The organism is Mesorhizobium sp. M0037 (assembly GCF_040323635.1).
Classification (GTDB): Bacteria; Pseudomonadota; Alphaproteobacteria; order Rhizobiales; family Rhizobiaceae; genus Mesorhizobium.
Map to the genome: position 1 here is coordinate 1 of NZ_JAMYVB010000001.1, position 56,122 is coordinate 56,122.

The 56,122-nt window shown below is 63.3% G+C and carries 54 protein-coding genes and 1 pseudogene (1 of these 55 cut by a window edge); 39 read left to right on the top strand and 16 right to left on the bottom strand.

Annotated elements, in window-relative coordinates; genetic code table 11:
* Positions 1 to 233: 233 nt before the first annotated feature.
* Positions 234 to 1,241: an aldo/keto reductase gene (locus NKJ78_RS00005; protein ID WP_352461111.1), complete on the bottom strand. Its 1,008-nt coding sequence runs from the start codon at positions 1,239 to 1,241 to the stop codon at positions 234 to 236.
* Between the two features lie 591 nt (positions 1,242 to 1,832).
* Between NKJ78_RS00005 and NKJ78_RS00010 the strand changes: the two genes are divergently transcribed.
* From NKJ78_RS00010 to NKJ78_RS00100, 19 genes are all read left to right on the top strand, one after another.
* Positions 1,833 to 2,057 (top strand): hypothetical protein, encoded by a 225-nt coding sequence (locus tag NKJ78_RS00010; RefSeq protein WP_352461110.1) that lies wholly within the window; start codon positions 1,833 to 1,835, stop codon positions 2,055 to 2,057.
* A gap of 117 nt (positions 2,058 to 2,174) precedes the next feature.
* Positions 2,175 to 4,667: a DNA ligase D gene (gene ligD, locus NKJ78_RS00015; RefSeq protein WP_352461109.1), complete on the top strand. Its 2,493-nt coding sequence runs from the start codon at positions 2,175 to 2,177 to the stop codon at positions 4,665 to 4,667.
* A 447-nt stretch (positions 4,668 to 5,114) separates the two neighbouring features.
* Complete coding sequence (ku, locus tag NKJ78_RS00020) at positions 5,115 to 6,020, top strand: non-homologous end joining protein Ku (protein WP_023685883.1); 906 nt, start codon at positions 5,115 to 5,117, stop codon at positions 6,018 to 6,020.
* Positions 6,017 to 7,144, top strand: a complete 1,128-nt coding sequence (locus NKJ78_RS00025) for a tetratricopeptide repeat protein (RefSeq protein WP_023699156.1) — start codon at positions 6,017 to 6,019, stop codon at positions 7,142 to 7,144. Before ku ends, NKJ78_RS00025 begins: the two co-directional genes overlap by 4 nt.
* A 7-nt stretch (positions 7,145 to 7,151) precedes the next feature.
* Positions 7,152 to 7,514 carry a hypothetical protein gene (locus NKJ78_RS00030; protein WP_155923794.1) on the top strand — a complete coding sequence of 121 codons (363 nt, stop codon included), beginning with the start codon at positions 7,152 to 7,154 and terminating at the stop codon, positions 7,512 to 7,514.
* Positions 7,504 to 8,151: an alpha/beta hydrolase family protein gene (locus NKJ78_RS00035; protein ID WP_023689822.1), complete on the top strand. Its 648-nt coding sequence runs from the start codon at positions 7,504 to 7,506 to the stop codon at positions 8,149 to 8,151. Before NKJ78_RS00030 ends, NKJ78_RS00035 begins: the two co-directional genes overlap by 11 nt.
* Before the next feature lie 7 nt (positions 8,152 to 8,158).
* Positions 8,159 to 8,929: an exodeoxyribonuclease III gene (locus NKJ78_RS00040; protein WP_023673489.1), complete on the top strand. Its 771-nt coding sequence runs from the start codon at positions 8,159 to 8,161 to the stop codon at positions 8,927 to 8,929.
* 106 nt (positions 8,930 to 9,035) lie between these two features.
* Entirely contained in the window at positions 9,036 to 10,643 is a 1,608-nt protein-coding gene (locus NKJ78_RS00045) for a WD40 repeat domain-containing protein (protein WP_352461107.1), read from the top strand.
* Between the two features lie 80 nt (positions 10,644 to 10,723).
* Positions 10,724 to 12,754, top strand: coding sequence for an SEL1-like repeat protein (locus NKJ78_RS00050; RefSeq protein WP_352461106.1), 2,031 nt, complete (start codon positions 10,724 to 10,726; stop codon positions 12,752 to 12,754).
* A gap of 99 nt (positions 12,755 to 12,853) precedes the next feature.
* The gene (locus NKJ78_RS00055) at positions 12,854 to 14,860 is read left to right on the top strand and encodes an amidase (RefSeq protein ID WP_352461105.1); all 2,007 of its coding nucleotides are present in this window, start codon (positions 12,854 to 12,856) and stop codon (positions 14,858 to 14,860) included.
* 79 nt (positions 14,861 to 14,939) lie between these two features.
* Entirely contained in the window at positions 14,940 to 15,476 is a 537-nt protein-coding gene (locus NKJ78_RS00060; protein WP_352562285.1) for an isochorismatase family protein, read from the top strand.
* Positions 15,477 to 15,507: 31 nt separating this feature from the next.
* Entirely contained in the window at positions 15,508 to 15,972 is a 465-nt protein-coding gene (locus NKJ78_RS00065) for a GFA family protein (protein WP_352461103.1), read from the top strand.
* A gap of 263 nt (positions 15,973 to 16,235) precedes the next feature.
* Positions 16,236 to 17,249 carry a LacI family DNA-binding transcriptional regulator gene (locus NKJ78_RS00070; protein WP_352461102.1) on the top strand — a complete coding sequence of 338 codons (1,014 nt, stop codon included), beginning with the start codon at positions 16,236 to 16,238 and terminating at the stop codon, positions 17,247 to 17,249.
* Complete coding sequence (locus NKJ78_RS00075; protein ID WP_352461101.1) at positions 17,246 to 18,763, top strand: sugar ABC transporter ATP-binding protein; 1,518 nt, start codon at positions 17,246 to 17,248, stop codon at positions 18,761 to 18,763. Before NKJ78_RS00070 ends, NKJ78_RS00075 begins: the two co-directional genes overlap by 4 nt.
* Entirely contained in the window at positions 18,763 to 19,815 is a 1,053-nt protein-coding gene (locus NKJ78_RS00080) for an ABC transporter permease (RefSeq protein ID WP_023705098.1), read from the top strand. Before NKJ78_RS00075 ends, NKJ78_RS00080 begins: the two co-directional genes overlap by 1 nt.
* Before the next feature lie 120 nt (positions 19,816 to 19,935).
* Complete coding sequence (locus tag NKJ78_RS00085; RefSeq protein WP_023689831.1) at positions 19,936 to 20,919, top strand: substrate-binding domain-containing protein; 984 nt, start codon at positions 19,936 to 19,938, stop codon at positions 20,917 to 20,919.
* Positions 20,920 to 21,339: 420 nt separating this feature from the next.
* Positions 21,340 to 22,974 (top strand): carbamoyltransferase C-terminal domain-containing protein, encoded by a 1,635-nt coding sequence (locus NKJ78_RS00090; protein ID WP_352562286.1) that lies wholly within the window; start codon positions 21,340 to 21,342, stop codon positions 22,972 to 22,974.
* Positions 22,975 to 23,057: 83 nt separating this feature from the next.
* Complete coding sequence (locus NKJ78_RS00095; protein ID WP_352461099.1) at positions 23,058 to 23,900, top strand: glycosyltransferase family 32 protein; 843 nt, start codon at positions 23,058 to 23,060, stop codon at positions 23,898 to 23,900.
* 26 nt (positions 23,901 to 23,926) lie between these two features.
* A complete protein-coding gene (locus NKJ78_RS00100; RefSeq protein WP_352461098.1) occupies positions 23,927 to 26,032 on the top strand; it encodes a family 16 glycosylhydrolase in 2,106 nt (701 codons plus the stop codon).
* Positions 26,033 to 26,295: 263 nt separating this feature from the next.
* Here the strand turns inward: NKJ78_RS00100 and NKJ78_RS00105 are convergent, their stop codons facing one another.
* Positions 26,296 to 27,132: an SLC5/6 family protein gene (locus tag NKJ78_RS00105; RefSeq protein ID WP_352461097.1), complete on the bottom strand. Its 837-nt coding sequence runs from the start codon at positions 27,130 to 27,132 to the stop codon at positions 26,296 to 26,298.
* 761 nt (positions 27,133 to 27,893) lie between these two features.
* Here NKJ78_RS00105 and NKJ78_RS00110 point away from each other — a divergent pair.
* The 4 genes from NKJ78_RS00110 (at position 27,894) to NKJ78_RS00125 (ending at position 29,714) form a co-directional block, all read left to right on the top strand.
* Positions 27,894 to 28,049 (top strand): DUF1127 domain-containing protein, encoded by a 156-nt coding sequence (locus NKJ78_RS00110; protein WP_023671409.1) that lies wholly within the window; start codon positions 27,894 to 27,896, stop codon positions 28,047 to 28,049.
* A gap of 140 nt (positions 28,050 to 28,189) precedes the next feature.
* Complete coding sequence (locus tag NKJ78_RS00115; protein ID WP_023671410.1) at positions 28,190 to 28,363, top strand: hypothetical protein; 174 nt, start codon at positions 28,190 to 28,192, stop codon at positions 28,361 to 28,363.
* A gap of 173 nt (positions 28,364 to 28,536) precedes the next feature.
* The gene (locus tag NKJ78_RS00120; protein ID WP_023685922.1) at positions 28,537 to 29,241 is read left to right on the top strand and encodes a Crp/Fnr family transcriptional regulator; all 705 of its coding nucleotides are present in this window, start codon (positions 28,537 to 28,539) and stop codon (positions 29,239 to 29,241) included.
* Between the two features lie 284 nt (positions 29,242 to 29,525).
* A complete protein-coding gene (locus NKJ78_RS00125; RefSeq protein WP_023671412.1) occupies positions 29,526 to 29,714 on the top strand; it encodes a hypothetical protein in 189 nt (62 codons plus the stop codon).
* A gap of 22 nt (positions 29,715 to 29,736) precedes the next feature.
* Here the strand turns inward: NKJ78_RS00125 and NKJ78_RS00130 are convergent, their stop codons facing one another.
* Positions 29,737 to 30,477: a sulfotransferase family protein gene (locus tag NKJ78_RS00130; RefSeq protein ID WP_023697773.1), complete on the bottom strand. Its 741-nt coding sequence runs from the start codon at positions 30,475 to 30,477 to the stop codon at positions 29,737 to 29,739.
* 267 nt (positions 30,478 to 30,744) lie between these two features.
* Here NKJ78_RS00130 and NKJ78_RS00135 point away from each other — a divergent pair, with 267 nt between their 5' ends.
* On the top strand, positions 30,745 to 31,941 hold the full coding sequence (locus NKJ78_RS00135; RefSeq protein ID WP_352461112.1) for an aminotransferase-like domain-containing protein: 1,197 nt from the start codon (positions 30,745 to 30,747) through the stop codon (positions 31,939 to 31,941).
* A 152-nt stretch (positions 31,942 to 32,093) separates the two neighbouring features.
* Here NKJ78_RS00135 and yghU read toward each other — a convergent pair whose 3' ends face one another.
* Entirely contained in the window at positions 32,094 to 32,963 is an 870-nt protein-coding gene (gene yghU / locus NKJ78_RS00140) for a glutathione-dependent disulfide-bond oxidoreductase (protein ID WP_023740034.1), read from the bottom strand.
* A gap of 429 nt (positions 32,964 to 33,392) precedes the next feature.
* Between yghU and NKJ78_RS00145 the strand changes: the two genes are divergently transcribed.
* Positions 33,393 to 34,304, top strand: a complete 912-nt coding sequence (locus tag NKJ78_RS00145; RefSeq protein ID WP_023740033.1) for a S1C family serine protease — start codon at positions 33,393 to 33,395, stop codon at positions 34,302 to 34,304.
* Positions 34,305 to 34,491: 187 nt separating this feature from the next.
* On the opposite strand, the gene NKJ78_RS00150 is transcribed toward NKJ78_RS00145, so the two are convergent.
* On the bottom strand, positions 34,492 to 35,106 hold the full coding sequence (locus NKJ78_RS00150) for a hypothetical protein (protein ID WP_023715162.1): 615 nt from the start codon (positions 35,104 to 35,106) through the stop codon (positions 34,492 to 34,494).
* Between the two features lie 171 nt (positions 35,107 to 35,277).
* Here NKJ78_RS00150 and NKJ78_RS00155 point away from each other — a divergent pair, with 171 nt between their 5' ends.
* The 7 genes from NKJ78_RS00155 to NKJ78_RS00185 all read left to right on the top strand — a co-directional run bounded on the left by NKJ78_RS00155 (position 35,278) and on the right by NKJ78_RS00185 (position 42,119).
* Positions 35,278 to 35,874 (top strand): YdeI/OmpD-associated family protein, encoded by a 597-nt coding sequence (locus NKJ78_RS00155; protein WP_023743926.1) that lies wholly within the window; start codon positions 35,278 to 35,280, stop codon positions 35,872 to 35,874.
* Positions 35,875 to 36,085: 211 nt separating this feature from the next.
* Positions 36,086 to 37,144, top strand: a complete 1,059-nt coding sequence (locus NKJ78_RS00160; RefSeq protein ID WP_023685929.1) for a GSU2403 family nucleotidyltransferase fold protein — start codon at positions 36,086 to 36,088, stop codon at positions 37,142 to 37,144.
* Between the two features lie 208 nt (positions 37,145 to 37,352).
* Entirely contained in the window at positions 37,353 to 38,561 is a 1,209-nt protein-coding gene (locus tag NKJ78_RS00165) for an ABC transporter substrate-binding protein (RefSeq protein ID WP_023685930.1), read from the top strand.
* A 14-nt stretch (positions 38,562 to 38,575) separates the two neighbouring features.
* Positions 38,576 to 39,367 carry an ABC transporter ATP-binding protein gene (locus tag NKJ78_RS00170; protein WP_352460554.1) on the top strand — a complete coding sequence of 264 codons (792 nt, stop codon included), beginning with the start codon at positions 38,576 to 38,578 and terminating at the stop codon, positions 39,365 to 39,367.
* Positions 39,364 to 40,068, top strand: a complete 705-nt coding sequence (locus NKJ78_RS00175; RefSeq protein WP_023671422.1) for an ABC transporter ATP-binding protein — start codon at positions 39,364 to 39,366, stop codon at positions 40,066 to 40,068. The genes NKJ78_RS00170 and NKJ78_RS00175 overlap by 4 nt, the downstream gene beginning before the upstream one ends.
* Positions 40,069 to 40,243: 175 nt before the next feature.
* Positions 40,244 to 41,131, top strand: a complete 888-nt coding sequence (locus tag NKJ78_RS00180; RefSeq protein ID WP_023671423.1) for a branched-chain amino acid ABC transporter permease — start codon at positions 40,244 to 40,246, stop codon at positions 41,129 to 41,131.
* 1 nt (position 41,132) lies between these two features.
* Positions 41,133 to 42,119, top strand: a complete 987-nt coding sequence (locus tag NKJ78_RS00185; protein WP_023671424.1) for a branched-chain amino acid ABC transporter permease — start codon at positions 41,133 to 41,135, stop codon at positions 42,117 to 42,119.
* On the opposite strand, the gene NKJ78_RS00190 is transcribed toward NKJ78_RS00185, so the two are convergent.
* Genes NKJ78_RS00190 through NKJ78_RS00205 form a run of 4 tightly spaced genes read right to left on the bottom strand, consistent with a single transcriptional unit; the run spans position 42,113 to position 46,708 of the window.
* Positions 42,113 to 43,057 (bottom strand): Csu type fimbrial protein, encoded by a 945-nt coding sequence (locus NKJ78_RS00190; protein WP_352460555.1) that lies wholly within the window; start codon positions 43,055 to 43,057, stop codon positions 42,113 to 42,115. The genes NKJ78_RS00185 and NKJ78_RS00190 overlap by 7 nt on opposite strands.
* A 14-nt stretch (positions 43,058 to 43,071) precedes the next feature.
* A complete protein-coding gene (locus NKJ78_RS00195) occupies positions 43,072 to 45,495 on the bottom strand; it encodes a fimbria/pilus outer membrane usher protein (RefSeq protein ID WP_352460556.1) in 2,424 nt (807 codons plus the stop codon).
* Positions 45,467 to 46,189 carry a fimbrial biogenesis chaperone gene (locus NKJ78_RS00200; protein WP_031215130.1) on the bottom strand — a complete coding sequence of 241 codons (723 nt, stop codon included), beginning with the start codon at positions 46,187 to 46,189 and terminating at the stop codon, positions 45,467 to 45,469. Before NKJ78_RS00200 ends, NKJ78_RS00195 begins: the two co-directional genes overlap by 29 nt.
* A 27-nt stretch (positions 46,190 to 46,216) precedes the next feature.
* Entirely contained in the window at positions 46,217 to 46,708 is a 492-nt protein-coding gene (locus tag NKJ78_RS00205) for a Csu type fimbrial protein (protein ID WP_023671429.1), read from the bottom strand.
* 817 nt (positions 46,709 to 47,525) lie between these two features.
* On the opposite strand from NKJ78_RS00205, the gene NKJ78_RS00210 reads away from it, so the two are divergent.
* From NKJ78_RS00210 to NKJ78_RS00220, 3 genes are all read left to right on the top strand, one after another.
* Positions 47,526 to 47,915 carry a DUF427 domain-containing protein gene (locus tag NKJ78_RS00210; protein WP_023740028.1) on the top strand — a complete coding sequence of 130 codons (390 nt, stop codon included), beginning with the start codon at positions 47,526 to 47,528 and terminating at the stop codon, positions 47,913 to 47,915.
* 151 nt (positions 47,916 to 48,066) lie between these two features.
* A complete protein-coding gene (locus NKJ78_RS00215) occupies positions 48,067 to 48,624 on the top strand; it encodes an RNA polymerase sigma factor (RefSeq protein ID WP_023693751.1) in 558 nt (185 codons plus the stop codon).
* Between the two features lie 145 nt (positions 48,625 to 48,769).
* The gene (locus NKJ78_RS00220; protein ID WP_023740027.1) at positions 48,770 to 50,884 is read left to right on the top strand and encodes an EAL domain-containing protein; all 2,115 of its coding nucleotides are present in this window, start codon (positions 48,770 to 48,772) and stop codon (positions 50,882 to 50,884) included.
* A 37-nt stretch (positions 50,885 to 50,921) separates the two neighbouring features.
* Here the strand turns inward: NKJ78_RS00220 and NKJ78_RS00225 are convergent, their stop codons facing one another.
* Together NKJ78_RS00225 and NKJ78_RS00230 are read right to left on the bottom strand one after the other, a co-directional pair.
* The gene (locus tag NKJ78_RS00225) at positions 50,922 to 51,422 is read right to left on the bottom strand and encodes a hypothetical protein (RefSeq protein ID WP_023685942.1); all 501 of its coding nucleotides are present in this window, start codon (positions 51,420 to 51,422) and stop codon (positions 50,922 to 50,924) included.
* A 106-nt stretch (positions 51,423 to 51,528) separates the two neighbouring features.
* Positions 51,529 to 51,759: a DUF6894 family protein gene (locus tag NKJ78_RS00230; protein ID WP_023671435.1), complete on the bottom strand. Its 231-nt coding sequence runs from the start codon at positions 51,757 to 51,759 to the stop codon at positions 51,529 to 51,531.
* Positions 51,760 to 52,043: 284 nt separating this feature from the next.
* Between NKJ78_RS00230 and NKJ78_RS00235 the strand changes: the two genes are divergently transcribed.
* Complete coding sequence (locus NKJ78_RS00235; RefSeq protein ID WP_023671436.1) at positions 52,044 to 52,763, top strand: Crp/Fnr family transcriptional regulator; 720 nt, start codon at positions 52,044 to 52,046, stop codon at positions 52,761 to 52,763.
* 49 nt (positions 52,764 to 52,812) lie between these two features.
* Here NKJ78_RS00235 and NKJ78_RS00240 read toward each other — a convergent pair whose 3' ends face one another.
* Together NKJ78_RS00240 and NKJ78_RS00245 are read right to left on the bottom strand one after the other, a co-directional pair.
* On the bottom strand, positions 52,813 to 53,106 hold the full coding sequence (locus tag NKJ78_RS00240; protein ID WP_023685943.1) for a DUF982 domain-containing protein: 294 nt from the start codon (positions 53,104 to 53,106) through the stop codon (positions 52,813 to 52,815).
* Between the two features lie 113 nt (positions 53,107 to 53,219).
* Positions 53,220 to 53,396, bottom strand: a complete 177-nt coding sequence (locus NKJ78_RS00245) for a hypothetical protein (RefSeq protein WP_023671438.1) — start codon at positions 53,394 to 53,396, stop codon at positions 53,220 to 53,222.
* A 241-nt stretch (positions 53,397 to 53,637) separates the two neighbouring features.
* Between NKJ78_RS00245 and NKJ78_RS00250 the strand changes: the two genes are divergently transcribed.
* A complete protein-coding gene (locus NKJ78_RS00250) occupies positions 53,638 to 53,802 on the top strand; it encodes a hypothetical protein (RefSeq protein ID WP_023685945.1) in 165 nt (54 codons plus the stop codon).
* On the opposite strand, the gene NKJ78_RS00255 is transcribed toward NKJ78_RS00250, so the two are convergent.
* Together NKJ78_RS00255 and NKJ78_RS00260 are read right to left on the bottom strand one after the other, a co-directional pair.
* On the bottom strand, positions 53,799 to 54,164 hold the full coding sequence (locus NKJ78_RS00255) for a VOC family protein (protein WP_352460558.1): 366 nt from the start codon (positions 54,162 to 54,164) through the stop codon (positions 53,799 to 53,801). The genes NKJ78_RS00250 and NKJ78_RS00255 overlap by 4 nt on opposite strands.
* Before the next feature lie 118 nt (positions 54,165 to 54,282).
* Positions 54,283 to 54,801: pseudogene (locus tag NKJ78_RS00260) on the bottom strand (RBBP9/YdeN family alpha/beta hydrolase); the annotation flags it as partial.
* A gap of 114 nt (positions 54,802 to 54,915) precedes the next feature.
* Between NKJ78_RS00260 and NKJ78_RS00265 the strand changes: the two are divergent.
* Both NKJ78_RS00265 and NKJ78_RS00270 read left to right on the top strand, forming a co-directional pair.
* Complete coding sequence (locus NKJ78_RS00265) at positions 54,916 to 55,389, top strand: Lrp/AsnC family transcriptional regulator (protein WP_023693744.1); 474 nt, start codon at positions 54,916 to 54,918, stop codon at positions 55,387 to 55,389.
* A gap of 145 nt (positions 55,390 to 55,534) precedes the next feature.
* Positions 55,535 to 55,948 (top strand): DoxX family protein, encoded by a 414-nt coding sequence (locus tag NKJ78_RS00270; RefSeq protein ID WP_023685949.1) that lies wholly within the window; start codon positions 55,535 to 55,537, stop codon positions 55,946 to 55,948.
* 22 nt (positions 55,949 to 55,970) lie between these two features.
* Here the strand turns inward: NKJ78_RS00270 and NKJ78_RS00275 are convergent, their stop codons facing one another.
* A protein-coding gene (locus NKJ78_RS00275) for a hypothetical protein (RefSeq protein WP_352460559.1) crosses the window boundary here: on the bottom strand, positions 55,971 to 56,122 show its end. It continues 154 nt past the right edge of the window; 152 of the gene's 306 nt are visible here — the last part of the coding sequence; its start codon lies beyond the right edge, outside the window — the gene reads right to left on this strand; its stop codon occupies positions 55,971 to 55,973.

Here is a 56,122-nt window from a genome sequence, read left to right on the forward strand (position 1 = left end):
GAACTGACCGCTCGGCTTTGTCGTCATCGCAAAATCCCCGTTTCAAAAACAGGGAATCACATCCACCCAATTTTGCAACAGTCCCCTTGTGGGAGAAGGTGGCCACGCGAAGCGAGGTCGGATGAGGGGTGTTCCAGCTTGGAAAGGATGGTGCTTCGTCGCCACCCCTCAACCATCCTCGGCACTACGCGCCGATCCACCTTCTCTCACGGGGGGAGAAGGGGAAGATCGCTCTACCGATCGATCGTCGTCATCACCCGCTCATTGTAGCGCGGCCCTGAGACCTTGCCGGGCGCAAGGGCTGCGTCCAGCGCAGCTATCTCGGCCGCGTCGAGCGTGATCGCGGCCGCAGCAACATTTTCTTCGAGATACTTGCGCCGCTTTGTCCCCGGGATCGGCACGATGTCGATGCCGAAACCGTCGCCCTTGCCGAGCACCCAGGCCAGCGCGATCTGCGCGGGCTTTGCCCCTTTGGCCGCGGCCACCTCCTGCACCGCAGCCGCAGCCGCGACATTGGCGTCGTAGTTGGCGCCCTGGTAGCGGGGGTCGCCGCGGCGGAAATCGCCTTCCGGATAATCCTCGGCGCGCTTGACGTCGCCGGCGAGGAAACCGCGGCCGAGCGGCGCGAACGGCACCAGGCCGATGCCGAGCTTCTCGAGCAGCGGGATGATCTCCGGCTCCATATTGCGCTCCCAAAGCGAATACTCGCTCTGCAGCGCCGAGACAGGGTGCACGGCATGCGCACGGCCGATATTCGCCGCGCCCGCTTCCGACAGGCCGAAGAAGCGCACCTTGCCCTCGGCAACCAGCCGGCCGACCGTGCCGGCGACATCTTCCATCGGCACCGCCGGATCGACGCGATGCTGGTAATAAAGGTCGACATGGTCGGTGCCGAGCCGCTTCAGCGAGCCCTCCAGCGCCTCGCGGATATGGTCGGGCCGGCTGTCACGCTCCGTGCCGACCTGTCTGCCGTTTTCGATGCGGAAGCCGAATTTGGTGGCAAGGGTCACCTCATCGCGCCGGCCCTTCAGCGCCCGCCCGAGCAGCTCTTCATTGGCATAGGCGCCGTAGACTTCCGCCGTGTCGAGGAAGGTACAGCCGAGTTCGATGGCGCGGTGCAGGGTGGCGATCGATTCCGCCTCGTCGGCAGGGCCGTAGGACTGGCTCATGCCCATGCAGCCGAGGCCGATCACTGAGACCTGCAGCCCCTGGCTGCCGAGGTTGCGGGTGCTCAAGGTCATAGTCTGTGATCTCCGGGAGGGCAGACAGAATTATAGGAGCCGCTCGCATAGTTTCCATAGCCGTTCGGCGAATTCCGCATCGATCGCATAGGGCATCACGCCCAGCGTTCCCGTTAGCCGCACACCGCCTTGCATCGGCAGCACGCCGGCAACGCGCCCAAGATCTATCGCTGCGCGGTGAGGACACGCCCGAATTGGCTGCGGAACAAAGCTGGTTTCTCAGCTTGAAGTTAGAGCAAACACCCTAAATCCTTGGTCGAGTTGTGCAAAAGCCCTATATACCTGGCGGAAGCATAGGAGACGACATGATCGCCAATCGCACAACCGCCGAAGATATGGCTCGAACTGTAGGTGTTGACCCGGACACATTCCGCGCAGCGTTGCGGAGGGTGAAGCACCCTCGGAAACGCAACACAGATTGGGACGTGAAAGTTGGCGGCCCATCGTATTCAGGAATGCGCACCGTTCTGGCCAGTCTGATACAGCGGAAGGCCGCCTGACGCCGGCAAGCAGTCAAAATTGACAGAGCAGCTGATCTCCAGCATCCTTAGATAGCCGTTATGTCCTGCGGCGGTTGTGTATGAGCGTTGCATGGTCAGTCCTACTTCCAGCCAGAATTCCAAGCGCGCCGCGGTGCGCAAGGCGCTCGACCGCCACAAGGTCTACGTCACCGCGCAAAGCTTTTCCGGCGGCGTCTACTCGGCCCGCGTGCTGGTCGACGGCGAGGCCTACTGGGTCGACGAGTTCCGGCTGAGCCAGCTCCAACAAGGGCTGTCCCCGGCCGAGCTAGACCTGACGCCCGCCTCAGACGATTGAGCGTGATCTCCACATTCTTCGCACCACGCTGGGAAATCTGAAATGTTGGCGGGACAGCACTGTGCAGGAACGCGGCGCAGGGAAGGTTCGTCCGCCGCCGCCGCTCCCGCCTGACCCATGCCAACCCCGCCAAAACTCAAGGCCTATCGCGCCAAGCGCGAATTTACGAAGACGCCGGAACCGGCTGGCGGGCTCATTTCAGGCGACGGCAACCGCTTCGTCGTCCACAAGCATCACGCCACCGCCGACCATTACGATTTGCGCCTGCAGGTCGGCGGCGTGCTGAAAAGCTGGGCGGTGCCGCGCGGGCCCTCGCTCAACCCGGCCGACAAGCGGCTTGCAGTCGAGACCGAGGACCATCCGCTCGAATATATCGACTTCGAGGGCGTCATTCCCGAAGGCGAATATGGCGGTGGGCCGATGATCGTCTGGGACACCGGCACCTGGGCACCGATGGACGATGTCGACAAGAGCCTGCGCACCGGCGCCTTCAAGTTCCGGCTGGCCGGCGACAAGTTGAATGGCGGCTGGATGCTGACCCGTCTGAAGCCCAAGCCCAGCGAAGACAGCGAGAAGAAAAACTGGCTGCTGTTCAAGGAGCGCGATCTCGCCGCCGATACCGGCCTCGACATCCTGGAAGCGCGGCCGGAAAGCGTGAAGTCCGGCAAGCGGATCGAGGAGCTGGTGGCGCCGCCGAGGAAGCCGGCCCGCCTGCCGCCCAAGCCCGGCGCGCTGAAACCCGGCGCGCTGCCCGGTGCGGCCAGGGGCGATCCGCCGTCGCGCATCGAGCCGCAGCTCGCCACGCAGGTGCCGAAGCCACCGGGTGGGCCAGTGGAAGACACAGGTGAACTCTGGCTGCACGAAATAAAATTCGACGGCTACCGCACCATGGCGCATATCGCCGATGGCGAGGTCAGGCTGATCACCCGCGGCGGCATCGACTGGACGAAGCGTTACGGCGACCTGCCGCAGGCATTCGCCCGGCTGCCCCTCAGCCAGGCGATCATCGACGGCGAGATCATGGTGCTGGACGAGAAGGGCATCTCGCGTTTCGCGCTGCTCCAGGATGCGCTGTCGGCGGGTGCGGGCAGCAAGCTCCATTTCTATGCCTTCGACCTGCTGCATCTCGACGGCTGGGACCTCCGCAAGGCGCCGCTCGCAAAGCGCAAGGCCCTGCTCGCCGAACTGCTAGCCGGACAGGGCGCCAACTCCGCCATCCAGCTGAGCGACCATGTCGAAGGCGACGGACAGGGGCTGTACGATCAGGCCTCGATCCTTGGGCTGGAAGGCGTCGTCTCCAAGCGCGCCAACGCCATCTACCAGAGCGGCCGCACGAAGAGCTGGACCAAGGTCAAGGCGCTGGAGACCGGCGATTTCATCATCGCCGGCTACACCGTTTCCGACGCGGCCGAAGGACTGGCGGCACTCGGCATGGCTGAATTCGCGGATGGCGAACTGCACTATCGCGGCAAGGTTGGCACCGGCTTCGATGCCGCTACGGCGGGCGACTTGCTGGCCCGGCTGCAGCCGCTGCGCGACGGCGCGACAGCACCCGAGGGTGTGCCGCGCGAGATCATGCGCGAGATGAAATGGGTGCGGCCGATGCTGTCGGCCCGCATCCACTACGCCAACCGAACGGCGGACAATTCGCTGCGCCACGGTGTGTTTCGGGGCTTGCGCGATGTCGGCCTGTCGACGCCGGTGTCGCCGAAGCGCAAGCGGCTGATCGCCGAAGCCGATCTCGCAACCATCTGGGTGACCAATCCGGAGCGGCGGCTGTTCGGCAAGACCGGACCGACCAAACTCGACATCGCCGTCTATTACGCGCTGGTCGGCGATTTCATGCTGCCGCACATTATGGGCCGCCCGGTGTCGCTGGTGCGCTGCCCGACGGGCCTGCCGAAGGACTGTTTCTTCCAGCGCCACGCCTTCACCGGCATGCCGCCGTCGGTGGTCACTTTTGACGCCACCAACTCCGAAGGTGAAACCAAATCCTATCTGTCGGTCGAGGAAGCAAAAGGCTATCTGGCACTCGCGCAGTTCGGCGTCGTTGAGTTCCACACCTGGGGCACGCATCGCTTGAGCCTCGACAAGCCCGACCAGATCGTTTTCGATCTCGATCCGGGTGAGGGCATCGCCTGGCGCGAGGTGGTCGAGGCCGCCGTCCACATCAAGGGCGAATTGGAGCGGTTCGGCCTGGTGCCGTTCGCCAAGACATCCGGCGGCAGCGGCATCCACATAACCGTGCCGGTGACGCAAAAGCAGAACTGGAAGAAGCTGCACCAGGCGACCAGCGCCATCTCCACGCACCTGGCGGCCACCGCGCCCGACACTTTCACCACCACAATGGGCAAGGAAAACCGCAAGCGCCGCATCTTCATCGACTATCACCGCAACGCGCGCGGCCACACCTCCGCGGCGCCTTATTCGCTGCGCGCCCGCACCAACCTGCCGGCGTCGACGCCGGTGAGTTGGGCAGACCTTGAGACGATCGATGCGCCGCAGGATCTGAACTATTCGTCCTTGCCGGGGCTGTTGGCGACGTCGGGCGATCCGTGGGCGGACATGGAGGATTTCGCAAGAGATTTGCCGTTGTTTTCGGGGAAGTAGATCGGGAGGTGTTGGCGATCCGGCACACCCCCCTCTGTCCTGCCGGACATCTCCCCCGCAAGGGGGGAGATCGGATGTCGCCTCTGCTTTCGCCAATCGCAAACCTTGCAAGAGGAGCGATAAGGTTGAAGCTGCCAATCTCCCCACTTGCGGGGGAGATGTCCGGCAGGACAGAGGGGGGTGCTGTCCCTCCGGCATGACTTACTTCCCCAAGTCCATCGACCATGCGGACAATTTGAATTATCCTCCGTCGGTGCCCTCCAGCTCACCTGAAGGTTTCGTCAGGAATTTGCCGGTATGTTTGGGGCCGGTGTAGGATTTCCGCAGCACCATTCGTCCTTTGGACGAAGCGCTGCAGTAAGCATGATCCCGAAACGTGGGAACCGGTTTTCGGTTAAGATCATGCTCAGTCTGAAATGTCAGTGCGTGGCCGCGTAGGAGAGTATCATGGCGCCCAGGGCAAGTTGGAAAGGTTACCTCAAGCTCAGCCTCGTCAGCTGTCCGGTCCGGCTCTATCCGGCAACGACGACCAGCGAGCGCATATCGTTCAACCAATTGCACAAGAAGACCCACAACCGCATCAACATGAAGCCGGTCGACCCTGAACTCGGCCTCGTCGAGCGCGCGGACTTGGTCAAGGGTTACGAATACGAGGACAAGCAGTACATCATCATCGATGAGGCGGACCTCGAAGCAGTGCGCATCGAATCCAATCACACGATGAACATCGAGGCCTTCGTCGACGAAGACGAGGTCGACGTCATTTATCAGGATGCGCCGTACTATATGGCGCCGGATGGCGCCATGGCGGAGGAAACCTTCGCCGTGCTGCGCGAGGCCATGCGCAAATCCGGCAAGCTGGCCATCGCCCGCCTTGTCCTGTCCAGCCGCGAGCGCGTGGTGACGATCGGCGCGCGCGAGAACGGCATGTTCGTCTGCACCTTGAGGAACCCGAACGAAGTGCGCGGCACGGCTGAATATTTCGGCAACATCCCGGCTGGCAAGCCGGATCCCGAAATGCTGCAATTGGCCGAAGCGCTGATCAAGCAGAAGGAAACCACCTTCGATCCGAAGAATTATGAGGACCGCTACGAGATCGCGCTGATGACGATGATCCGCGAGAAACTGAAGGGCCATAAGCCGATCATTGCGGCGGCGCCCGAGCGTGGCAATGTCATCAACCTCATGGACGCGTTGAAGGCGAGCCTGTCGCAATCAGCCAAGCCGCCGGCCAAGTCGAAGAGCAAGGCCGACGACGCTGAAAAACCTGCCGCCAAGGGTAAGGCGGGTGCGGCCAAGGAAAACCCGTTGAAGGCCAATCTGCTCAAGGCCGTCGGCAAGAGCAAGGGGTGACGGCGCCGACCGGTATAATCCCGGGCGCCGTCTTCGGCGCCATCGGCGCGCTGGCGGCATTTCCGCTGCGGCTCGCGGCCCGTGAGGTGGAGCGTCAGCACGGCCAGTTGCGGCGCGGCGTCACCAGGCGCACCAGCCATGTTGTGTTCGGCCGAACGCTGATCGCCAAGGCCGGCACGGCGAAGGGCGGCGATGCCGAGATCGAGCGCCGGGTTGCAGCCGAGGGCTCCGCTGGCCGAACACTCCTTAGCGAAAATGGCTTCCTGCGCCTGCTTGGTCTGATGAAGGCGCCGGAGGCGTCTTCGCTGTCCAGGCAGTCTCTCGTCGACCAGTCCAGACTGTCCGGTGCCGACCTCGACCTGCTCAGCCTGTTCGACGCCTTCGAGCACGATTGTGAACCCTACTCGTTCCGCGATCTGATCCTTGCCCGCAAATATGCCGGGCTGGTCGCCGGCGGTGCATCCTGGGGCGCGATCGCGCGCTCCGTGCATCGCTCCGGTCCGGTCGCTTCGCTCACCGCCAAATCGCTCAATGTCGGCTCGCAGCATGGCCGGCCCGATCAGATCTATCTCGAGGATGGCCAGAGCGAACTCGACGGCCAGCTGCTGTTCGATCTCGGCAGCGCAAGCGCAGCCGGCGACGACACGCTGGAAGAATTGTTCGCCGAGGCTGAAAGCGCGGAAGAGGAGGGCCGGCACGACGATGCCGCGGCGCTCTACCAACGCTGCCTCAGCATCGATCCGAGCGACGCCATCGCCGCGTTCAACCGCGCCAATTGCTTGCGTGGCGCCGGTCGCGTGGCCGACGCGGCGCATGACTATGCAAGAGCGATCAAGCTCGATCCGGCGTTCGTCGAGGCCTGGTTCAACCTCGCCGGGCTGATGAGCGACGAAGGCAAGATCGCCTCGGCGCGCCGGCATCTGGTCAAGGCCATCGCGCTCGACAAGAGCTACGCCGATCCGGTGTTCAACCTTGCCCGGCTGGAGTTCGACGCCGGCAATCTGACCGAAGCCCGCCGCCACTGGGTGCGCTATCTCGAACTCGATGCTGACAGCGAATGGGCGCGCACTGCGCAAAAGGGGATACAGTTCGTCGATCTGCAGCTGGCGCGGACGGCGGGGTGAGGCTGCCGTGGATAATCTTGTTCAGATTTCGAGTATGGGATTAACCGCGTGCTTCATCGTTTTGGCGGTGCAGGAGGCCCGCGAGCTGCTCTTCTACTGGAGCAATGGCTGGAATTTTTTCGAAGACAGCAAAATCAATTGGGCCACATATTACAACCGCAGAACTTGGCCATTTCCCCAGCGCCCCGAGGACCGTATGTCGAACAAGCAGCGCGTTTGCTTCGGCCGGCCATTCTTCATCGTGCTCGTGGGGTTTTTTGCAGCCATTTTCACCCATGTTACCCTGCATCCGGAGCAGTGGCGTAAGGAAGTTCACGGTTCCAAAACCACCTACCACTATATCGGGGTCCCGCAGCCTGATGCCCACTAGCTTCCTCTTCGACGGCTTTGACACAGCCCCGGTCACCATCGTGTTGGCCCACGGCGCCGGCGCGTCGATGGATTCCCCCTCGATGACCGACACCGCCAAGGCGCTCGCCACAGCCGGCTTCCAGGTTGCGCGCTTCGAATTCCACTATATGGCGGCGCGACGCTATGGCCAGCGCAAGCCGCCGCCGCGCGCCGAGACGGTCAACCCGGAATACATCAAGGCCATCGCCGATCTGAGGGCGAGGGGCGTCGCTGGTCCGCTCATCATCGGCGGCAAGTCGATGGGCGGGCGCGTCGCCTCGATGGTCGCCGACGAGATGTTCGCCAAGGGCGAGATTTCGGGCCTCGTCTGCCTCGGCTATCCCTTTCATCCGCCGGCCAAGCCCGAGCAACTCAGGACAAAACATCTCGCCGACCTCAAGACGCCGACGCTGATCTTCCAGGGCACCCGCGACGAGTTCGGCACGAAAGAAGAGGTCGCGACCTACGGCCTTTCCAAAGCCATCGAGGTGATCTGGCTGGAGGATGGCGACCACGACCTGAAGCCGCGCAAGAGCGTGTCGGGGTTTTCGACCGCCGATCATTTGAAGACGCTGGCCGGGACGGTGAAGGCGTGGACAGGGCGGATCGTTTCCTGATCGCCAAATGAAAATCGCCACCTTCAATATCAACAACGTCAACAGCCGGCTGCAAAACCTGCTGGCGTGGCTGGCGGCAGCCAAGCCCGATGTCGTCTGCCTGCAGGAGCTGAAGGCGCGCGACCTGCAGTTTCCGCGCACGGCACTGGCCGACGCCGGCTATGGCGCGGTGTGGAAGGGCGAGCCGACCTGGAACGGCGTAGCCATACTGGCGCGAGGAGCCGAGCCGGTGCTGACCCGTGACGTCCTGCCCGGCGATACCGCCGACAAGCAGAGCCGCTACATCGAGGCGGCCGTGAACGGCATCGTCATCGCCTGTGTCTACGCGCCCAACGGCAACCCGCAGCCGGGGCCGAAATTCCAGTACAAGCTGGCCTGGCATGAAAGGCTGGAGGCGCATGCCGCAGAACTCTTCGACACTGGCCTGCCGGTGGCGCTGGTCGGCGACTACAATATCGTGCCCGAGCCGCGCGACATCTACGCCACCCGCTCCTATGACGACAACGCGCTGGTGCAGCCGGAAAGCCGGGCGTCGTTCCAGCGTCTGCTCGAGCAGGGCTGGACCGATGCGCTCCGCAAGAAGCATCCGAAGGAAACGCTCTACACATTCTGGGATTATCGCCGCAACCGCTGGCTGCGCGATGCCGGGCTGCGGCTCGACCACATCTTGCTGTCGAAGAAACTGGCGCGCCGCCTCACCGCTGCCGGCATCGACCGCGATGTCAGAGGTGAGGACGGCGCCAGCGACCACGCGCCGGTATGGGTCGAATTGAAGTGAATTTGGCTGCGTGATCGCGCCCACTTTCGTGGGCGCAGTTTTGCGCTATTTGTTTCGCTGCGGCGGCCGCATGATGAGCAAGGTGCGGCACCGGAGGGGGAGTCCGATGGACAGGTTGGCCGAAAGGCTGTTTGCGCTTCCGCTGCTGGCGGCCGCTTTGGCTTGTCTGGTGCGGGCGTATCTGCTGCTCGGCGACAGAGATTTCAGCTGGAGCGGGATCGACCACATGCTGCACGGCCCAGCCACGCTGCAGCCCGTGGTGTTCCTGACCGTCGGCGGGCTTTGCCTGCTTGGCGCCCTGTTGTTCTGGGCCGGACTGCTGCCGGGTCGGCGAAGCCAGCCTGCTGGAACGCCGCTTTTTGGCCGCGACGCCGAGATCGACCCAAAGGGCCGCCCCGGTCTGCGGCGCGCCTTCCTCATGTTGCCGGTGCTCGCCGTGTTGGCGCTGCTGGCCGACCACTTCCCTTGGGCGCGTGACGCCGGCCCGGGCGCTGAGGTGGCCGCCCCGAACGAACCCAAAGCCGAGCCGAAGAACCAGGGCATCGACGGTGTCCCGCCGGCCCTGGCGACGCCACCGGCCCCGCCGAGTTCGCCGCAGGTCACCATGCCGCCCGAGCCAACTCCGCCGGTGCAGGCAGCCAAACCGCCCGAGCCGGCGCAGCCTACGCCTCCGGCTGCTCCCCCTCAGCCGCCACAAGTCGCACTCGCTCCGGCGACACCGCCACCGGAGACTGCTCCACCGCCGGCTCCGGCCACGCCACCTCAGACCGTCGCGCCGTTGCCGCCGCCTCCGCCGGCGCTGCCGACCGAGCCCGACGGCCACCGCGACGCCGTCGTCTGGCTCGCCGTCTCGGCCGATGGCCGCGACGTCATGAGCGCCAGCACCGACCACATGATCAAGCTCTGGGACATCGCCGGCAAGCGGCTGATCCGCAACCTTGGTGAACACAAGGACATGGCGCGCACGGCGCTGTTCATGCCCGACGGCGCAACCGCGCTGACCGCCGGCGACGATGGCGAGATCGTGCTGCGAAAGCTTGCCGACGGCGCGGTGCTGCATGTCTTCTCGTCGGGCGCGAATGGCGGCGTGCGTAAGCTGGCGATCAGCCCGGACGGCAAGCGCGCCGTCAGTGGCCACGACACCGGCAACGTCATCGTCTGGGATCTCGTCAACAAATCGGTGCTGCATGTGATGACCGGACATGACTGGCCGATCAGCACGGTCGCAATTTCGCCCGACGGCACGCGCGCGCTGAGCGGCTCCATCGACGGCACGCTGAAATTCTGGGACGTCGAAAGCGGCAAGCAATTGCGCAGCTGGCACGGCCACGAGCAGGGCACTTACGGCGCCGTCTTCACCGCCGACGGCCATCATGTCGTCACCGGCAGCGGCGACTACACGATCAAGCTCTGGGACCTCGACACGTTTAGGGAATTGCGCCGCTTCGAGGGTCACGAAGGCACCGTCTATACGCTGGCGCTGTCGGCCGACGGCAAGCGCCTGGCCTCCGGCTCGCTCGACGGCACGGCGCGGCTGTGGGATGTCGGCACCGGCGGCCAGATCGCCATGTTCGACAGCCGCACCGGCCCTATCTACGCCGTTGTCTTCGCCACCGACGGCACGCTGCTCACCGGCGGCGACGATCGCACCATCAGGGATTGGCCGGCGGCTGGCGGCGATGGCGAAATCCTGTTCGCCGGCGCACCGCAGTAGCGACATCAAATGCTTTGGATATTCCAGAACGGCCTGGCTTGCGCTATGGATTACTGGTGGCTGCAAATGGATTGGGGACGGTGAGCAACAACGACTGGGCGCCCAAAGTGGATACACCTGTCTACAGCCCGCCCAAGTCGCGTCGCCGAGGGGTCCTTACCGTCGTTCTGGTGTTGCTGGCGGCTTTTGTGCTGCTCGGTCCTGGCCGAAATTACTATGTGCAGTGGTCAGCGGCACAAAAGGGTGCAGCGGCTCTCCAGGCAAAGGATTATGCCGAGGTATTCCGTCAAATGAAGATCATGGCGGACGCTGGCAATGTTGACGCAAAAGGCCAGCTTGGTGCGCTGTACTGGCGCGGTGAGGGCGTGGCTCAGAACGACAGCCAGGCGGTGTATTGGTGGAAGAAATCCGCCGATGGCGGCAATGCGGAAGCCATAGCAGCACTGGGTCAGGCCTACCTTATGGGCAGGGGCGTTGAAAAGGACAGTCGGCTTGCCGAGAGTTTCTCACGAAAGGCCGCCGATAAAGACAACATGAATGGGCAGTACCAGCTCGGCGTGTTGTACTGGCAGGGCCAAGGGGTCGCGCAAAGTTATGAGCAGGCGCTCTATTGGTGGCGCAAGGCGGCCGATCAGGGGAGCGGGGAGGCTGAATATTCTCTCGGCCAAGTCTATTTAAATGGCCAAGGGGTCGAAAGAAACGATCAACTGGCGTCGAAGTTTTCCAGGCAATCAGCCGACAAGGGCAATGCGAACGCTCAGTACGCCCTCGGCGTCCTGTATGCGCAGGGTCGGGGTGTTGCGCAAAGCTTCGAGCAGGCTGCCTCATGGTGGCGCAAGGCGGCTGACCAAGGAAGCCTGGAGGCCGCTTTCTGTCTCGGACGCGCCTACTATCTTAACCAAGGCGTCAAGAAGGATGATCAGGCCGCCATAGTGTGGGTGAAAAAGGCAGCCGATCTGGGTGAGCCGAATGCCCAGGCTTTGCTGGGCACTTTGTACTCGCGGGGCCACGGCGTTGAGCAGGATGACCGCCTTGCGTTCGGGTGGTGGATGAAGGCCGCAACCACCGGTCTGACAGAAGCGCAATACGCGGTGGCGGCCGCTTATGGCCAGGGAAAAGGTACCCCTAGGGACGACGGCCAGGCGTTTGCGTGGATGAGCAAAGCCGCCAATCAGGGCTTTGTGTTCGCCCAGTCGAATCTGGGCGGATATTATTCGATGGGCCAAGGCGTCGAGAAGAGCGCCGAGCAGGCGGTCTATTGGTGGCGCAAGGCCGCGGAAGCGGGGAATGCCGAAGCCGGTGCCAATCTGGCCCGGGCGTATTCGCTCGGCGAAGGCGTGGGACGGGACGATGCGTTGGCCGCGACTTGGGCGCAAAAGGCGTCCGACGGGCGAAACGCCGACGCTCAATATATGCTTGGTATCCTCTACAGCCAGGGCCGCGGCGTTGCGCAAGACAATGATCTGGCCTTCCGATGGTGGATGAAGGCTGCTGTCCAAGGCCATGTGGTAGCGCAGTATAATGTCGGGGTCGTGTATCGGGACGGGCAGGGCGTCGGGAAGGATGAAAGGCAGGCATTCGAGTGGCTGAGCAAGGCTGCCGACAAGGACAATGACCTTGCGCAGTTCGCTCTCGGTGGACTGTATTGGGATGGTCTAGGAGTAACGAAGGACCCCGTTCAGGCGGCAAGGCTCTGGCGCAAAGCCGCCGACCAGCGCAATGCATTCGCGCAGAAAGCGCTCGGCACAGCCTATTCCGAGGGTGCTGGCGTTGCGCAAAACAGTGCGGATGCGGCGGGCTGGTGGCTCAAGGCGGCGCGGCAGGGAAATGTCGATGCCCAGCTCGCCTTAGCGTATGCCTCGGCCAACGGCGTGGGCATTGCCAGAGACGACAAGGCTGCCGAGTCCTGGTGGCTGGAAGCCGCAAAGGCCGGCAGCGTCGATGCCGAGTTCAGTCTGGGCTCGCTCTACTACCGCGGCGTCGATGGGAAACCAAACTACAAGGAAGCCGCCAAATGGTTCTTCAAGGCGGCAGGCCACGGCAGTTCCGGAGCCAAGACCTATCTCGACCTGATGAAGGAAAACGGCCAGCTCGACAGCAAAATGCTGTGAGCCGAGTGCATAAGCGTCGCCGTCACGCCTTTCGTTTGCGGCGTGACACTCGCATCGCACGATGCGAAGACTCATTTGCCGCTGCATCTCGAGAACCCCATGCCCAACCTCCAGCCCGTCGAAGCCTCGATCGCCGACCTGCGCCGCGCGCTGGAGGCCGGCACCGTCACCAGCGTCGAGCTGGTCGGCGCGTATTTCAGGCGCATCGCGCACTACGACCGCCATGGCATTGCGCTCAATGCCGTGCCGGTGCTTAACCCGGCAATGTTCGAGGAGGCGGCGGCGTCCGACCTGCGGCGGCGCAATGGCGCCACCCTCGGGCCGCTCGACGGCATCCCCTACACCGCCAAGGACAGCTATAAGGTGAAGGGCCTGACGGTGGCCGCCGGCTCGCCCGCCTTCGAGCATCTCGTCGCCAACGAGGACGCTTTCACCATTGCCAGGCTGAGGGCCGGTGGTGCTGTGCTGATCGGGCTGACCAATATGCCGCCTATGGCCAATGGCGGCATGCAGCGTGGCGTCTATGGCCGCGCCGAGAGCCCCTACAATGCAGATTACCTGACCGCCGCCTTCGCTTCCGGCTCGTCCAACGGTTCCGGCACCGCGACCGCTGCGAGCTTTGCCGCTTTCGGGCTGGGCGAGGAGACATGGTCTTCCGGCCGCGCGCCGGCGTCCAACAATGCACTTGTCGCCTACACGCCGTCGCGCGGCGTCATTTCGGTCAGGGGCAACTGGCCGCTGGTGCCGACCATGGATGTGGTGGTGCCGCACACGCGCGGCATCGCCGACATGCTGGAGCTGCTCGACGTGATCGTCGCCGACGATACCGAGACGCGCGGCGATTTCTGGCGCGCGCAGCCCTGGGTGTCGATCGCGAAAAGCGCTGATCTCAGGCCGCCAAGCTACACTACACTCGCCTTGGAGTGCTCGTTGAAAGGCAAACGCCTCGGCGTGCCGAAAATGTATATCGGCCGCGACGGCGGCGCGCTCAAACCCATCGAGACCCGCGCCTCGGTGCTCGACCTCTGGCGGCAGGCAGCGCGTGACTTGGAAAAGCTTGGCGCGGAGGTGGTCGAGGTCGATTTCCCCGTCGTCTCGAACTATGAGCGCGACCGTCCGGGCACAAAAACCATGGTCGAACGCGGGCTGGTGCCGGAAGCATTCGCCGAGCGCGAAATCTGGGATCTCTGCATCTGGGGCTGGGACGATTTCCTGCGCGCAAATGCCGACCCGGCCATCCCCGACCTGGCCACGGTCGACGGGCCAAAAATCTTCCCGCGGCCGCCGGGCGCGCTGCCGGACCGCTATGGCGACGACGGTTTCGATCTGGCGGACTATGTCACACGCGCCAAACAGGGCGTGACGCCATTGCTGGATATTCCAAGGCTGGCGGAAGGTCTGAAGGGATTGGAGGCGACGCGGCGCATCGACTTCGAGGACTGGCTGGACGAGCACAGGCTCGACGCTGTCGTGCTGCCGGCGGTCGCCGATGTCGGCCCGGCCGATGCCGACGTCAACGAGACCTCTGCAGCAATCGCCTGGCGCAACGGCACCTGGGTTGCCAATGGCAATCTGGTGTGGCGTCATCTTGGCATCCCGACCGTCACCGTGCCTATGGGAACGATGGCCGATATCGGCATGCCGGTCGGGCTGACCTTTGCGGGCAAGGCCTATGATGATGCGGAGTTGCTGCGGCTCGCCGGCGATTACGAGCGCGCCACCCAACGCCGCACGGCCCCGCCGCGCACGCCGGAATTGCCGGGCGATGTGTTTGCGCAACATGGTGGATCGAAGTCCAGCGATGCGCCGCCGCCGGCACTCAGGCTTGTTGCGGAGACGATGGGGCAAGGAGACCAGGCCGAGATCGCCGTGACGGTTGAACTCGATGCGGAGACCGCTGATCTCAAGGTTCACGTCAATGGCGAAGCCGTTGTCATGGAGCGAAGCGGCACAAGCTTTCACGGTCGCATCCTGGTGCCGGCCGGCGAGCATGAAAGAATGCACAGTGTGTGGCGAGGCGCTTACGGCTCGATCGTTACGGCCGTCATCCGGCTGGAGGATGGACGCACGGCTGGTGCTTACGTGGTCGCGGGTGGAATCGGGTGAGGTACATGTAATCTCCCCAAGGGGGAGATCAGCAGCTTCGCCGTCTTGACCCTCCCATCGCCCGCGTTATCTTCTCGCCATGCCAAACCTCGCTCCCCTCATCGTCATCGACCTCCAGACCAACATGTTCGACGGCCGCGTCGAGCCGCCGATCCACGATGCGCCTGGCATAGCCGAGCGTACCTGCTCGCTGATCGACTGGGCGCGGCGCGAGGGGCGCAAGGTTGCTTTCGTCAGGCATGACGGGCCGGCCGGCGATCCGCTGGCGCCCGGCGAGCCGGGTTGGCCGGTATGGCCGGAACTCGGCCAGGCCAAGGACGAGCCGACATTCTCCAAGACCGTCCGCAACGCCTTCTCGAATGCCGAGCTTGGCGCCTGGGTGGCCGGGCAGGGGGCCGGCGAAGTCGTGCTCGCCGGAGCGCAGACCGATTTCTGCATCGCCGGCACCGTCAAGGGCGCCCTGGCCGAGGGCCTCGGCGTTACCGTCGTTTCCGATGCCCATTCCACGCTGGACACTGAAGGCGAAACCGCGACCGAGATCATCGCCCGGTACAATGCGGACTTCACCGATGCCGGCGTCACGCTGGTGACCACGAAGGCGCTGACCGGCGACTGAAGCACCGCGCTTCGAAGAGTGGGAGACTGCCGTGCCAACCCTGAAATTGCCGGCCGAAGGCGGATGCCGCTGCGGACGTGTGCGGCTCAAGATTTTCGCAAAACCGCTTTTGACCATGGCTTGTCATTGCACCGGCTGCCAGCGCATGTCGGCCAGCGCCTATTCGCTGAGCGCCGCCATCCCCTCCGACGGCTTCGAAATCATGCAAGGCGTGCCGGTGATCGGCGGGCTGCACGGCGCCTCGCGTCATTACTTCTGCCCACATTGCATGAGCTGGATGTTCACGCGCCCCGAAGGGCTCGACTGGTTCGTCAATCTGCGTCCGACCATGCTTGATGAACCCGGCTGGTTCACGCCGTTCATCGAGACATGGACCAGTGAGAAACTGCATTGGGCGACGACACCGGCGGTGCATAGTTACGAGGCGCTGCCGGCCTTCGAGGCGTATGAGGGGCTGGTGGCCGAGTTTGCGGAAACTGCGAATCTCCCCCCTTGAGGGGGAGATGGCCGGCAGGCCAGAGGAGGTCGGTGCGACTGGGCTCGACGTCCTTGCTGCAGATGGAAGGTTGGGGCTTCACGCGCGGCGACCCCCTCTGTCGCCTTCGGCGACATCTCCCCCTCGGGGGAGATAAGCCCCGCTAAAAATTCGGATCGAATCGATTGCGCAAACGTTTCGATGGCCCTAAGCTCCCTCAAAATCCGCCATCAGAGCGGACGGGAAACGCATAAGGGAGGAGCGCTTGCAGGCGCTGATATGCCTTGCCGACAATGGCTGAAGTGGCGCGGCGCGCCGGCGTGTCGGTGTCGACCGTCTCGCATGTCGTCAACAACACGCGCTTCGTTTCGCTGGAAAAGGCGAGGCTGATCAACGACGCCATTGCCGCCATGGGCTACCAGCCCAACGAGCTGGCGCGCTCGCTGAAGGCCTCGACCACCAACAGCGTCGGCCTGGCGATCTCGGCGATCTCCAACCCTTATTTCACCGACATCATCTGCGCGGTCGAGGCCGAATGCGCGCGGCTCGGGCTGATGGTCTTCCTGTCGGACACCCAGGAAGATCCCGACCGCGAACTGCAGGTGGTGCGCGCTTTTCATCAGCGCCGCGTCGACGGCGTCATCCTGGCGCCCTCGGGCTCGCCGCAGCGGGCCATCGACTATCTCGCCGACAAGAAGATGCCATGCGTTCTGATCGACCGTTTCGCCGACCAGCGCTTCGACCAGATTGGCGTCGAGAACGAAAGGTCGATGCGCGCGCTGATCGACCATGTCGCCTCCTTCGGCCACAAGCGCATCGGCTATATCGCCGGACAGCCGGGCCTGACGACGACGCGCGAGCGCATCGAGGCGTTCCAGGCTTCGCTCGCCGCCAATGGACTTGAAAGCGTGCCGCGCTATCTCTCGGCCGAGAATGTCGACACGGCGGCGGCGACCGCATCCACCCACGCCATCCTGTCCCTGCCGTCTCCACCAACCGCATTGGTCACCGGCAACAACATGACGACGATCGGAGCCGTCCGCGCCATCCGCGAAAAAGGCCTCACCATTCCGGGCGATCTGTCGCTGGCCGGCTTCGACGATTTCGAATGGGCCGATTGCTTCGAGCCGCGCCTGACGCTGGTCGCGCAGCCCTGCACCGAGATAGGCAGGCAGGCGGCAGCCCTGCTCAGCGCCCGCATCGCGGCGACCGGTTCAGAGCCACGTTCGGTGCGGCTGCAGGCGACGCTGCGGGCGCGCGCCTCCTGCGGGAGGCCGACCCACACGAGGCTAACATGACCGCGCCGCTGCTGGTGATGACGGGCGCCGTCAAACGCTTCGGCGGCGTGCAGGCGCTGCGCGGCGTCGACTTCGACCTCAAGGCGGGCGAGATCCACGCGCTGCTCGGCGAGAACGGCGCCGGCAAGTCGACGCTGATGAACCTGTTGTCGGGCGTCTACACGCCGGACGAAGGCACGATCGAGATCGACGGCAAACCCGTGCGTTTCAACAACCCGCGTGAGGCGCAAGCGGCCGGCATCGCCACCATCTTCCAGGAGCTCGACCTGGTGCCGTCGCTGGATGTCGCCGCCAATCTGTTCCTCGGCCGCGAACTGATGCGTCCGGGCGGCTTCCTCGACGTGCCGGCAATGCGCCGCGAGGCCAAGAAGCGGCTGGAAGCCATCGAGATCGCCATCGATCCGGCCGCCATGGTGGCGGATCTGTCGATCGGCCAGCGCCAGGTGGTGGCGATCGTCAAGGCGCTGTCTTACGCCTCCCGCGTGCTGATCATGGACGAGCCGACGGCCGCACTCACCGTCGGCGAAGTCGAGCGGCTGTTCGATATCATGCGCAAGCTCGCCGCCACCGGCGTCGGCATCGTCTATATCTCGCATCGGCTGGAGGAAGTGCCCGGCATTGCCGACCGGGTGACGGTAATGCGCGACGGCCGTGTCGCCGGCATCACCGAGCCGCACGCGCCGCAGGCCGAGCTGGTCAGGCTGCTGGTCGGACGTCCGCTGGACGAACTCTATCCGCAACGCGCCAAGGCCGCGGGCAAGCCGCTGCTCAGCCTGAGGAACGCCAGCTTCAAACTCGCCCGCGACAGCGCCGGCTGGCAGGCGCCGCGAGGCGTTTCGCTCGATGTCCATGAAGGCGAGATCGTCGGCCTGGCCGGCATTATGGGGGCCGGGCGCACCGAACTGTTGTCCGCGCTCTACGGCACCGGCCTGTCCGGCCGCTGGGAGGGCGAGGTTGCTGTCGGCGGCAAGCCGGTGAAACTGGATTCAATCAGTGCTGCCCGCCACGCCGGCATCGCCTTCGTGACCGACGACCGCCGGGGCTCGGGCCTGATGCTGCGCATGGCGGTCGGCCTCAATCTGGTGATGTCGGTCATATCCCGAATCTCGCCGAACTGGCTGGTCTCGCCGCGCCGCCAGGCCGAGGCGGTGAAGGAATCCTTCAGCCAGTTCGATATCCGCCCGAAGAACCCTGACATCGCGGTCGGCGCGCTCTCGGGCGGCAACCAGCAGAAGGTGGTGCTGGCGAAAGAAATCCTCGGCAACCCGAAACTGTTGCTGCTCGACGAGCCGACACGCGGCGTCGATGTCGGTGCCAAGGGCGAGATTTACGCGAGGTTGCGGGCGCTCGCCGCACAGGGCCTCGGCATACTGGTGGCGTCCAGCGAGATGCCGGAGCTGATCGGTCTGTGCGACCGCATCGTGGTGCTGCGCCAGGGGCGCAATGTGGCGGAATTTTTGGGCGGCGTCGACGAGCACACGGTGCTGGCCGCGGCTAACGGCAGGGAGGCCTGATGTCTCAGGACAACAATCCAGTGGCAGCGAGCCCGGTGATGGCGGCGCCTCAAAAGCATCGCGACCCGCTGGCGCTCATCGTGCGCTTCCAGAGCCTGATCGGCCTGGTGCTGGTGGCGATCGGCGGCATCATCTTCTCGCCGCGCCGCCACGGCGAGATCCTGTTCCTCAACCCGGACAACATCGCCAACATCGTGCGCGCCGTGTCGGAGACCGGCATCATCGCCATCGGCATGACCTTCGTCATCATCACTGCCGGCATCGACCTGTCGGTCGGCGCGGTGCTTGGCCTGTCCAGCGTCGTCACCGCCTCGATGATGATCTCCGGCGGCTTCGGCCTGATCCCCACCATCCTCGCCGTGCTCGCTTTGGGCATCGTCTTCGGCGCCATCCAGGGCACCATCTCGACGCGTTTCAGGCTGGAACCGTTCATCGTCACGCTGGCTGGCCTGCAGGCCGCGCGCGGCTTGGCGCTGGTCGTCTCCGGCAACCAGTACATCAACATTTCCTATGGCGAAGGGCCGGGCCTGGCGCCGCCGGTGTTCGCCGTGCTGGGCGAGCGGCTGTTCAACAACACCGTGCCGGTGGCGACGCTTGTGTTCGTCGTCTTTGCCGCGATCGCCACCATCGTCCTCAACACCACGCGCTTCGGCCGCTATGTCTTTGCCGTCGGCGGCAATGAGCGCGCCGCGCGCATATCCGGCGTGCCGGTCTCGATGGTGAAAATCTCCGTCTACGCCATCACCGGCTTTGCCGCCGCCCTTGCCGGCATCGTGCATGCCGGCCAGTTCAATTTCGGCAGCGCCAATGACGGCATGGGCTATGAGCTGACGGCCATAGCCGCCGTGGTCATCGGCGGCACCAGCCTGTTTGGCGGCGCCGGCTCGATGGTCGGCACCGTTGCGGGCACCATCATGCTGGGCGCGCTCGCCAACATCCTGCAGCTCAACAACATCACGCCCGCCATGCAGCTGCTCGCGACCGCCGCGATCATCGTCCTGGCGGCAGTGCTTCAGTCCCTCGTTCGCCGCCGCGAGGGGTTGGGTCGTTAGTGCATGTCGCGCAAAAGGTTTTGCGATGACGACATGCACAAACAAACAAGGAGGAGACGGCAACACGTGAACGTCAAACCAAGGTCTGGCCCCCCGGCCGGACGAGGAGGAGAGTGAGTTATGAAAACGACACTAAGAGGATCGACCCTCAAGGCCGTGCTGCTGGCAGGCGCCGGCCTGTGCATTGCAGGCTCCGCTTACGCCGCCGAGCCGCTGGTGAAAGCCTGCGCCAAGGACGGCCAGTTCGTCATCGGTTTTTCGCAGGCCAACAATGCCGAGCCCTACCGCCAGCACGTCAATGACGAGCTGGAGGCGGCCGCCAAGGAAGTGCCTGGTTTCACGCTGCAGATCGCCGACGGCGCCGGCAACGTCAACACGCAGACCTCGCAGGTCGACAATTTCATCACCCAGAAGGTCGATATCCTTTTGATCTCGCCCTTCGAGGCAGCCCCCCTGACGCCGGCGGTGAAGCGCGCCATGGATGCCGGCATCCCGGTCATCGAGCTTGACCGCAAGACGGTCGGCGACCCCGGCAAGGACTACACCGCCTTCATCGGCGGCGACAATTTCAAGATCGCCGAGGAAGCCGGCAAATACACCGCCAAGACGCTGCTGCCCGATGGCGGCGAGGCGGCGGTGCTGCAAGGCCTGCCGAGCTCGACGCCGGCTGTGGAGCGCCTCAACGGCTTCAAGGAAGGCGTGAAAGGCAACCCGAAGGTCCAGATCGTCGCCGAGCAGGCCGCCGACTGGGTGCCGGACAAAGCGCAGGTCGCCTTCGCCGCCATGCTGCAGGCACACCCCGACATCAAGGTGCTCTACGCCTCCAACGACATGATGGCCGCCGGCGCGCTGCTCGCCGCCAAGGGTGCAGGCAAGGACGTCAAGATCATCGGCACAGACGGCCTGCCGGGCCCGGCCGGCGGCATCGAGGCCGTCGCCAAGGGCGACTGGGTCGCAACCTTCACCTACCCGACAGGCGCCAAGGAAGCGATCGAGATGTCGAAAAAGATCCTGCTCGACTGCGCGACCGAGGTGGACAAGACGGTGACGGTGGAAACCACCGCGATCACGGCCGAGAATGCCAAGCAGCTGATGGGGAAGTGAGAGCCCGGTACTGAGGTGATGCGCAAGGCCCCGGGAGGGGCCTTGTTGTTTTGGGGGCAAGGCTGATCCTGCGAAGAGTGGCTGCCCTGTGAGTTCAGGAGACTTTGCCTCCTGCAAGGTGAATAGCCGCTTCGCCTTTCAGATGCCGGTTGCCAATCCCGAGCCAGCTATTCCTCTGGAAGGCTGTGAAGCGCCCGCTGCCTTTGACCCCGATAGTGTCGCTTCCCCCAGGAATTCATCGACAGAAGGATAGCGCAGTCTGAGCGCATCGAGACCATCGCGCGCTCTATTTAAGTGATGAAGACCAGTGACAACAAATTAAAATTGTATAGTCTATACATCCGAATGGATTCGTGGGGCGCGAATTGATTCGTAACTTACAGAAAATGTATACCTTCGTGAATGTTTCTGGGGGCGTGTGTGAATTTCCTAGCCTATAATCCTGGCCACGATGGCGCCATCACCTTTCTTCAGGGCTCCCGTCTGGTATTCTCCATTGAGGCAGAGAAGGACTCCAACTACAGATATTCCGCGATTTCAGTAGCCGATGTACTGGAAGCCATTAGCGAAATAGGCGTCATTCCAGACGTGATTTGCATGGGCGGTTGGTGGCCACGTGATCATCACGAGTATTTACACGGCTCCCACAGGAACGGTGGGTATCGAGGCGTCTCAAGCAATAGCGCCATCATGGATAAGGGCAAGCTTCTGCGTGGTAGGGCCGACTACTTTTCCTCCTCCCATGAGAGGTCGCACATACTCTGCGCGTTCGGCATGTCGCCTTTGCCCAAGGGAACTGCCTGCTACGCACTGGTGTGGGAAGGAGAGATGGGTACCTTCTACGATATCGACTCTGAGCTGAACATCACGCTAATCGCCGATGTACTGACCCAGCCGGGAAATCGATACGGACTGCTCTACGGCCTAGCTGACCCTACCTTCCCCAAGGACGGACCGTACCCGCGCGCCGCGGACGCGGGAAAGCTGATGGCTCTCGCTTCGTTCTCGAAACGCAGTGCCCCCACCGAGGAGGAGAGGGACCTGCTCCGCTTCCTGCTGAATGGTCCCTATCGAAGGCTCAGCGACTACGATCGCATCGCTCAGGCGCCGCATCTTGATGCCGGTCTGGACGGTCCCGAATTCCGTAACTTCGCGGGGATCTACAGCGATGCGCTGTTCGACGTTTTCCATCAGTTCGCAAGGTCAAATCTGGAGAAAGGGCGACCGCTGTTGATCGCTGGCGGTTGCGGTCTCAACTGTGACTGGAACACCAAGTGGAAGGAGACAGACCTCTTTTCTGAGATATTCGTTCCTCCGGTTGCGAACGATTCGGGATCCGCTATCGGCACGGCCATCGATGCGCAGTTCCGACATACCGGCAACCCGAAGATCGAGTGGAATGTCTATTCGGGCCTGAGCTTTCGCACGGAAGGCGCAATCGACCTTAGCAGGTACGATTTGTATGAGAAGAATCAGGACAGGGTCGCCCATATGCTAGCCCATGGCCTCATTCTGGGCTGGGCGCATGGCAGATACGAGATCGGCCCCAGGGCGCTAGGCAACAGATCCATCTTAGCTGCTCCGTTTCGTGACGAGACCAGAGTGCGACTAAACGAGATCAAGCAACGCGAACAGTTCCGCCCAATCGCCCCCGTTTGCCTTCGTAGTGATGCCAAGAAGTGGTTTGGATGCGATCACGAAAGTCCGCATATGCTGTATACGTATCACTCGACTACAGAGGAACTTCGGGCTGTCACACACGTGAATGGAACCGCTCGCCTCCAGACGGTCAGCCCCGACACTAACAACGACCTCTATGACCTCCTTGTCGCGTTTAAGGCTAATACTGGCTACGGAGTGTTGTGCAACACTTCCCTCAATTTCAAGGGCAAGGGCTTCATCAACAACATGATTGATCTCGATGCATATGCCCAGGAACATGGTCTTGACGGGTTCGTCGTCGAGGGACGAGCACATCTTCTCAAGAATTCCCTGCGATACCAAGCGTACCTGAGCGCGGCAAAGTCCCAAGTCACAGATCGCTTACCGGCTTAGCGCAGGAACTTGGAAACCTTTGCGCGGTGGTTGGCATGCACGGAAGGCTTCAGTTCTCGAACGAACCAACTAATCCGGGGACCATGACAGACATGAATCCATATCCACCCGGCTTCGAAGAACGCGAGCACCTTCGCTCCGCTTTCATCCGCGAGATCACCTTGCAGCAGCTAGAGGTCTCGAAGAGGGCAGTCGAGGATCTCTACGTGGCATCGGCCTTAATTCCAAGAAAGCTTGTCAGATACTGGCACGATCCGGCCAATCTGCCGAAGGATGTCGGCGCCTGCCTCGAAAGTTGGGATCGCCTCGCCGACGACGGCTTCGAGTTGCACCTGTTCGACGACGCTAGCGCGGCAGTCTACATCGCGGATACCTATGGCAAACGGGAGCGCGAAGCGTTCGCCCGCTGCAGCCATCCAGCGATGCGCTGCGACTATCTGCGCATGTGTTTTGTGCTCGCGGAAGGCGGCCTCTATGTCGATGCGGATGACGTGCTGGTCGGAGATGGCTGGCAACATATCTTTCGGGACAGCAAGCTCAAGATTCAACCGCTATGTTACGACGTCACAGCTGGCGGTATGATGCCAAATACCGAGATCTGGCGATCGGATCTGCCCAGGGACGGTCGCATTTTCTACGTCAATAATGATCCGATCGCCGCACCCGCTGATCATCCGATCATCCGGCGCGCGCTTTTCCGCGCGACTGAAAAGCTGCTCAGCGAAGATCGCTTTCCCGAAATCCAGTCCACGACAGGACCCGGCAACCTTACTGCCGCGCTGGCAGTCCACGCGCGCCAACTGCAGTTGGCTGCTCTCCCGTTCGATTTTGAACTACTGCGCGATTGGGATTTAGTCGCGGAAATGCGCTGGGACCTGTCCTATAGGAATGATACCCGCAACTGGCGAAACGTGTACGGCTGCTAAGACCCGATGTGCAGCGAGTCCGTGCAGTGAATCTCCAGAAAGCCTTTGGTCGGGTCCAGAGGCTCGCCTTCCGTGCGTCACGCACCATGCTGGGCCTGATCCATGGTGGTCGTATTTCGGCGTTCGGTACGGGCACGAGCAAGATCGGCATGGTCCTGATCGTGAATTTGGACCGGCAACCGCAGCGGCTGCGGCGGACACTACGCGAACTGAGCCGCTTCAGAACCTCTGACGGTAGGTCTCTTGCCTCCCTAGCGCGGCGGCTGGCTGCGGTCGATGCTCGCGACGGTCGTGCGGTAGCAGCAACGGCAGATGTCGACCAGACCTACCTTCTTCGCGATCAGCTCTACGTTCAACCAGATGCGAGACTGGAGGAGTGCTTTGGCGTGGAGGAGCCAATCAGGATGACGCGGCAAGAGGTGGCCGTTGCCAGATCGCACATTGAGGCATGGAAGACCATCGTCGCAGGTCCCTGCGATAACGTTTTGGTGCTTGAGGACGATGTCTGGTTCAGGCGCGGAGCCGCTGCAGCGATCGACCGGGGATGGCGCGCAGCAGCTAGGCGCTGCGCGGGGGAGAGAGGCCCGCGTCTGCTCTATCTCTCCTACGAAGATGCCGGCGGGACGGCTGCACGTGTCGACATCTGCGACGCCCTTTTTCGCCCGAAGCGTGGACTCTGGTTTCTGTCAGGCTACATCCTGTCTCGAGAAGGTGCGGAGGTTCTGCTGCGCTCGATGCCCGTCATCGGTCCTGTCGACATGTGGATTAACTATCGTTTTGATGAGCTTGGCGCACTCGCACTGTCCTCACCAGCAATCCTGCAACGTCTGGATGGAGGGTCTGACAACTGCTATTCCGTCCTACCCTATCTGGCACGAGCTGGGATCGTCGATGCAGATGCCGTCCAAATGCCACGCAGAGCTGCCGTTGGCCCTATATTGGGATGGACCGCCCGTAATGACCGGGAAGGCTTGGCGATGGCGTTGTCGATGCTCGGTCTTCGTGTTCGGGCGTTTGACGGTGATGAGGACCCGATTCGAGAGAATGAGCTGCCAGCTCTGCTCGAGAAGTTCGACGCCCTCGTGGACGTTCCGCTGTCAGCGGGCGCGATCTCCGCTGCAATCGGACGGACGAGCGCTAGTTTCGTGTTCGAAGCGGGTGCCTATCTTGGCCGAGGGATCGAACTAGATCGCTTACCCTCCGCTAGAACTGTGGTTTTGCACTACGAGTCGGGCGATGCTTCGTGGCAACAGCTTTGCGCCCTGCTAGGTCTCGCTCTGCCGATCCAGGCCTTTCCGATTGGGCCTCTGCGGCAGTGGAGGGTCTTCCGCGACGATCGTGCGGCATTGCCGTGCCGCGAGAATAGTGCCGCGCCTTGGTTCGGTCGGATGGATGACTCACCTTGGATTCTTCTTCCAGAAAGCGGCTGGCCCCCGGGAGCACCGATGGGCCGAGCCGTGCAGTCCTACGGCACGCGCATCTTCCGGGCGACGATGACGACCCCGACACCGGAGCTCCCAAGGCGCGTGGAGACATTCCCCGGAAATCTAGCCGCGTTTTCCCGGGAGGGGCTTGTTCACGATACACGCGGGGCACATCTTGTCCTTAGCAAGATGTCGATCGGAGATCGACCGTATCGCTCCGGCGCCTTTGCGTCCGCGCGCACTTTCGGGCATGGCAGGTTTGAGGCGGAGATAAGGGCAGCCCGAGGCTCAGGCCTCGTCACCGGCTTCTTCCTTCACCGCGACTTACCTCGGCAAGAGATAGACGTCGAGCTGACCGGCAATGATCCGTATGGCATGCTAGTCAATGTCTATTTCAATCCTGGAGACGATGGAGCGGCGATAGGTTTCGGCTATCGGGGTTCACCCTGCCGTATCGAGCTCGGGTTCGACACCTCCTTAGACTTCCATCTTTACGCGATTGACTGGAGACCAGGTTGCATCTCTTGGTGCGTGGATGGCAGAGTCGTTCACGAACGTGTGGGATGGGATCCTACACCAATTCCGCATCTCCCAATGCGTCTGCACGCCAACCTGTGGGTTCCTCGTTCGGAGGAACTCGCCGGACGGATCGATGAAAGTGCTCTACCTTCGACAGCAACCTTCAGGAACGTATCGATTTGGACCTGAGTACTCTCGGAAAATGCGCAGTCGGGCGGATGACATACGCCGAACCGAACTCGCCAGCACGATATCTAGGTACTGCTAGCCTAGGTGCAATGTTTCTGGCCGATATCGCCGCGCGCGCCAGGGTTTGCCCGCCAGCCCAGCCGCTGATTTTGCGTCTAGCTCCGCATGTAAGTCTTCGAAATGCCGGGCCGCACGTGATGTTAGACAACTACGACCTGGGCTGGTTTAACGCACTCCACCCGCCGCGCAGCCCGCAGCCCCATTCACGGCGCCGTCGTGAACCCGCACTGCTTCTGTTCCATCTCGATCTGCTTGGTGATGCGGATGGCGTTCTGGGCGTAGGCTTCCGTTACCGAGCCGCTGTTGACGGTCTTGTCCTTCAGCGGGCTGACCGCTGCGCAGAGGTGGAAGACATGCTCGGTGTCGGACTTGGCGGCGCCGTTTTCCGGCGCGATCCAGTAGACGATATCCTGCCCATTGGGGTGTGCCGCGTCCTTCGTCGCCGCGGCCACCGTGGTGGAGTCGGTGGCGATCGCCTGCGCCTGGGCGGCGACTTCGGGCGAGCAGGCCGTGGTCGGCTGCCCCGCCTTGATCTGTTCCGCGCAGGTGTTCATGTCATGCGTGTACTGCTCGACCGATGGCGGCTGGTAGCTGACCCCGATCAGCGTCGCCAGCACGGCAAGCACGGCGCCGATGCCGCCGGCGACCTTCTTGCTCTTCGGGTCCATGTTCTTGTCGTTGAGGATCAGGAGAACCAGCGGCAGGAAGGCAATCAGCGTGATGATCGCGCCGAGCTGGTTCTGGACGAAGAACCGGAATGTGTCGGATTCGCGGGCCGGGTCCTTCCTGTTGGCCGCCTTCCAGAGCAGGCTGCCGGCGATGGCGAATATCGCGATCCCGACCAGGATGCCGATCAGCAGCGGCAGGTTGCCCTGGTCGAATTTGTGCTTGTAGAGCAGTACGATCCCGGCGATCTCGCCGCCAATGGCGATGACCCACGACAGCACGGCGAACAAGCGCAGCCGCGTGGCCCCGGACTTCTGGCCCTGCGTTGCCTGCCAGTCCTTGGTAACGTCTACGGTCGGCTTGTTGTCGGTCATGACCAGATCCCCCGGTATCGACACTTTTGCGGGGCGGCGTCAAAGGCGCCCGGCGCAGCGTCATTGAACGAACGTCGCCTGCCCCGGCGCGAAAGCGCCACGGCAGACCCCATCCTTATTGCGCATGATGGGATTCGTCCATAGCCGAGGCGGGCGGACGACGATGCGGGCGATGGTGCGGAGGAGGGCAGCGTAATCGCATAAGGCGGCGCCAGCCCCACTCCGTCCGCCGCGGCCACCTCCCCCATGTCCATGGGGAGAGGAAACCCAAGCCCATCAAGGCCGCGACCTCGGTGATTGGCATTTCCTCTCCCTCCGCGGAGCGGGGCAATCGCATATGACAGGTTTGCGCTCTACGAATACCCCCACCCTTAATCCCTCCCCACAAGGGGGAGGGAGACTTGGTAGGCGCTGATCGCCGCAAATCGCCTAGGTTCCACGCCAGAAAGGGTGGCTTGCGGCAGCGTTCCTCCCCCTTGTGGGGAGGGTTAGGGTGGGGGTCCTCTTCGTAAGAACTCATATGTGATCGCCTTGCGCCGACGAAGGGAAGGTGGGTCGCCGAACCCGAGGGAGCGCCATATGCGATCGCCCTGCCATAGGTCGGATCACGCCACCGCGGGAACGCAACTAATTTGTATACAAATGTTTCTGGGCGGCATCGGTTTGTGAAGCGCTTCACCGTTGCCGCGCAATCGATCGGTTACAGAGGCCGTGCAAGAGCGGGCCTGAGGCAGCGCTTTGCTGCTGCATGGAGGTAACCGATGTTTGAAAGTCTCAGCAGAATTCGTGCTGCCCTGGCGCGCGCCAGCAAGCACAGGAAGACCGTGCGCGCACTGAATGCGCTGCCGACGGAGATCCAGAAGGACATTGGCTGGACGGAGTCGAGGTCGATCGATGAGATAAGGCTGCCGTTCTAGGGCCGCATCCAGCGTCGCTAATATATCGCTCGCCATCGATTGTTCGGAAGCGTACAGTATAGCATCGTCAGCCACATCAATGGGCGCTGACGCTTGGGAGCGACCATCGCACTCCTGCCCCGAGAGGAGGCATTGGAGCCATGGCGGAGCAACCGAGACAGTCCGGTCTGAGCGCCGAGACGCTCGCGGCCTTGGCGCGGGAAACCGGGGCCTCCGAGCAGCAGATACAAGAGATCGCATCGCTGATCGGCAACGATCGCTCGTCCATCGTGCGCGAAGCGCGCATGGTTGCGGCTGACCGCCCGAAGCGCTGATCCAGGAAAAAGCTGCTGGATTGATTGATGGGGCGTCGCCCCTGATTTGTCGGTTTTGTACGAAGTACAATGGCTGAATCCGAGTCAGCTATCGTCCAATGACCGTTTGCATTTGGGCAGGGCGCCGACGGCTGGGAGATGACATGTGCTCTTGCCCTTGACGGGAGAGAGCGATGGACCAGTCGGTCAGCAAGGAGAAAAGCGGCCTTTTGCGCCGCATGAACCCGGCCGACTTCGCACTGCTTGCGCCGCATTTGCACCATCGTGTGCTCGATCTCAAAGCCCCGCTCGAAATGGCGGGCGAGCCGGTCGCCTCGGTCTGCTTCCTGGAAAGCGGCCTGGCCTCGGTGGTGGCGAGGAACCGGCCGGGCCTGGACACCGAGGTCGGCATCATCGGCCACGAAGGCATGTCGGGCTCCGCCTTGGTGATGGGCGCCGACTGGGCGCCCCATGACTGCTACATGCAGATGCCGGGCGAGGCGGTGTGCATCGATTCCGAGCCGTTCAAGGCAGCGTTGCAGAAAAGCCCGACGCTTCGCGCCTTCCTGCTGCGCTATGCCCATTATCTGCACGGCCAGACCAAATCCACGGCGCTGAGCAATGCCCGCGCCAAGCTCGAGGATCGGCTGGCCCGATGGCTCCTGATGTGTGACGACAGGGTGGTCGGCCATCAGATCCAGATCACGCATGAGTTCCTGTCCGTCATGCTCGGCGTCAGGCGTCCGGGCGTCACCATCGGCCTGCAGATCCTGGAAGGGCGCGGCCTGATCCGGTCGCGGCGCGGCGAGATCGTCATTCGCGACCGGGATGGCCTGATCGCCGTCGCCGATGGTTTCTACGGCCAGGCCGAGGCCGAATACGAACGGCTGCTGGGCTGAGCCTGGCACGGGCTGGAAATGGCCGACGCGAATGCCGGTGAAAGCATGTTGCCAGAGCCGCGCCGGCCATTTGCGGCCATCTGGGGAGAGGCCGCCCGGCAAATCTAGCATCGGCGCAAAAGCGGGCAACGAACCGCAATCGCTTGGTAAAAACCGTACAATCGAATTGTGTTGAACCTTGGTTCGGCAAGAGTATGAATCCGCTGTCGTCGACCATTGTATGGGGCGCTGGCGCCTGAGACTTCGACAGGCTCGCGCGCCCGATGTGAACGGGGAAAACCGAAATGGCAGAACTGCTTTTCGATGTATCCGCCTTCGATTGCGCCATCCTGCGCGCCGCCTTCATCAAATCGGTGATGGAAGACAATGTCCCGGAAAAGCGGTGGCGCGCGCTCGCCGCCTCCCTGGTTCGCGACCTGACCGACCACGAAGACGTCGAGCCGGATCTGCTCGGCTGGATCACGCGCAAGTAGCAATATTCTGACGGTCCGGCGGCTACCCCAGCCACCACCACAGCGCCGCGACCGCCGCAAGCACCGCCGCCACCGACAGCCCCAGCATGATGTAGCTGCCCTTGATGATGTCGCGGATGATCTTCTTCACGCTTTCGCGGTCGTTGAGGTTGGGGAAAGGCTCGTTGGGCAGCGCCACGCCGAGGAAGCCGCAGAGCGGCGCCCAGCCATCGCTGACCTTGAACACCAGAAGCTTCTCCGGCGGCACGGCCGCTATCACCTCCTCGGTATAGGCGTTGTAGCGCGCCACCGCCTTGGCGCGGTCGTCCATCACGCCGGCAAGCGTGCGGCCCCAGATCAGCCTGTGCGACATGTCGCCGAATTTGCGGCCGAACGGCGTCAGCCATTCCAGCACCTTGAACTGCCACAATGTCTCGGTGAAGTGGATGGTGTCGATGGTGCTGTCGTACCAGGCCTCGGCGCCGCGCGGATGCAGGGTGAGCAGCACCTTGGCGTCGGGATAGGCGGCCATCAATTCGCGCCACACGCAGCATCCCGGATTGTCGACCGTCGCCTTGTAATTGGCAAAGACTCTGGTCCAGTCGTGCTGGCTGCCGGGCGGGCTGTTGGCCACCTTGCGCCAGAAGTCGAGATGGCCCTTGTTGGCCTTGTTGAGGATGACTTCCTGCATGTGATAGCTGGGAAGGCCCAGCCTGTTCAGCGCGGCAAAGGTCGACCATGTGCCGGTGCGGCCGAATCCGGCCCCGATGAGCTCAAGCGTCATTTTACCCCCCTTGTTGAGACCGCTTTTCTTTTTATGCCGGTCCGCTCGGAATGAGGTTGCATCCGCGCCCCTCGGCGCGCAACAATTTTCCCTGTCCAGGGCAGAAATGTGTTTGCTTTTTCGTCTGGGCCACGCGGAATGAGGGTTTGGCTATTCCAGCGGGTGAGGGAGCCTGATAATAGGTCAGTCAGATTGACCTAAATCGCATGGCCAGAACGGTCATGCTGGACCAGATGCCGTATCCCGGGAGGTGGGCTCGTGAGTTTGATGGACCTGTTGGCGTCGCGCGCCTCGCGCATGAAGGCGTCGGAAATCCGCGAGCTGCTCAAACTGCTCGACCAGCCCGACATCATCTCCTTTGCCGGCGGCATCCCCGATCCGGCCTTGTTTCCGGCCCAGGCGATCGCCGATGCCTATGCCTCGGTGCTGGGCGGTGCGGAGGCGAGCGCAGCACTTCAGTATCAGGTCTCCGAAGGCTATCTGCCGCTCAGAAAATGGCTGGCCGGCCAGATGGGCAAGCTCGGCATTGCCTGCGACGAGCACAACATCTTCATCACCTCCGGCTCGCAGCAGGCGCTGGATTATCTCGGCAAGCTTTTCCTGTCGCCCGGCGACACAGCACTGGTAACATGGCCGACCTATCTCGGCGCGCTGCAGGCCTTCAACGCCTACGAACCGCGCTACGACCGGCTGACGCCGGACGGCGGCAACATGACGCCTGCCGCCTACCAGGCCGCTGCTGCCGCTGCAGGCGGCAAGGTGAAATTCGCCTATCTCGTGCCCGATTTCGACAACCCGACCGGCGAGACGCTGAATCGCCAGCAGCGCGAGGCGGTGCTTGACCTCGCCGACGAGCTCGACATTGCTATCATCGAGGACGCCGCCTATCGCGCGCTGCGCTATGACGGCGAGGGCCAGCCGCCGATCCTGGCGCTCGACTGCGAACGCTCCGGCGGCATCGAAAACGCCCGCACGCTCTATTGCGGCTCGTTCTCCAAAATCCTGTCGCCGGGCATGCGCGTCGGCTGGGTCTGCGCGCCGCGCCGCGTCGTCGAGCGACTGGTGCTGATGAAGCAGGCGTCAGACCTGCACAGCCCGTCGATCAACCAGCTGGTCATGCACCGCGTCTCCGAGGCCGTGTACGACGGCCAGGTGGAAAAGCTGATCGGCGCCTATCGCCAGCGCCGCGACGGCTTGCTTGCAGCACTCGAAGCGGAAATGCCGGATGGCGTCAGCTGGAGCCGACCGGAAGGCGGCATGTTCGTCTGGCTGACATTGCCTGAGGGTTCGGATGCCACCGCGCTGCTCGCCCGCTCGGTCAAGGAAGCCCGCGTGGCGTTCGTGCCGGGCAACGCATTCTACGCCGACGGTTCGGGCCGCAACACGATGCGGATGAGCTTTACGCTCGCAGATGAACGCGCCGTGGGTGAAGGCGTGCCGAGGCTGGCGAAATTGATGGGCTAATCTCCCCCCTCGAGGGGGAGATGTCGCCGAAGGCGACAGAGGGGGTCGCCGCGCGTGGAGCGCTAACCTTCATCAGTCGCAGGAGGTCGCGCCCAGTCGAGCCGACCCCCTCTGGCCTGCCGGCCATCTCCCCCTCAAGGGGGGAGATTAGCTCACTCCGCCACCACCAATTTATCCTGCGTCTTCGTCTCGAAATCGCTGGCGTCGTGGCGCTCGTGCAGTTGCATGGCGGGGTCGCCGAAGGCGCGGTTGACCATGCGGCCGCGTTGCACGGTCGGGCGGGCGTCGATCGCCTTGGCCCAGCGTTGTACGTGCTCGTAGTCCTGCACCGACAGGAATTCGGCGGAATCATTGTACATGCGGCCGAGCGCAAGGCCGCCATACCAGGGCCATACCGCCATGTCGGCGATCGAATAGAAGGCGCCGCCAAGATATTCGGTCTCGGCCAGCCGCCGGTCGAGCACGTCGAGCTGGCGCTTGGTCTCCATGGCGAAGCGGTCGATGGCGTATTCGAACTTTTCCGGCGCATAAGCGTAGAAATGGCCGAAGCCGCCGCCGAGATAGGGCGCCGAGCCCATCTGCCAGAACAGCCAGGACAAGGTTTCCGCGCGCGCCGGCTGTTCGGTCGGCAGGAATTCGCCGAACTTTTCCGCGAGATAAAGCAGGATCGAGCCGGACTCGAAGACGCGGACAGGCGTCTTGCCGCTGCGGTCGAGCAGCGCCGGGATCTTGGAGTTGGGATTGACCTCGACAAAGCCCGAGCCGAACTGGTCGCCATCGTTGATGCGGATCAGCCAGGCGTCGTATTCGGCGCCCTTGTGGCCGAGCGCCAGAAGCTCCTCCAGCATGACAGTCACTTTGACCCCATTCGGCGTCGCCAGCGAATAGAGCTGCAGCGGATGCTTGCCGACCGGCAGCACCTTGTCATGCGTCGGACCGGCAATAGGCCGGTTGATGCTGGCGAACGTGCCGCCATTGGCTTTCTTCCAGCTCCAGACTTTCGGCGGGATGTATTCGGTCATGCGGGAAATTCCTTGGGTTTGGCGGGGCGAAAACGACTTGCGCGACGGCGCGAGACTGATGGCGGAAAAGTCGGCGGAACCTAGATACGGGAACACATAGGTGCAATTCAGAAAGGTTCAACTTGTGTTGAACTATTATCGATGTCGGCGCCGCCCCTCATCGCCCTGCCGGGCACTTCTCCCCGTATAGTGACGGCGAGAAGGACGCTGTCGCCTACTGATTTCCCCAATTGCCAGCGTTGCCAAGAGCGCCGATGTTGCGGCCATCTCCCTTCTCCCCGTCGCTATACGGGGAGAAGGTGCCGGCAGGCGGATGAGGAGCAGCGCCAGCCTCTGAAATGATTGCCTTGTTGCCTAAGCCCTTGCGCCCTGTGCAGCGCGGCATACCTATAGAGGATACTGCCCACGCATATCTGCCAGGATGAAAGCATGCCCGTCGATCCCGTTTCCCCGCTCTTGCGCTCCGTCGTTGGCGTGCGCGCCATGGTTCCCGACGATGCCTTCACGGCCAATGCCCTGGGCACGCGCCGGGAAGGCAGCGGCGTCGTCATCCGCGGCGACGGGCTGGTGCTCACCATAGGCTATCTCATCACCGAGGCCGAGGAAGTCTGGCTGACCGACCAGGACGGCCGCGTCGTGCCGGCGCATGCGCTGGCCTATGACCAGGAGACAGGCTTCGGCCTGGTGCAGGCGCTGGCGCCGCTCGGCCTGCCGGCGGTGGCGCTGGGTGACGCCTCGAAGGCCAAGATCGGCGACCCCGTGGTGTTTGCCGACGGCACCGGCCGCTCGGTCAAGGCACACATCGTCACCAAGCAGGAATTCGCCGGCTATTGGGAATATCTGCTCGACGAGGCGATCTTCATTGCCCCGGCGCATCCGTCCTGGGGCGGCGCGGCGCTCATCGGCCAGGATGGCAGCCTGCTCGGCATCGGTTCGCTGCTTTTGCAGATGAGCCGCAACGGCGAGGTCGCCGACATCAACATGGTCGTGCCGATCAACCTTCTGACCCCGATCCTCGACGATCTGCTGACGCGCGGCCAGGTGGCGAAGCCGCCGCGCCCATGGCTCGGCGCCTTCTCGGCCGAGTCGAACGGTGCGGTCGTGGTGATGAGCGTCGCCGAAGGCGGCCCCGCCGCCAAGGCCGGCCTGCGCCAGGGCGACATCATCTCCGACGTGCGCGATGGCGAGGTCGACGGGCTCGCCGATTTCTACCGCAAGCTATGGCAGAATCCGGCGGGTTCGGAGATTCCTCTCAGGGTCGTGCGTGACGGTCGTGAGACTTGGCTGCGAGTGAAATCCGCCGACCGAAACAGCTTTTTGAAGAAACCGCATCTGCAGTGAAGCCAATCTCCCCCCAAGTGGGGGAGATGCCCGGCAGGGCAGAGGGGGCGCGAAGGATCGCGACCTCTCGATCTATTTTCTGACAAGAATCGCGGGATAAACGTGGCTGACACTGGCCGGTGCGTTGGCGGGACAGCGGCCCCCCTGCCGGCCATCTCCCCCACGAGGGGGGAGATTGGCTGCCCCCTCAATCCCCGCACACCCTAAAAGGCGTCCCCGTGTCCCACTCCGCGAAGGGCACGACCTGGCCTTCGACAGACACGATACTGTTCACCTTGCTATCATCATCCTGCGTCTGCATACTTTTGCCCTTGCCGGTCAGCACGTCGTAGTCGCAGCTGCTGTAGACGACAACGGACTGGTATTTGTAATGGTCATAGGCAACGCCGGCGACGACGAAGGCCTCGTTGCGCCAGGCGATGGTCAGCGTCATGTCGGTCCGCTCGCCGGGGCCGATCAGCCCCGGCAGATAGATCTTGATCGAGCCGTTGGGCAGCAAGGTCAACTCCGGTTCGATGCCGGAGCCCTCATAATGCGGCTGGTCGTAGTCGTTCCATTCGCCGTAGACCTGCTCATGCACGACGCCGGCGGGTTTCAGAAAATTGTACTTTTTGTCCCTCAGGAAGAAATGCATGTCCATGGTATCGTCTTCGGGCTCGGTCTCGACGATCATCGCCAGATCGGCGGCGCCGTCCCCATTGAAGTCGCCGGTCAGCGCGGTGATGATCTTCTGGGTTTCGATGGGTTCGGCGAGCGCCGAGGCCGGCAGCAGAAGGATGAGGCCGAGTAACATCGATCGCATGGCATTTCCCCCGAATTGCAGTCTGCCTTGCCCGGCTCGACCAGCCGGGAAACTGCCATGAGCGCCGGCTTGGGCGCAAGCCGGCTCGCAATAGGCTAGGGGGTATCGACGCCGCTGACGGAAACTGGCATCGACAGCCGATACAGCCGGCCCGGCAACAACGAGGTGATGATGGCGCCGTTCAAGGTCGATCCCGACAAGGTTCATGAATTCCCCGATCCCGACAGTTTTTACGCCTGGCTGCGCGAAAATCATGCCGGCGAGAGCGAGGTCTGGATCAAGGTCCACAAGGTCGGCTCGGGCCTCGCCTCGATCACGCCGAAGCAGGCCATCGACGTGGCGCTGTGCTTCGGCTGGATCGACGCCATACGCAAGCCGCTCGACGACAAGAGCTTTCTGCAGCGCTACACGCCGCGCGGCAAGAAGAGCATCTGGAGCAAGATCAACATCGACAATGTCGCCCGCCTGGTCGAGGAGGGCCGCATGACCGAACACGGGCTGAAACAGGTCGAGGCGGCCAAGGCCGACGGCCGCTGGGACCGCGCCTATGCCTCAGGCAAGGACATGAAGATCCCTGACGATCTGCAGGCCGCCATCGACGCCGAGCCGAAGGCGAAGGAGATGCTGGCAAAGCTTTCCGCCCAGAACCGGTTCGCGCTGGCGTTTCGAACGCACAACATGAAGACGGAGGCGGGGCGCAGGAAGAAGATCGAGGCTTTTGTCGAGATGCTGAAGCGCGGCGAGCCGATCTATCCGCAGAAGCGGTGAGGCGACGGCAAGCGGCTGCCATGGCGCGCGCAGCTAAAAACCCGCGTGTGAGGTTCTGGCCTCCCTTTCTCGGACATAACCTATTGTTTTTACGGTATTTTCCACTCGGCGTGTGGGTGATAGATGCGATAGTGGAAAAAACATAGCAACTTATTGTTAATTAAGAGTTTTCCACTATGTTAACTTGATCCTGGCTTAAGAGTGGAAAACGATGCTGAGAGAGTTGACCGGCGAGCAGCGGCGCCAACTCATAGATACGCAACAGGTCTACGAGGCCTGGCAGCGTGCTGATGACCAGCGCCAAAGGCGCTTTGCAGGCAGCATGCGCTGGGTTGAGCGCAGCGGTGCTGAATACCTGCTGCGGAAGGTCCGGCAGGTCGAGAATTCACTCGGGCCGAAAAGCAGCCAGACGGAGAAGGCGTTCGCTGCGTTTTCCGAGGGCAGGGTGCAGAACAAGGATCTGCTGGCAGGTCTGGCCGATCGCCTGAACGGCCTGGCGAAAGTCAATGTGGCAATGGGGTTGGGCAGGGTACCGGCCATCGCCGCACGGATATTGCGGCGGTGCGCCGAAACAGACCCGCTGGGCAAGCAGTTGCTGGTCGTCGGCACGAATGCGCTGTTCGCTTACGAGGCTCTGGCGGGCGTCCAGATCACCAGCGGTCTCACGGCAACCGGCGACATCGACCTGCTCTTCGATTCCCGACGCCGCATCAGCTTCGTGACCGGCGAGAGGGTAAGCCAGTCCGGCCTGATAGGCGTGTTGCGTAAAGTGGACAGGTCCTTCAAGCCGCTCCAGCCCCGGGCCTTCAGGGCAGCGAACCGTGATGGCTATCTGGTCGACCTGATCCGTCCGCGGGCAAGACATGTCCTCAAGGACAACGCCACTACCTCGATTACACAGCTTGCCGACGACCTCGACAGCGCACCCATGAAGGGGCTGCAATGGCTCATCAACGCCCCGAAGGTGGAGGCTGTGGCGATCGATGAGCGTGGCTATCCCGTAAGCATGCCGACGGTCGACCCTCGAATGTTCGCTCTGCACAAGGCTTGGCTGGCCACGCGGCCTGATCGGTCTGCGGTCAAGGCAATGAGAGATCGTGAACAGGCGGAAGCGGCTGCACGCATTGCCACGGGCTATCTTGCGCTTCCGCTGGACAGCGAGCATCTCAAAGGGCTTCCGGGGGCACTGCTGGACGCTGCGGCCGCAACGCTCTCTCTGCCTGGCCCGAGCGGCTTTTCCGAAGACTCTCCAATTGAGCCCGACTGGTAGCGGCCGCGCTAGCACGCCATGCTACGAAAATAGCATTCTCGCCTCGCGAAATGTGATGCTACGGTTCCCGGCGCACCCAGGGCGGAGGGGTTGCCAAGAGGAGAAGTGGCGGGCGCTGGCCCGGATTTCAGCGAGAACCGGACGGAGTTGTTGAACCATTGCAAGGCCGCCGCGTTTTCCAGCGTCGGCCACAAGGGAGGAACCACCTGTGAAAGCATCCTATCTCGTCTCAGCCGTGCTGCTTGCGGCGACTGCGATGCCGGCGGCGGCCGGCGAAATTTCCGACGGCAAGGTCAAGATCGGCATCCTCAACGACCAGTCGGGCGTCTATGCCGATTTCGGCGGCAAATGGTCGGTCGAGGCCGCCAGGATGGCGGTCGAGGATTTTGGCGGCAAGGTGCAGGGCGCGCCAATCGAGATCGTCAACGCCGATCACCAGAACAAGCCCGACATTGCCTCCAACATTGCGCGCCAGTGGTACGACACCGAGCAGGTCGACGCGATCATGGAACTGACGACATCCTCGGTGGCGCTCGCCGTCCAGGGGTTGTCCAAGGAAAAGAAGAAGATCGACATCGTTACCGGAGCGGCATCGGCCGACCTGACCGGCAAGCAATGCTCGCCCTACGGTTTCCACTGGGCTTACGATACCCACTCGCAGGCGGTCGGCACCGGCGGCGCGCTTGTGCAGCAGGGCGGCGACAGCTGGTATTTCATCACCGTCGACTATGCCTTCGGCTATTCGCTGAAGGAGCAGACCTCAAAGGTTGTTGAGGCAAGCGGCGGCAAAGTGCTGGGCGAGGTGCGTTACCCCTTGGGATCGACGGATTATTCCTCCTTCCTGCTGCAGGCGCAGTCCTCCGGCGCCAAGGTTATCGGCCTTGCCAATGCCGGCCTCGACACCTCCAATACCATCAAGCAGGCGGCCGAGTTCGGCATCGTCGCTGGCGGCCAGCGGCTGGCAGCACTTCTGTTCACGCTTGCCGAGGTGCACGGCCTCGGACTGCAGGCGGCGCAGGGCGTGGTGCTCACCGAAGGGTTTTACTGGGACCGCGACGACAAGAGCCGCGACTTCGCCGGGCGCTTCTTCAAGCGCACCAACCGCATGCCCAACATGATCCAGGCCGGCACCTATTCGGCGGTGCTGCAATATCTCAAGGCCATCGACAAGGCCGGCACCGACGAGACCGAGGCGGTCGCCAAGCAACTCCATGAAATGCCCGTCGACGACATCATCAACGCCAACGGCAAGGTACAGGCCGACGGCTCGATGGTGCACGACATGTATCTCTATCAGGTCAAAAAGCCCGAGGAGTCGAAGAAGGACTGGGACTACTACACCTACCTTGCGACCATTCCGGGCGACAAGGCCTTCATCAAGGCTGAAGACAGCGGCTGCCCGCTCGTCACCAAGTGACGCTGGCGCAAGCCGTGGCCGTCCAGCCGGACGGTGCCGAAATCAAGCCGCGGGTGGTGCTCTCCGCCCGCGGCCTGCGGCGCGATTTTGCCGGTTTCGTCGCCGTCAACAATGTCGACCTCGACGTCCATCACGGCCAGATCCATGCACTGATCGGGCCGAACGGCGCCGGCAAGACGACGATCTTCAACCTCTTGACCAAGTTCCTGCAGCCGAGCAGCGGCAGGATCGAACTGTTGGGCAACGACATCACCCGCACCGCGCCGGCCAGGGTGGCGCGCATGGGTCTCGTCCGCTCGTTCCAGATATCGGCGATCTTTCCGCATCTGAGCGTGCTCGACAATGTCCGCGTCGCCTTGCAGCGGCCGAGCGGGCTCGGCTTCCAGTTCTGGCGCTCGCTGGCCGCGCTTGACCAACTGACTCCACGGGCGCGCGAACTGCTTGCCGTCGTCGGTCTCGACGATGTCGCGCATCGTCCGGCCGGCGATCTCTCCTATGGCCGAAAGCGCGTGCTCGAGATCGCCACCACGCTGGCGCTCGACCCGAAAGTGCTGCTGCTCGACGAGCCGATGGCCGGCATGGGGCACGAGGATGTCGGCGTCATTTCCGGCATCATCCGCTCGCTGGCAACGGACCGCGCCGTGCTGATGGTCGAGCACAATCTCACCGTCGTCGCCGACCTCTGCGACTGGATCACCGTCATGCAGCGCGGCCAGGTGCTCGCCGCCGGCGACTACGCGACGGTGAGCAACGATGAGCGCGTCAGGGTCGCCTACATGGGGACCGAGCAGGGGGACCGAGCATGAGTGAGCCGCTGCTTGCCGTGCGCGATCTCCATGCCTGGTATGGCGAGGGCCATGCGCTGCATGGCGTCAACCTCGACGTTTTTCGCGGTGAGACCGTGACGCTGCTCGGCCGCAACGGCGTCGGCAAGACCACAACGCTGCGCGCCATCATGGGGCTGGTCCGCAAGCGCAGCGGCAGCGTCGCCTTCGATGGCAGCGACCTGATGCGCCTGCCGCTGCATCGTGTTGCCCATCGCGGCATCGGCTTCGTGCCGGAGGAACGCGGCATCTTCGCCACGCTCACCGTCGACGAGAACCTGATCCTGCCGCCGGTGGTGGCCAAGGGCGGCATGAGCGTCGACGAGATCTTCGATCTCTTTCCCAACCTCAAGGAGCGCCGCAACAGCCCCGGCACCAAACTCTCCGGCGGCGAACAGCAGATGCTGGCCATCGCCCGCATCCTGCGGACGGGCGTGCAGATGCTGCTGCTCGACGAGCCGACCGAGGGCCTGGCGCCGGTCATCGTCCAGCGCATCGGCGAACTGCTGGCGACCTTGAAAAAGCGCGGCATGACCATCCTGCTCGTCGAGCAGAATTTCCGCTTCGCCGCCCGCATCGCCGACCGCTTCTACCTGATGGAGCACGGCAAGGTGGTGGAGGGTTTTGCCGTAAGCGAGCTTGCCGCTCACACGCAACAGCTGCACGAGGTGTTGGGGGTATGATGACGACAGCCCACGGCAGTACCCCCAACCCGCTGCTGCGCAGCGACCCTCCCCATAAGGGGGAGGGTGGAGGGCCACCGCCCTACCTCCCCCTTGTGGGGAGGTCGGACCGAAGGTCCGGGTGGGGGTACGTGCCGCACAGACGCATCCCCCTTGCAACACCATCGGTGACGCCATGACCATGATCTTCGGCATCCCCGTCCAGGCCTTGCTCGGCCAGATGCTGGTCGGGCTGATCAACGGCTCCTTCTACGCCATGCTGAGCCTCGGCCTGGCCGTCATCTTCGGCCTGCTGCGGATCATCAATTTCGCCCATGGCGCACTCTATATGCTCGGCGCCTTCATCGGTTACCTGCTGCTCGTCCATCTCGGCATCGGCTACTGGCCGGCGCTGCTCCTGGTGCCGCTCATCGTCGGCGTCTTCGGCATGGCGGTCGAGCGCGTGGCGCTGTCGCGGCTCTACCGCCTGGATCCGCTCTACGGGCTGCTGTTCACCTTCGGACTGGCGCTGGTCATCGAAGGCGTGTTCCGTTTCTACTACGGTGTGTCAGGCAACCCATATGCCGTTCCGGCGCAGCTTGCCGGCGGCACCAATCTCGGCTTCATGTTCCTGCCCAACTATCGCGGCTGGGTGGTGGTGGCCTCGCTCATTATCTGCATCGGCACCTGGCTCCTGATCGAAAAGACCAGGCTCGGCTCCTATCTGCGCGCCGCGACCGAGAATCCGGAGCTGGTGCAGGCCTTCGGCGTCAACGTGCCGCTGCTGCTGACGCTCACCTATGGGCTCGGCGCGGCGCTCGCCGGCCTTGCCGGTATTCTCGCCGCGCCCGTCTACCAGGTCAGTCCGCTGATGGGCTCCGATATCATCATCGTCGTCTTTGCCGTCGTCGTGGTCGGCGGCATGGGTTCGATCCTCGGGGCCATCGTCACCGGCTATATGCTCGGCCTCGCCGAGGGCCTGACCAAGGTGTTCTATCCCGAGGCGTCGAACCTCGTCGTCTTCGTCATCATGGCGGTCGTGCTGCTCCTGCGCCCCGCCGGCCTGTTCGGAAGGGACGCCTGAGATGAGCGAGGCAACCCTTCACCAACAGCGCACCGCCGCCTCCGTGCGGCTGGAGCGGGTATTGCTGGCATTGGCCATACTGGCGCTGATAGCCGCGCCCTTCTTCGTCTATCCGATCTTCCTGATGAAGATGCTGTGCTTCGCGCTGTTTGCCTGCGCCTTCAACCTGCTGCTCGGCTACACCGGGCTGTTGTCGTTCGGCCACGCCACCTTCTACGGCGCCGCCGCCTATTTCTGCGCCTACGCCGTCAAGGCATGGGGCTGGCCGCCCGAGGCCGGCATCCTGCTCGGCACCGCCGGAGCGGCCGTGCTCGGCCTGGTCATGGGCTTCCTCGCCATCCGCCGGCAAGGCATCTATTTCTCGATGATCACGCTGGCGCTGGCGCAGATGTTTTATTTCTTCTGTGTCCAGGCGCCGTTCACCGAAGGCGAGGACGGCATACAGGGCGTGCCGCGCGGGCATCTGTTCGGCATCGTCGATCTCAACGTCACGCTCAACATGTATTTCGTCGTGCTTGCCGTCTTCCTCATCGGCGTCTTCGCCGTCTGGCGCATCGTCAACTCGCCGTTCGGCATGATCCTGCGTTCGATCCGCGAGAACGAGAACCGCGCCATCTCGCTGGGCTATTCGGTCGGCCGCTACAAGCTCGTCGCCTTCGTCATGTCGGCAGCCCTTGCCGGGCTTGCCGGCGCGACCAAGGCGATCGTCTTCCAGTTCGCGACGCTGACCGACGTCACCTGGCAGATGTCGGGCGAGGTGATCCTGATGACGCTGCTCGGCGGCATCGGCACCATGGTCGGTCCTGTCGTCGGCGCCGGCCTCGTCGTCGGGCTGGAAAACACGCTCGCCACCTCCGGCTTCCCGGTGACCATCGCCACCGGCCTGATCTTCATGATCTGCGTGCTGGTCTTTCGCCGCGGCATCGTCGGCGAGATTTACGCGCGCTGGCTGGCGCCGGCCAACGGCGAGGCGGGCCGCGATCAATAGGTGATGGTCACCACCACCGTGTCGGTGTAGACGCCGGCCGAGGGCGTCGTCTGCGGCGGCACGCGGCCATAGACGGTGAGCGCCTGGGCCGTACCGGTTCCGGTGCCGGCCACCGTGCTTCCCGGCGTTCCGGCGTCACCCCAGGGCTGCGAGCGCGCGGCGTCCTTGTAGAGGCCGTAGGTCACCCGCTCAGCCCCCTTTGACATCTTTCGGTTGGTCGGCGTGCCGCCTGTCGTGCCGCCATTCAGCGACACCGTATAGGCGGTCGACGGCGTGCAGGTGACCGAGACCTGGCCGGTGGCGTCGGCATTGGCGGTGAGCACGCCCTTGGAGCCGAAATCGATGTTCTGGGTGGTGACCAGGCAGTTTGCCTGGACCGTGGCGTTGATGGTGAAGGTCGGATCGGGCGCCGTCAGACCGAAGCCGGTGTTGCAGCTGTTGCCGAGCAGGTCGTTCTGGTAGCGAAACTCGACGTGGATGCCCGAAAATATCGACTGATAGGTGCCCGGCGGAACCGCTGACTGGCCGCCGGTCACCCGAGCGTAGATCGTGGCGCTGCCGGATGCATTGCCGATGAGAATGGGCACCAACACCTGCGGCGGCGGGCGCGATGCATAGGCCCAGGTATAGGAACCCCACACGACGCTCATTCCGGGGTCTGAATAGAGCTGGTAGTTAAGGCTGTTGGCGCCGCTCGCCATCTGCCTGGCTGCCGCCGAGGTAGCACCCCCACTGCCGGCGCCGATATGCGGACAGAACAGGATGCGCACCACGCCGCCGGTGCAATTCATGTTGAGTGTCGCCGTCGCGGTGGCTGCGGTGGCCGACAGCGTGTCGATGAGACCGAAATTCATGTCGGTGACGGTACCGGTGCAGCTCTGCGCCCGGGCCAGCGACGGCAGCAGTACGAGGATTATAACGACTGCAGCGCGCATCATTTGGCCTGGGATTTTCATTGGCACACCACATCCTTGATCGTCACTTGCCGGCCTCGCACCGCTTCGAACGGGAAATCCGCTCGGCACGAGCTGCCGTCCGCCAGACCGACCACCACCGCATTCTGCTTGCCGAGGCCCTTGATGTAGGCCTGCCCATCATAGCCGACGACGAAATCTTCCGTGCCGCCGTCGACGCGGCCGGCAAGCCCGGCTTCGAGCGGCGTGCCGCTCGGGTCGACCAGCGTCACCAGCGCGGCCTGCGCCGCCTCCGACACGCCGAACTTCAGCACGACGCCGTTGCGGTCGGCCGGAACGACAGTCTCCTTGGTGGTCGGAATATCGGCGTCGACGGGCAGGTTCTTCGGGTCTATCGACACCGTGTTCGGCTCATAGGAATTCAGCCCGGTGACCAGGATGCGGCCTTTGCTGTCGGTCTTCCCCACCGGCCGGTTCTGATGCAGGACCTCGACGTCCGGCGTGCCGACATCGACGACGGCAAAGGCATCGTCGATGCGGTTGGTGGCGAACACACCGCCGCCTGCGACCGCAATGGCGCCGTCCATCTGTCCGGTCACGCGAAAGTCCTTGTCGAATTGCTGGGCGCCGGCCTCGAAACGCGCAAACGGCGCGCGGTAGCTGACCGCTGCCGAACGATTGGGGACCTCGCCCTCCGAGGTGCGCAGCCGCCAGCCGATGCTGCCGTCCTCGGCCCGCTCCGATTTGGCGAGGTCGGCCACGATATTGAGGCCGTCAGGCCCATGCTCGACACCCGTCGACGCCATGACGTCGTCATTGAACGGGATCGAAATCCCCGCAAAGATGCCATAACTGTCGCCGTCGTCGAGATCGGCGAAGGCCGTGGCATAGAGCGTGCTGCGCTTGAAGATCGCCTGACTATAGGAGAGGCCGACGATCTGGCTGGTCTCGCCTTCGGCATCCTTGAGGTGGGTATAGGAGAAGTTGAGGCTGGAGAAATCGATCGGCATCGGCACGCTGAGCGTCACCTGGTCGACCGCCCGCGGCACACCGGCGCTGAAACGGGTGAAATCATCGGGATCGAGTATGACCGGCTGTGCCGTCACCGAAGCGATGTCATCATAGCCGCCGAACGCCCGCTGCATGCGGGCATTGACCGCCCAGCCGTCATAACCGAACTCGGCCCTGGCATCGACCAGCGAACCGGTGCGCCCGTCATGATGGCTGCCGGCGACTGCCAGCGAAGCCGCGCCATATGCCCCGAGCGGGAAGGCAGCGCCTATGCCGCCATTGATCAGGTCGGCGCCGCCCTCGGCATGGGCTTCCAATGTCAGCCGGTCGGTCACGCCGTAACGCGCCGTGGCGACCCCCATGACGCGGCCGTCGTAATCGTCGGAGGAGATGCCGAAATTGCGCCGCGCCATCCCTGCCTCCACGGAAAAGTCGAGCAGTCCCTGGCGCAGCAGCATGCTGGAGGCATAGAATGGCAAGGTGGCCGTGGTCTCGCGGCCGAGGCTGTCGCGCAACACCACCTGCGCCTGTCCGGCGCCGGTGAACACCGGCAGGTTGGTGACCTGGAACGGCCCGGGCTGGATGTCGCCGGAATAGGTGCGCACGTTCTGCGTATAGACCTCCAGCGTCGACGGCACCGCCGCGGTGCCGGCGAAGGAGGGCAGGGGCAGCGTCACCAGGTCCGATCGCAGGTGGAAGTTGCGTTGCGCCTGGATACCGCCGAGATAGACCGGACGCGTCCACGACAATCCGCCGGAGATGAAGTCGCCGGCTCGGTAGGTCATCAGCCGGTCGGGGTCGGAATAGCTCCAGGTCGTATTGAGCCGGGTGAAGCCACCCAGCCTGCCGTCGGAATAGCCGGCGATGAAGGATTGGCTGAGCGTCCCGTAGGGGCTGAACACGCGCGCATCGAAACCGCCGGAAACGCCCTGGAACAGCTCGACGTCCTTGTCGAACAATGAGTTGGAGCTGGCAAACAGCGAATAGTTGAGAACCGCGCCCAAGCCCGACTGCGGCGCCGGCCGGTCCTCCTGCAAGCGTAAGCCGAGATCGACGATGCGCGCCTCTCGGCTGTCATCGGCCGCCGTGACATAGAGGCGCTGCGTGGCCTCGTCGACCTGAAACGACACGTCCGCCAGCTGGTCGAGCCTGACCAGGCCGCCGGCGTCGGCTACGCCCTCCGGCGGCTTCAGGCCGACCCCTTTCAGCTCTTCCGGAGTCGCCGCCAGGCCGCCGCCCGGCATTTCGGTGAAATTGCCGATCAGTTTCGTCGAGGCGTCGTTGATGAACACCTCCAGATAGAGGCTGCGGCCGGCTGGCAAAACGGATTCAGGCTCTTCAGGGTTCGTCACGGCCGGCAGCTCTTGCGAGTTCACTGCCGGGCAAGGTGTGAAAGTCGCGAGCGCGACGACAATCGCGGTGCTAGCGGCCCTTGACGGCAACTTTGGCATCGAAAGGTCCAAGATCGCTCTGTGCCTTCAAAAGCACCGAGCCCGCGGACAGTGATTTGCTGCTGCCGATCGGCCACTGCATGGTGGCGCCGCCCAGGACATAACCGACGAGTCCGTTTCGGCTGCCAAGCTTCTTGCCGTTCTGGGTCAGGGATAGGTTGGACAGGCGGAGGCGACTTTCGCCGCTGTTGCTGGCGGTCAGCACAAGGCCGCCGCCCTTGCGCGAAATGCTCCACGCAACTGCCGGCGCCGCTGCATCGGCATTGCGGAAAAACACCGGCACCGAATAGCGAAGCGCGAGCGCGACCGTACCGGCCTTCTTGCGTGAGGGGTCCGGCAGTTCGTCGACGATGACGCGGTAGCTTTCCTCGGCCCGCACCGGCGCCTTCGACACGCGCACGACGCGAACCACGTATTGGGCATTGGGTCCGAGTTTGGTCGATGGTGGGCTGGCGACCACGTCCGTGGTCGGCGTCAGCGTTTCGATGCCGCCGGCCTGGCTCCATGCGAAGACCCGGATCTGCACATTGATCGGCCGCTTGGCGTCATCGTTGGCGAGGTTGAGAACCGCCGCGCTGTCGGGAGCGATCAGTTCGAGGCCTGTCGGCGCTACTCTCAGCGAGGCAGCGTGTGACGTCCCGGCGCAGAGCAATAAAAGAGCCGTGGCGCCAATGCATGAAAGCATGGATCGCATGGTCTTCCTCGTAATTGGTGCCGATAATCAGTAGGTTAGGGTGACCTGAACGATGTCCGCATAGTCGCCCGCCACCGGTGTCGGCTGGATCGGAACGCGCCCGTAGACCGTGAGGCTCTGGACGCTGCCATTGCCGGTTCCCGCTTGCGTGTCGGTGCCGGATGTGATGCCCCAGACCTGCGCATGGCCGCCATCCTGGTAAAGACTATAGTTGACCACCGCTGCGCCCGGCCCGGTCATCTTGCGACTCCCGACGGTTGTGCCCGCGCCATTTCCGAGACCCAGACCCACGACGTAGGTCTGTCCGGCGGTGCATTGCACGCCAATGGTGCTGGTCTGGTCCACATTGGTATCAATGATACCGTGCGAACCGAAAATAAGATCGCTAGCCGTCAGGATCTTGCATTCGTTTGTGATCGTGATCTTCACGTTAAAGTTGGTGGTCAAGACGGTGGAGGTCGCGGGAAGGGTTGCAAGCAGCGACCCACCCAGCAGCAGCGCGTATTTTAGCAATCTCATGCGATGGCCCTCCGTCGGGGCAGATCGTTCTTCGCAAAACGGTCTTGACCCGGATTTCACCCCTACAGCTCCTCCGCTGCATGCTTCGCAAGACATCAACGGTACAGTAATGTCACAAGCGAACTGTGCAATTATTATTACAACTTAGATTCGGATTGCGACAGCGAATAACTTCGGTATGTATCGGATAATTTTGGTTAATATTTGGTTAACAGAGATAAAATGGACATTTTTCCAAAGTGAAAGTTCGTCTGTCGATAATTTATTTTAGTTCTCGTGCGGAAAAGGCGAAAATATCCGGCAAATCATCTTAATTTTGTAGAGTCTCACCTGCCGTCCTTTATTATCGATATTTCGCGGCGTGCACCGGCGCCAAGCAGCCATCGCCATATAGCCGCGCGGGTGGGCTGTTCCCGCCTGTCCAAGCCTTGCGATCATGCTGACAGGGCCGCATTCGCCAAAACCGTGTTCCGCCCGGCCCAAGCATGGCCGTCCCGGCTGAGATAAATCCACCGCCGTCGGATCGCGGCTATGCGAATCATTCTTGCCACGCTGACCCCGATTTCTTCGGCGGCGCATCGGCCGGACGGGAGATGCGCCTGTTGTCCCTTGGAGCCATGATCGTACGGCCGGTAGCCGCGCGGACCGGCTGCCAGACGTCAGAAAAGGAAGATCGATGAAGAAGACCTATGAAAAGCCAAAGCTCGAAAAGCGCCAGAAGCTGTCGCGCGTGACGGCTGTCGCCGGCCCATCAGTGACCAGTGAGAGCTGACGCCGTCGACCGGCATCGAACCACCAGCGGACAAGGAGAGCAGTCATGGATCAGCATGCGAACCCGTCACCCGGCTTCAGGCGCAATCCGGGCAAGGTGATCACCGTCGAGCCCTTCAACGGGCGTGTCGTCGTGTTTGCAAGCGGCAACATCATCGCTTCCTCGGCAAAAGCCAAAATGGTGACCGAGCCGCCCCATCCCTTCTCCTTCTACATCCCGTTCGAGGACATCGACTTCCGCAAGCTCAAGAAGACGGAGCGGTCGACGCTGTGCCCCTACAAGGGTGACGCCAGCTACTGGAACGTGCTGCCGGCGGGTGAAACCGGCAACGACGCGATGTGGGCCTATGAGCAGCCTTTCGACGAGATGACTGAAATTCGCGACCACGGCGCCTTCTACCCACACCGGGTCACCATCGACGCCGCGCCGCGCTGAGCGCCTCATGCCTGTCGCCCAAAAGTGCCCAGCGTTTTTGGAGCCGACGACAGGCATGAACAGAGGAATTTTTCAGATCAGCCAAAGCTGTCCTCACCCGGGGGCGCAGCGGTTTTGCGGCAACGGCATGCCGAAACGAAGACAAAAGGTCATGGACGAAAAGCAGAGAGCAATTCTCGACGAAATCCCGCGCCTGCGCCGCTATGCGCGCTCGCTGCTGCGCGACCGCGATTCCGCCGACGATCTCGTCCAGGACTGCCTGGAGCGGGCGCTGCTGCGGCTGGACAACTGGCAGACGGGAGAGAGCCCGCGAAAATGGCTGTTCACGATCATGCATCATCTGTTCATCGACCAGATGCGCAAGGTGAACCGGCGAGGCGAGGCCTCGATGCTGCCGCTGGAGGCCGGCGAGGTGCAGGCCTCTCCCGCCGACCAGCTGGAGAATGTCGCGGCCCGCGAGATCATCGACGCGCTGCAGGCGATCAGCCCCGACCGCCGTGCCGCGCTGACCATGGTCGCCATCGAGGGCTTCTCCTATGCCGAGGCCGCCGAGATGCTCGGCGTGCCGGCCGGCACGCTGATGTCGCGCATCGCGCGCGGCCGTGAGGAACTGCGCGGCCTGCTCGAGGACAATGCGCGCCGCCGCGCGATAAGGATCGTCGAGCCAGGCCCGGGCAGGGCGGTTCCAATCAGGGCGCCAATGGCATGACGAGCCCCAATCGCATGATGACGCCTTACGGCATGGTCCGGCACGATTGCAGGCCTTGTCCGCACTGTGGGCGCGGCGCACCCGGTAACGCTTTCTTCTCTGCTTGCGTGCATAGTGGCGGCGACGGAGTGAGCGAAACCAGGGCATGGCTGAAGAGAAAATACGCAACGGCGAATTCTGGGCGCTTGCGCTCGAACGCGCTCATCTCGGCGTATGGGACTGGGATATTTTGAGCGGCGACTGTTTCTATTCGCCAACCTGGTCGCACATGCTGGGTTATGAGGATGGCGAGCTTGCCAACAGCGACGACCTCTGGCTGAAGCTGACGCATCCCGACGACCGCCAGCGGGCGCTGGCCAGCGGAGAGCGGCACATTTCCGGCCTGACCGCCTCGATCGAGACCGAGCTACGCCTCAAGCACAAGGACGGCCACTGGATCTGGGTGCTGGACCGCGGCGGCATTGTCGAGCGTGACGAGACGGGCAGGCCGGTCAGGCTGATGGGCGTACAGACCGACATCAGCCGGCAGAAAGAGGCGGAAGCCGAACTGGAGCGGGTCAATGTGCGCTTTCGCCTGGCGCTGGCGGCCAGCGGCACCGGCATCTGGCATCACGATATCGACGCCAACAAGAGCTATTGGGACGCCCGCACCAGGGAGATATTCGGCCTGGTCGCCGACACCGACGAGGTGGCCGCCGACCTCTGGCATTCCTATCTGCACCCCGACGACAAGGATGCCGCAGAGCGCGCCCATCTGGCGCCGCTTTCGACCGACGGCGTCGTCGCCGCGCAATACCGCATCGTCAGGCGCGACGGCGAAATCCGCCATGTCGAATCGCTGGTGCGCTTCATCGCGGCGCCTGAGACAGCGGGCCAGATTCTCGGCACCGTGCGCGATATCACCGAGGACAAGAAACGCGAGCGGGAACTCGCCTACGCCGCTCACCACGATGCGCTGACGGGCCTCTTGAACCGTGCCGCCTTCGACCGGCTGCTGGCCGTGCACATCGCCACCGAGCGGGCTTTGCCGCTGGCGGTGTTTTACGTCGATCTCGACTACTTCAAGGCGCTCAACGACTTCGCCGGCCACGCCGCCGGCGACCTGGCGCTGAAGGGTGTGGCCGCCGGTATTCTGGGCTGCCTGCCGGCATCGGCGCGTGCCGCGCGCCTCGGCGGCGACGAGTTCGCGCTGCTGGTGCCCAATTGCCAATCGGCCAAGGCCGAGGCGCTGGCCGGCGCGATTCTTGCGGCGGTCCGTGACGCCGACCTCGGACTGCCGGCGACCTCGCGAAAACTCGCGGCCAGCATCGGCATCGCCTTCGTCGAGGACACCACCACCACGGTTGCCGATGCGTTGGCCTGCGCCGACGACGCCTGCTATGCCGCCAAGGCGGCCGGGCGCAATCGCTTCGCGGTGTTTTCGGCCGATGCGGCGTCGGGCTCCGGCGGCCTCAACGCGGCGCGTGTCGCCGCCGACACGGTCGACGCCATGGATGACGGGCGGCTGAAACTGTTCGGCCAGGAAATCCATCTGCTCGGCCAGCCCTGGCAGGAGAGCCGCCACGTCGAGGTGCTGGCGCGGCTTGCCGGGCGCAATGGCAAGCTGATCCCGCCCAACGAATTCATTCCGGTCGCCGAGCGCTTCGGCATTGCCTCGCGGCTGGACCGCTGGATCATCAGGACAGCGCTTTCGCAGCATGGCGCGGCGATGCGGTCAGGCGCCATCATGCTCGGCTTCAACCTGTCGGCGCAGACGCTGAGCGATCCGCTGCTATGGGATTTCGTCGACGCCGTCATCGCCGAGACCGGGGCGCCGCATTCCGGCATCGGCTTCGAGATCACCGAGACCGCGGCCGTCACCAATTTCGACGCCGCCGAGCAGTTCGTGCGCAAGGCGCGCGAGCGGCAATGCCGCGTCAGCCTCGACGATTTCGGCGCCGGCATGAGCTCGTTCGAATATTTGCGGCGCTTTCCGGTCGATCAGATCAAGATCGACGGCTCGTTCATCGAGAATATCGCGGAAAGCCGTTTCGACCGCGAGATCGTCTCGGCCATAGCGGGCATCGCCAAAAGTCTCGGCTGCGCGGTGGTGGCCGAAAAGATCGAGCAGCAGGAAGCGCTCGACATTCTGCGCGGCATGGGCGTGGCCTATGGCCAGGGTTTTCTGCTTCACCGGCCGGAGCCGCTCGAGGCGATCGTCACGCGGGCCGGCGAACAGTCACCGGCCAGCGGACAGTCGCCGGAAAAGCGCTTCGGCTGACGGCTCTCATCGCCTCGGGCTCGCGCGACTTGTCCGGCTAACCGGCGTCGGCCTTTTCCTGCTTTCGCTGCGCCGCCTCTTTCTTGCGGCGCAACACCTCATCTGTACCGACAAGGTCCTTCGAGCCGCCGGAAATGGCGGTCGAGACGACGGCGGGCGGATCGCTGGCCGGAAAACTGTCTTCGAGGCCTGATTGCAACTGCTCCTCGAGCGTCTGCGGGTTCTCGGAGCGGCCTTCGGCGCGGCGCTCGCCAACGGCTTCGACATCGCTCTTGGTGTCGGGGTGAGCGCGGGCTTCCGATATCGTCGACACCACCAGCTCGATTGCGAACTCTTTCATCGCCTCGGCTTGCGGCCCATCGACATCGGAGTCTTCGATCAGCCGGATGAGCGACTTTTCCAGGGCGCCCAGTTCCTTGACGCCCTGACACCGCGCCAGACGCTTGGTGAGCGAACCGATCAGCGCCGGGGCAAAGGTCGAATAGGCAAGCCTGCGTGTGTCGTCGACCTGCTCGGGATGAAGCTTTTGCAAGGACATAGATGCCTCCAGTCAATCAGCCGGGCAGCTTCTGCCGCTGGCCCCTCCTTAGGAAACAGAGGGGAGGGCAAGAGGTTCCATACAGTCCTCGACAGGGTCGACGAGTTCAACTCCACAGCGACGCCATGGTCAGCGACGCTTCGAATATCTGCTCCCTGTTCTCGTTCAGCATCTTGACGGTGATCCGCCGGTGGTCGCCCTCCGGAATCTCGTCGCGCGCCACATCGTGCAATATGCGCAGCGCTTCGGCTCCCGCACGCTCCCGGCTGGGAAAAAGCTGCCCCTCTTCATCAATCTGGGTCTCGGCGTTGTACAAGTCGAAGTAGAACCGTTCCATGTGTGCAAGGATCCCTGCGTGAGAACGCTAAGGCGCATCGCGGTTGAAAGGACGCAGGCGACGCGCTTCAGGTCTGTGTTTTTATGCATGTCGTTGTCTCAAAATCGGGGCCATTTTTGAGCGACATGGATTAAATCCCAACCCGCACCCATGGTTCCATGCGACTGTGTCCTGAGCAGATTTCCTGCCAGGAGCCGTCGCCGTGCCGGCCGATTGCAACCGCACCCGATCTCCGGCGTTTGGCTAGGCCACGAATGTCCACGAAATCTCGAACTGGATCCTCGATGCTAGAACCGCTTTATCTCAACCTTGGCCAGCATGACGCTTTGTCCGAGCAGGAAAAGGGGCTGCTGGCCGCCGCCATGACCATCGAGATGGATTTTGCCACTGGCCAGGACATCGTTTCCGAGGGGTCGAGGCCAGGCTACAGCACGCTCATCATCGAGGGATTGGCGGCGCGCTACAAAGTGCTGGAGGATGGCGGCCGCCAGTTCACCTCGTTGCAGGTGCCCGGCGATTTTGTCGATTTGCACGCCTTCCTGCTCAAGACAATGGACCATGGCATTATAGCTTTGTCGCCATGCCGGGTGATCGCCGCCGACCACAGTCGGCTAAGGACGATCACCGAACAGGCGCCTCATCTGAGCCGCTTGCTGTGGCTGGACACGCTCGTCGATGGCGCCATTCACCGGGAATGGATCGTGGCCATGGGCCGGCGGTCCAAGACGTCGCACCTGGCGCATCTGGTGTGCGAGCTGTTCGTCCGGCTCCAGGTGGTCAAGCAGACCAACGGCATGAGTTTCCGGCTTCCTCTGTCGCAGGCGGAACTGGCCGATGTGCTTGGGCTTTCGGTGGTCCACATGAACCGGGTCATCGGTGCGCTGCGCAAGATCGGTGTGATCGGCTGGGCGAATTACATGGTGACCATTCTGGACTGGCAGCAGCTGGTGGAAATCGCCGAGTTCGACCCGACTTATCTCAGCATGAACCGCGAGCCGAGATAGGCCATCCGGCGTTCGCCATGACATCGCCGGCAATCCGTCAGCCGGTCTTTCAACGATGCCCATCCAGCGACGCCAATTCGTCGAGCATGGCAAGGGCGGCACTTGGCTTGGCCGGCTTCAGCAAGCCCTGTTGGGCGGCGGCATTCTGGAAAGCGGCAAAGGCGATGTCCGGGCGGCAAATGCCGTTCAACGCGTCGTCCACCAGCCTGTCGGCCGCCTTGTAGGCCGCCGTCTGCTTGTTCTTCCATGTTCCGCCTAGCGCCCTCCTGGCGTCGGCGATCGACGACACCGTCATCGCGCTGCCGTCCACGAATCTGATCGTCAGGGGCAGAAAACGGCTCATGCGCTCACCATCCAAACCATTCGCGCCTCGCCCGGATGGATCTCATCACTTGCCTCCTTGAAAACGGGATCGCCATAAACGAGGAAATCACAAACTGGTTGCAGCCCGGCGAGCTACATGTTGCTTGCCGGCCAGATCGGCCGATGCGGACGATAAGGCGGCCGCGGCGCCGGCTTCAACGGGATGTCGGCGAGCGAGTTGCGGATCGGCCTGAACAGTATCGGCGAAGACGCGGCGCGGCGGTGCAATACCGCGGCTGACAATTTGGCAATCAGATTTCGAACGTCCATGGGACACCTCGAGCGCGTTGAGAGTCCCCCCATCGCGATCACCTACCACCTCACGCCCAGCATCCGCATTTAACTTTGATATAGGCCGGACGAATACGCGCCGCGCGCAATGTCTGCCGCCGAGATTCTGCCGATCCTCGGCGGCGGCTATTGAGGGCGGCGCCAGGCTGGCGGTCACGCATCCCAGCAGCGACGTCGCAGACGCTGCTGCAACCGGATGAATTTTCGTGCATTCTTGTGCATGGCCACAATGCTTCGAACCGACACGCCGGCAAAATGCTGCTCCTATTGCGGTTCGCGAGAGCATGACTACGAGGATTGTCCGAAGCGCAAAGCAGAGGCGGAGCGGCAGTGGGAAGGCCAGGCAAAGCCCGGCGCCGAATCCGAGGCGACGGCCGAAGTCTAGCTTGGCTCGAACAGCTCGATCACGTTGCCGGACGGGTCTTCACAAAGAATCTGTCGCCCGCCCGGACCTTCGACGATCTGGTTGCGGAACCCCACGCCGGCCTCGCCCATCTTAGTCACGATTGACGGCAATTGCTCGACCTCGAGCACGAAGCGGTTCCATCCGCCCGGCTCGGGTGTCCGGCCGTCCGGCATCGGCCTGGCTGCCGACGCCAAGGGACCGGCGAGCCAGAGCGAGAGGTCGCCGCGCGTCAGGATGGCCATCGCCGGACCGAATTGCTGCTTCAGCGCGAAGCCCCGATGGCTCGTATAAAACGCGATGGAGAGATCGACATCGCGGACCAGATATCGGACGGACACCATTCGCAGGCTCCCTCACAAACGCCCCTCCCGAGAGATAGCTGGCGGGACAAGTCGGGGCAAGCCCGCGCGCACGCTTCGGGCGCCTACGGTGCGATTGGTCGGCCTGTCTGTCTCTCACGAAGGCCGTCAGCAGCTCCATTCCCGCCGGCCAGTCGCCCAGCCCGCTATTGCTGTTGATGTGACCAAGCGGCCCGGCGATGTGCAGTTCGCTGCCCCATTGTGTGGCTTTCTCACCGGCATAGCCGTTCGGATCATAGGGATCGTCGGTGCTGGCCACGATCAGCGAGGGGAAGCGAAGCGGCCCGCGCGGCGTATCGGCGAAGGGAATTCCGTAAGCGGGATAGACCGGCGAGGCCGGGTCGGGAACCGCAACCAGAAACGCCCCGCCGATCCGACGGCTCGACACCGCCTGCCAATGCGCGACCAGCAGGCAGCTGAGACTGTGGGCGACGAGCACCGGCGGGGTCTGTGCCTGTGACACCGCGACGTCCAGCGCCGCCACCCAGTCGTCGAAATCCGGCAGCTCCCAGCTTGCCGGGCTGAAGCGGCGCATCGCCGGGTCGGCCTGTTGCCAGCGTGTCTGCCAGTGGGCCTCGCCCGATCCGCCGCTGCCCGGCAGAATGATGAGGTCGGTCATGGAAAATCCTGTTTCTTCGCCGCAGATGATGTCCCAATCCTAGCGCTTCTCCTTGTTCGCGGAATGAGAGATCATCGGAAAGCGACGAAGAATTCCGATGGATTGAAGGTGTTCATGGCAAACGGCGATTACCGGCCACGGCTCGACCCCACCGACATGGCAATCATCGAGATCATGCAGGAGGATGGCCGCATCGGCATCTCCGAACTCGGCCGCCGCGTCGGCCTGTCCCAGCCCGCGACGTCGGAGCGGGTGAAGCGGCTGGAGGAGCGCGGCATCATCGCCGGCTACCGGGCCGCGATCGATCCCACCGCCCTCGGTCTCGGCACCATGGCCATGATCCGCCTGCGCACCACGCATGAGCACATCCAGACCTGCCTGAAGAAATTCGCGGCCATGCCGGAAGTGGTTGAGGTGCTGCGGGTGACCGGCGAGGATTGTTTTCTGGTCAAGGTCGTCGTCCCGTCGCCGCCCGACCTCGAAAGCATCGTCGACGCCATCGGCCGCTACGGCGCGGTGACGACCAATGTGGTGCTGCGCGCCGAGCCGCCGAAGCGGTTGGGGCGGGAGCTGATGGCGAAGCTCTGAGCGGGCGGCAATCAGGCTTGCCCGCAAGCGGCGGCCTTTTCAGAAGTTCTGCTTCGCCGGGAAAGAATTTTGCGGGACGATGTCGGATCGGCGGCGTCGCGCCCGTCCTTGGGATGAAACCCGTTGCAAACCTTTGGAGCACATCATGGAAGCCGTTCAATCGCCGTGGCAGACCGCGGCCATTCTCATCGCCCGCCTGACCCTGGCCGCCATGTTCGCGATGGGAGCAGCGTTCAAGTTCATGGATATGAACATGACCGCCGGCTACATCGCCGCCGCCGGCTTCCCGTTCCCGCTGTTTCTGGCCTGGTGCGCCGCGATCCTCGAAACGCTGCTGGTGATCGCCCTCCTGACCGGAGCATTCTTCACACCGGCCGCCCTGGTCGCCGCCGTCTACGTGGTCTTCCTCGGCTTTGCCTTCCACGGTCCGTCGCACTGGACCGGCAACCAGGCCGAGTTCGGCGCCTTCATGTCCCATTTCCCGTTCGCCGCCGGCCTGCTGTTCGCCGCCGTGCATGGACCGGGCAGCGTGCTGGCCTCGAAGCTCGGCCGAGGGTGAGGCCCCGCGTCGGCAGACCGCCTCACATCTGGTCGTTGTAGGGTTCCTTCATCTGGCCGACCATGCGGGCCAGTTTCGAGAAGGACGGCATGTCCGCCTCCGGCTGGCATTGATTGGCCAGTTCCAGCAGTCGGATCGGAAAGTTGACGGCGTCGCGGTTGGACTCCGACATGC

Bases quoted from the DNA above. Each gene is read 5' to 3' on its own strand.
- NKJ78_RS00195 (WP_352460556.1), bottom strand. From the start codon at position 45,495: ATGCCAAAGTTGCCGTCAAGGGCCGCTAGCACCGCGATTGTCGTCGCG.
- NKJ78_RS00215 (WP_023693751.1), top strand. From the start codon at position 48,067: ATGGACGAAAAGCAGAGAGCAATTCTCGACGAAATCCCGCGCCTGCGC.
- yghU (WP_023740034.1), bottom strand. From the start codon at position 32,963: ATGACCGAATACATCCCGCCGAAAGTCTGGAGCTGGAAGAAAGCCAAT.
- NKJ78_RS00210 (WP_023740028.1), top strand. From the start codon at position 47,526: ATGGATCAGCATGCGAACCCGTCACCCGGCTTCAGGCGCAATCCGGGC.
- NKJ78_RS00125 (WP_023671412.1), top strand. From the start codon at position 29,526: ATGGCAGAACTGCTTTTCGATGTATCCGCCTTCGATTGCGCCATCCTG.
- NKJ78_RS00055 (WP_352461105.1), top strand. From the start codon at position 12,854: ATGCCCAACCTCCAGCCCGTCGAAGCCTCGATCGCCGACCTGCGCCGC.
- NKJ78_RS00225 (WP_023685942.1), bottom strand. From the start codon at position 51,422: ATGTCCTTGCAAAAGCTTCATCCCGAGCAGGTCGACGACACACGCAGG.
- NKJ78_RS00145 (WP_023740033.1), top strand. From the start codon at position 33,393: ATGCCCGTCGATCCCGTTTCCCCGCTCTTGCGCTCCGTCGTTGGCGTG.
- NKJ78_RS00130 (WP_023697773.1), bottom strand. From the start codon at position 30,477: ATGACGCTTGAGCTCATCGGGGCCGGATTCGGCCGCACCGGCACATGG.
- NKJ78_RS00245 (WP_023671438.1), bottom strand. From the start codon at position 53,396: ATGGACGTTCGAAATCTGATTGCCAAATTGTCAGCCGCGGTATTGCAC.
- NKJ78_RS00080 (WP_023705098.1), top strand. From the start codon at position 18,763: ATGTCTCAGGACAACAATCCAGTGGCAGCGAGCCCGGTGATGGCGGCG.
- NKJ78_RS00005 (WP_352461111.1), bottom strand. From the start codon at position 1,241: ATGACCTTGAGCACCCGCAACCTCGGCAGCCAGGGGCTGCAGGTCTCA.
- NKJ78_RS00180 (WP_023671423.1), top strand. From the start codon at position 40,244: ATGACCATGATCTTCGGCATCCCCGTCCAGGCCTTGCTCGGCCAGATG.
- NKJ78_RS00120 (WP_023685922.1), top strand. From the start codon at position 28,537: ATGGACCAGTCGGTCAGCAAGGAGAAAAGCGGCCTTTTGCGCCGCATG.
- NKJ78_RS00040 (WP_023673489.1), top strand. From the start codon at position 8,159: ATGAAAATCGCCACCTTCAATATCAACAACGTCAACAGCCGGCTGCAA.
- NKJ78_RS00230 (WP_023671435.1), bottom strand. From the start codon at position 51,759: ATGGAACGGTTCTACTTCGACTTGTACAACGCCGAGACCCAGATTGAT.
- NKJ78_RS00035 (WP_023689822.1), top strand. From the start codon at position 7,504: ATGCCCACTAGCTTCCTCTTCGACGGCTTTGACACAGCCCCGGTCACC.
- NKJ78_RS00085 (WP_023689831.1), top strand. From the start codon at position 19,936: ATGAAAACGACACTAAGAGGATCGACCCTCAAGGCCGTGCTGCTGGCA.
- NKJ78_RS00250 (WP_023685945.1), top strand. From the start codon at position 53,638: ATGGCCACAATGCTTCGAACCGACACGCCGGCAAAATGCTGCTCCTAT.
- NKJ78_RS00060 (WP_352562285.1), top strand. From the start codon at position 14,940: ATGCCAAACCTCGCTCCCCTCATCGTCATCGACCTCCAGACCAACATG.
- NKJ78_RS00010 (WP_352461110.1), top strand. From the start codon at position 1,833: ATGGTCAGTCCTACTTCCAGCCAGAATTCCAAGCGCGCCGCGGTGCGC.
- NKJ78_RS00135 (WP_352461112.1), top strand. From the start codon at position 30,745: ATGGACCTGTTGGCGTCGCGCGCCTCGCGCATGAAGGCGTCGGAAATC.
- ligD (WP_352461109.1), top strand. From the start codon at position 2,175: ATGCCAACCCCGCCAAAACTCAAGGCCTATCGCGCCAAGCGCGAATTT.
- NKJ78_RS00190 (WP_352460555.1), bottom strand. From the start codon at position 43,057: ATGATGCGCGCTGCAGTCGTTATAATCCTCGTACTGCTGCCGTCGCTG.
- NKJ78_RS00205 (WP_023671429.1), bottom strand. From the start codon at position 46,708: ATGAGATTGCTAAAATACGCGCTGCTGCTGGGTGGGTCGCTGCTTGCA.
- NKJ78_RS00095 (WP_352461099.1), top strand. From the start codon at position 23,058: ATGACAGACATGAATCCATATCCACCCGGCTTCGAAGAACGCGAGCAC.
- NKJ78_RS00075 (WP_352461101.1), top strand. From the start codon at position 17,246: ATGACCGCGCCGCTGCTGGTGATGACGGGCGCCGTCAAACGCTTCGGC.
- NKJ78_RS00235 (WP_023671436.1), top strand. From the start codon at position 52,044: ATGCTAGAACCGCTTTATCTCAACCTTGGCCAGCATGACGCTTTGTCC.
- NKJ78_RS00150 (WP_023715162.1), bottom strand. From the start codon at position 35,106: ATGCGATCGATGTTACTCGGCCTCATCCTTCTGCTGCCGGCCTCGGCG.
- NKJ78_RS00255 (WP_352460558.1), bottom strand. From the start codon at position 54,164: ATGGTGTCCGTCCGATATCTGGTCCGCGATGTCGATCTCTCCATCGCG.
- NKJ78_RS00265 (WP_023693744.1), top strand. From the start codon at position 54,916: ATGGCAAACGGCGATTACCGGCCACGGCTCGACCCCACCGACATGGCA.
- NKJ78_RS00185 (WP_023671424.1), top strand. From the start codon at position 41,133: ATGAGCGAGGCAACCCTTCACCAACAGCGCACCGCCGCCTCCGTGCGG.
- NKJ78_RS00155 (WP_023743926.1), top strand. From the start codon at position 35,278: ATGGCGCCGTTCAAGGTCGATCCCGACAAGGTTCATGAATTCCCCGAT.
- ku (WP_023685883.1), top strand. From the start codon at position 5,115: ATGGCGCCCAGGGCAAGTTGGAAAGGTTACCTCAAGCTCAGCCTCGTC.
- NKJ78_RS00110 (WP_023671409.1), top strand. From the start codon at position 27,894: ATGTTTGAAAGTCTCAGCAGAATTCGTGCTGCCCTGGCGCGCGCCAGC.
- NKJ78_RS00105 (WP_352461097.1), bottom strand. From the start codon at position 27,132: ATGACCGACAACAAGCCGACCGTAGACGTTACCAAGGACTGGCAGGCA.
- NKJ78_RS00240 (WP_023685943.1), bottom strand. From the start codon at position 53,106: ATGAGCCGTTTTCTGCCCCTGACGATCAGATTCGTGGACGGCAGCGCG.
- NKJ78_RS00115 (WP_023671410.1), top strand. From the start codon at position 28,190: ATGGCGGAGCAACCGAGACAGTCCGGTCTGAGCGCCGAGACGCTCGCG.
- NKJ78_RS00175 (WP_023671422.1), top strand. From the start codon at position 39,364: ATGAGTGAGCCGCTGCTTGCCGTGCGCGATCTCCATGCCTGGTATGGC.
- NKJ78_RS00270 (WP_023685949.1), top strand. From the start codon at position 55,535: ATGGAAGCCGTTCAATCGCCGTGGCAGACCGCGGCCATTCTCATCGCC.
- NKJ78_RS00045 (WP_352461107.1), top strand. From the start codon at position 9,036: ATGGACAGGTTGGCCGAAAGGCTGTTTGCGCTTCCGCTGCTGGCGGCC.
- NKJ78_RS00160 (WP_023685929.1), top strand. From the start codon at position 36,086: ATGCTGAGAGAGTTGACCGGCGAGCAGCGGCGCCAACTCATAGATACG.
- NKJ78_RS00220 (WP_023740027.1), top strand. From the start codon at position 48,770: ATGGCTGAAGAGAAAATACGCAACGGCGAATTCTGGGCGCTTGCGCTC.
- NKJ78_RS00200 (WP_031215130.1), bottom strand. From the start codon at position 46,189: ATGCGATCCATGCTTTCATGCATTGGCGCCACGGCTCTTTTATTGCTC.